The 57,671-nt window shown below is 76.4% G+C and carries 14 protein-coding genes and 9 pseudogenes (2 of these 23 cut by a window edge); 22 read left to right on the forward strand and 1 reads right to left on the reverse strand.

Features of this window, described 5'->3' with window-relative positions:
* The 5 genes and pseudogenes from MRQ36_RS24870 to MRQ36_RS24895 all read left to right on the forward strand — a co-directional run.
* Positions 1–3,889, forward strand: a pseudogene (locus MRQ36_RS24870) (type I polyketide synthase); its annotated part reaches 98 nt to the left of the window's first position; the annotation flags it as partial.
* A gap of 802 nt (positions 3,890–4,691) precedes the next feature.
* The gene (locus MRQ36_RS24875) at positions 4,692–5,495 is read left to right on the forward strand and encodes an SDR family oxidoreductase (RefSeq protein ID WP_242799181.1); all 804 of its coding nucleotides are present in this window, start codon (positions 4,692–4,694) and stop codon (positions 5,493–5,495) included.
* A gap of 56 nt (positions 5,496–5,551) precedes the next feature.
* A pseudogene (locus MRQ36_RS34575) lies at positions 5,552–8,629 on the forward strand (beta-ketoacyl synthase N-terminal-like domain-containing protein); the annotation flags it as partial.
* A 66-nt stretch (positions 8,630–8,695) separates the two neighbouring features.
* On the forward strand, positions 8,696–9,499 hold the full coding sequence (locus MRQ36_RS34580; RefSeq protein ID WP_374251183.1) for a hypothetical protein: 804 nt from the start codon (positions 8,696–8,698) through the stop codon (positions 9,497–9,499).
* Positions 9,500–9,593: 94 nt separating this feature from the next.
* Entirely contained in the window at positions 9,594–13,715 is a 4,122-nt protein-coding gene (locus tag MRQ36_RS24895) for a type I polyketide synthase (protein ID WP_242799184.1), read from the forward strand.
* Positions 13,716–13,883: 168 nt separating this feature from the next.
* Here MRQ36_RS24895 and MRQ36_RS24900 read toward each other — a convergent pair whose 3' ends face one another.
* Positions 13,884–14,051: a hypothetical protein gene (locus MRQ36_RS24900; protein ID WP_242799185.1), complete on the reverse strand. Its 168-nt coding sequence runs from the start codon at positions 14,049–14,051 to the stop codon at positions 13,884–13,886.
* 27 nt (positions 14,052–14,078) lie between these two features.
* Here MRQ36_RS24900 and MRQ36_RS24905 point away from each other — a divergent pair, with 27 nt between their 5' ends.
* From MRQ36_RS24905 to MRQ36_RS24980, 17 genes and pseudogenes are all read left to right on the forward strand, one after another.
* The gene (locus tag MRQ36_RS24905) at positions 14,079–18,134 is read left to right on the forward strand and encodes a type I polyketide synthase (protein WP_242799186.1); all 4,056 of its coding nucleotides are present in this window, start codon (positions 14,079–14,081) and stop codon (positions 18,132–18,134) included.
* Between the two features lie 198 nt (positions 18,135–18,332).
* Entirely contained in the window at positions 18,333–18,836 is a 504-nt protein-coding gene (locus MRQ36_RS24910) for a polyketide synthase dehydratase domain-containing protein (protein ID WP_242801357.1), read from the forward strand.
* Positions 18,837–18,875: 39 nt separating this feature from the next.
* A pseudogene (locus MRQ36_RS34585) lies at positions 18,876–19,166 on the forward strand (hypothetical protein); the annotation flags it as partial.
* 170 nt (positions 19,167–19,336) lie between these two features.
* Positions 19,337–19,579, forward strand: a complete 243-nt coding sequence (locus MRQ36_RS34590; RefSeq protein WP_374251185.1) for a KR domain-containing protein — start codon at positions 19,337–19,339, stop codon at positions 19,577–19,579.
* Positions 19,564–19,755, forward strand: a pseudogene (locus tag MRQ36_RS34595) (KR domain-containing protein); the annotation flags it as partial. The gene MRQ36_RS34590 and the pseudogene MRQ36_RS34595, both read left to right, overlap by 16 nt.
* A 328-nt stretch (positions 19,756–20,083) precedes the next feature.
* A complete protein-coding gene (locus tag MRQ36_RS24920; protein WP_242801359.1) occupies positions 20,084–20,587 on the forward strand; it encodes an acyl carrier protein in 504 nt (167 codons plus the stop codon).
* 89 nt (positions 20,588–20,676) lie between these two features.
* A complete protein-coding gene (locus MRQ36_RS24925) occupies positions 20,677–22,281 on the forward strand; it encodes a type I polyketide synthase (RefSeq protein ID WP_374251187.1) in 1,605 nt (534 codons plus the stop codon).
* Positions 22,282–22,385: 104 nt separating this feature from the next.
* Positions 22,386–24,089, forward strand: a complete 1,704-nt coding sequence (locus MRQ36_RS24930) for an acyltransferase domain-containing protein (protein ID WP_278188727.1) — start codon at positions 22,386–22,388, stop codon at positions 24,087–24,089.
* 136 nt (positions 24,090–24,225) lie between these two features.
* Positions 24,226–29,094, forward strand: coding sequence for a type I polyketide synthase (locus MRQ36_RS24935; protein ID WP_242799188.1), 4,869 nt, complete (start codon positions 24,226–24,228; stop codon positions 29,092–29,094).
* A 186-nt stretch (positions 29,095–29,280) separates the two neighbouring features.
* Positions 29,281–29,745, forward strand: a pseudogene (locus tag MRQ36_RS33480) (ketoreductase domain-containing protein); the annotation flags it as partial.
* Between the two features lie 393 nt (positions 29,746–30,138).
* Positions 30,139–30,258: pseudogene (locus MRQ36_RS34600) on the forward strand (acyl carrier protein); the annotation flags it as partial.
* A gap of 281 nt (positions 30,259–30,539) precedes the next feature.
* On the forward strand, positions 30,540–33,869 hold the full coding sequence (locus MRQ36_RS24945; protein WP_374251189.1) for a type I polyketide synthase: 3,330 nt from the start codon (positions 30,540–30,542) through the stop codon (positions 33,867–33,869).
* Between the two features lie 303 nt (positions 33,870–34,172).
* The gene (locus tag MRQ36_RS34070) at positions 34,173–35,072 is read left to right on the forward strand and encodes an SDR family NAD(P)-dependent oxidoreductase (protein ID WP_308194982.1); all 900 of its coding nucleotides are present in this window, start codon (positions 34,173–34,175) and stop codon (positions 35,070–35,072) included.
* Positions 35,036–35,116 (forward strand): annotated as a pseudogene (locus MRQ36_RS34605) (acyl carrier protein); the annotation flags it as partial. The gene MRQ36_RS34070 and the pseudogene MRQ36_RS34605, both read left to right, overlap by 37 nt.
* Before the next feature lie 126 nt (positions 35,117–35,242).
* Positions 35,243–44,089: pseudogene (locus MRQ36_RS34610) on the forward strand (beta-ketoacyl synthase N-terminal-like domain-containing protein); the annotation flags it as partial.
* A gap of 345 nt (positions 44,090–44,434) precedes the next feature.
* Complete coding sequence (locus MRQ36_RS24975; RefSeq protein WP_242799194.1) at positions 44,435–53,074, forward strand: type I polyketide synthase; 8,640 nt, start codon at positions 44,435–44,437, stop codon at positions 53,072–53,074.
* A gap of 117 nt (positions 53,075–53,191) precedes the next feature.
* Positions 53,192–57,671 (forward strand): annotated as a pseudogene (locus MRQ36_RS24980) (beta-ketoacyl synthase N-terminal-like domain-containing protein); its annotated part runs 3,110 nt beyond the window's last position; the annotation flags it as partial.

The raw sequence follows: 57,671 nt of genomic DNA on the forward strand, positions 1-57,671 counted from the left end.
AACAGCCGCGCGGCTGGGGCGGCCTGGTCGACCTGCCCGACGGCTGGGACAGGCGCACCGGGGAACGGCTCGTCGCCGTGCTCACCGGCACCGGCGGGGAGGACCAGGTCGCGGTCCGGCCGTCCGGCGCGTACGCCCGGCGGCTGCGCCGGACCACCCCGCACCGGCCGTACGGAGCTGGCGGGCGCGCGGCACCGTCCTGGTCACCGGCGGCACCGGCGCCCTCGGCGTACGGCTGGCCCGCTGGCTCGCCGACCACGGCGCGCAGCGGATCGTGCTGCTCAGCCGCCGCGGCGCCGACGTCCCCGAGGTGGCGCCGCTCGCGGCCGACCTCGCCGACCGGGGCGTCGACCTCGACGTCACCGCCGCCGACGTGACCGACCGGGCGGCGCTGCGGGACGTCCTCGCCGGCCTCGAACCGCCGCTGACGGCGGTGTTCCACGCGGCGGGCGTCTGCGAGCTGGACCCGGTGACCCGCACCGACGCCGGGCAGCTCACCCGCGTGCTGGCCGCCAAGGTCGACGGCGCGGTCCACCTCGACGAGCTGCTCGCCGACACCCCGCTGGACGCGTTCGTGCTCTTCTCGTCGATCTCGGCGACCTGGGGCGTGGCCGAGCACGCCGCGTACGGCGCCGCGAACGCCTGCCTGGACGCCCTCGCCGCGCGCCGCCGCGACCGGGGACTGGCCGCCACCTCCATCGCCTGGGGACCGTGGGGCGGCGGGGGGATGATCGATCCCGGTCGCTGGTCCGAGCTGGCCGCCACCGGCCTGCCCGTCCTCGACGCCGACCGCGCGCTCGACGCGCTCCAGGTGGTCCTCGACCACGACGAGACCACCCCGGTCGTCGCCGACGTCGACTGGGACCGGTTCGTGCCGGTCTATTCCTCGTCCCGGCCCAGCCCGCTGCTGGCCGACCTGGCCGCCGCCCCGGCGGTCACCGACACCGCCGCGCCCACCGGCAGCCTCGGCGCCCGGCTCGCCGCGCTGCCCGAGGCCGACCAGCGGGACCTCCTGCTCGACCTGGTACGCCGGCACACCGCCACGGTGCTCGGACACGCCGACCCCGGCGCGGTCGGCGCCGACCGGGCGTTCAAGGACCTCGGGTTCGACTCGCTCACCGCCGTCGAGCTGCGCAACCGGCTGGCTGCGGCCACCGACCTGCGGCTGCCCACCACGCTGGTGTTCGACCACCCCACCCCGGACCGGCTCGCCCGGCACCTCTGGCAGGAGGCGCACGGCCGGCTGCCGGCGGCCGAGCCGACCCGAATGGTGGCCGCCGACCCCGACGAACCGCTCGCCATCGTCGGCATGGCGTGCCGGCTCCCCGGCGACGTCGCCCGCCCCGACGACCTGTGGCGCCTGCTGCGCGACGGCGCCGACGCGGTCGGCGGGCTGCCCACCGACCGGGGCTGGGACGTCGACGCGCTCTTCGACCCCGACCCGGACCGGCCCGGCACCAGCTACACCCGGGCCGGCGGCTTCCTGGCCCGGGCCGCCGAGTTCGACCACGACTTCTTCGGCATCTCCGCCCGCGAGGCGCTCGCCATGGACCCGCAGCAGCGGCTGCTGCTGGAGGCCTCCTGGGAGGCCCTCGAGGACGCCGGACTCGTCCCGGCCGACCTGCGGGGCAGCGACACCGGTGTCTTCGCCGGCGTCCTCGCCGCCGACTACGGCCAACTGCACGGCATGCCGGGCGAGCTGGAGGGCTACCGGGTGACCGGCGCCGCCCCGAGCGTCGCCTCCGGCCGGCTCGCGTACACCTTCGGGTTCACCGGGCCGGCGCTCACCGTCGACACCGCCTGCTCGTCCTCGCTGGTGGCGCTCCACCTCGCCGGCCGGGCGCTGCGCGCCGGGGAGTGCGACCGGGCGGTCGTCGCCGGCGCCGCCGTGATGTCCACTCCCGACCCGATGATCAGCTTCAGTCGCCAGCGTGCCCTCTCCCCGGACGGCCGCTGCCGCTCCTTCGCCGAGGACGCCGACGGTTTCGGCATGGCCGAGGGCGTCGCCGTCCTCGTCGTCGAGCGGCTGTCGGACGCCCGCCGCGACGGCCACCGCGTCCTCGCCGTGGTCCGGGGGAGCGCGGTGAACCAGGACGGCGCGTCGAACGGGTTGACGGCGCCGAACGGTCCGTCGCAGCAGCGGGTGATCCGGCAGGCCCTGGCGAACGCCGGCCTGTCCGCCTCGGACGTGGACGCGGTGGAGGCGCACGGCACGGGCACGTCGTTGGGTGACCCGATCGAGGCGCAGGCGGTCATCGCGACGTACGGGCAGGACCGGCCCGCCGACCAGCCGCTCTGGCTGGGGTCGGTGAAGTCCAACATCGGCCACACCCAGACCGCCGCCGGACTGGTCGGGGTGCTGAAGATGGTCCTCGCCCTGCGGCACGGGGTGCTGCCCCGGACCCTGCACGCGGAGCGACCGTCGTCGCGGATCGACTGGACCGGCGGCACCGTACGGCTGCTGACAGAGGAACGGGAGTGGCCGCGTAGCGACGACGGGCCGCGCCGCGCCGGCGTCTCCGCCTTCGGCATCAGCGGGACGAACGCCCACGTCATCGTGGAGGAGGCCCCGGCCGAGCCGGCCCGGCCACGACCGGCGCCGGTCGTCGGGCCGGCGGTGCCGTGGCTGGTGTCCGCCCGTACCGCCGACGCCCTGCGCGGTCAGGCGTCCGCGTTGCGTCCCCTGGTCGGCATCGCCGATCCGGCGGATGTGGCGTGGTCGCTGGCGTCGTCGCGGGCGCGGTTCGAGCAGCGTGCGGTGGTGGTGGGTGACCACGCGGCCGGTCTGGCGGCGTTGGCCGGGGGTGTGCCGGCGGCGAACGTGGTGTCGGGTGTGGCCGGTGCTGCCGGTCGGACGGTGTTCGTGTTCCCGGGTCAGGGTGCGCAGTGGGTCGGCATGGGTGGTGCGCTCCTGGACTCGTCGCCGGTGTTCGCCGAGTCGGTGGCGGAGTGCGCGGCGGTGTTGTCCGGTCTGGTGGACTGGTCGGTGACCGATGTGCTGCGCGGTGGCCCGGGTGCGGTGTCGTTGGACCGGGTGGACGTGGTGCAGCCGGCGTCGTTCGTGGTGATGGTGAGCCTGGCGGCGGTGTGGCGCTCCTACGGGGTGCGCCCGGCCGCGGTGGTCGGCCACTCGCAGGGTGAGGTCGCCGCCGCGTGCGTGGCCGGGGTGCTGTCGTTGTCGGACGCGCTGCGGATCGTGGTGGCCCGGTCCCGGGCCGTCGCCGAGCTGAGCGCCGGTAGTGGCGCGATGGCGTCGCTGCGGATGCCGGTCGACCAGGCACAGCGGTTGCTGGCGGAGCTGGCCGCCCGGGCGGACCAGGCCACCCCGGCGGGCCAGACCGGTAAGACGGACCCGACGGTTCCGGCGGACCGGGCCGGAGTGGCGGACCCGGCGGACCGGATCGGGATCGCGGCGGTGAACAGCCCCTCGCAGGTGGTGATCTCCGGTGAGGTCGCCGCCGTCGAGGAGATGCTGGCCGAGTGCGAGCGGGCCGGGGTGCGGGCCCGGCGGATCGCGGTGGACTACGCGTCGCACTCGTCCGCGATGGATGCCCTCGCCGACCGGCTCGCCGCCGAACTGGCCGACGTGACCTGCCGGCCGGCGCAGGTGCCGTGGCTCTCCACGGTCACCGCCGACTGGGTCGACGGGCTGGACCGGAACTACTGGTTCCGGAACCTGCGCGAGCCGGTCCGCTTCGCCGACGCGATCGCCCGGCTCGCCGACGAGGGGCACGGCGTCTTCGTGGAGGTCTCCTCACACCCCGTGCTCGTCGCGGCCGTCGAGGAGACCACCGACCAGGCGGATCAGCCCGTCGTGGTCACCGGCACGCTGCGCCGCGACGACGGTGACCTCGACCGGTTCCTGCTCAGCGCCGGCACGCTCTGGACCCACGGCGTCGACGTGGACTGGACCGCCGCGCTCGGCGGACCCCGCCCGGCCGTCGACCTGCCCACCTACCCGTTCCGCCGGACCCGGCACTGGATCGAACCACCCGCCGCCGCGACCGCCCGCCACGAGGCCGCCCAGCTCGACGGCTGGCGCTACCGCCTCGACTGGCTGCCGGTGCCGACCACCGGCGACAGCCGGCTCGACGGCACCTGGCTGCTGGTGACGCCCCGCGCCGACGGCCACGCCGACCTGGTCGACACGATCGCCGACGGCCTCGCCGCGTACGGCGCCGAGGTGTGCCGGCGTACCGCCGCGCAGCTCGACACCGTGCCCGCCGACCTCGCCGGCGTGCTCAACCTGGCCGCCCTCGACGAGACCCCGCACCCGGCGCAGGCGGCCGTCAGCACCGGACTCGCCGACACCGTCGCCGTGGTCAAGGCCCTCGCCACCCTGAACCCGGACGCACCCCTGTGGACGGCGACCCGGCAGGCGGTCGGCACCGGCACCGACGACCCCGTCCGGCATCCCACCCAGGCCCAGCTCTGGGGCCTCGGCGTGGTGCTCGGCATCGACGAGCCGCACCGGCACACCGGCCAGGTCGACCTGCCCGCCGTCGTCGACCACACCACCGTCGCCCGGCTCGCCGCCGTCCTGTCCGGAGACACCGGGGAGAACGAGGTGGCCGTCCGCGGCGGGAGCGTGCTCGGCCGGCGGCTCGTCCCCGCGCCCGCCGGCACCGTCGACCCTGGCAACCCCGGGCACCGTGCTGGTCACCGGCGGCACCGGCGCGCTCGGCGCCCACGTGGCCCGCTGGGCCGCCGCCGGCGTGCGCGCGCACCTGGTGCTCACCAGCCGCGGGGGCGACGCGCCCGGCGCGAAGGACCTGCACCGGGAACTCGCCGAACTCGCGCCGGTCACCATCGCCGCCTGCGACGTCGCCGACGCCGACGACCTCGCCGCCGTACTCGCCGCGATCCCCGCCGACGAGCCGCTGACCGCCGTGGTGCACGCGGCCGGGATCACCCAACCGGAGATCCCCGTCGCTGACCTCACCCCGGACGTCCTCGCCCCGATCCTCCGGGTCAAGGTCGACGGCGCCCGCAACCTGGACGCGCTCACCGCCGACCTCCCGCTCGACGCCTTCGTCCTGTTCTCCTCCGGCGCCGGCACCTGGGGCGACAGCGGCAAGGGCGGGTACGCCGCCGCCAACGCCCACCTCGACGCGCTCGCCCACCAGCGGCGCAGCCAGGGCCGGACCGCCACCTCCGTCGCCTGGGGCGCCTGGGGCGGCGGCGGCATGGTCGAAGGAGAGGTGGCCGATCTGCTCACCCGCCGGGGCGTACGACTGATGCGCCCCGACGCGGCGGTACGGGCGCTCGCGGTCGCCGTCGGCGAGGAGCCTGCCGTCGCCGCGGCCTCCGTCGACCTGTCCCGCTTCCTGCCGCTCTACACGATGACCCGCCCCCGACGGCTGGTCGACCAGCTCTGGGCGGGCACGGCGGACCGCGACGGCGGCGCGGCACCGGAGGCCGGGCCGGCGACCGGGGAGAACCCCTCGCGGCGCGGCTGGCCGGCCAGTCCGCCGAGGAGCAGGAGGCGGCGCTGACCGCCGTCATCCGGCGCGAGGTCGCGGCCGTGCTCAAGGCCGACCGGCCGGAGGACGTCCCGCCCCGGCGGGCGTTCAAGGAACTGGGCTTCGACTCGCTCACCGCGCTGGAGTTCCGCAACCGGCTGGCCACCGCCACCGGGCTGCGGCTGCCCGCCACGCTGGTCTTCGACCACCCGACGCCGGCCACCCTGGCCCGGCACCTGCGCGGCGAGCTCACCGGCGGCACCCGGACCCTGCTGGCCGAACTGGACCGCTTCGAGGCGGACCTGTCGGCCCTGCCGGACGGCGACCCGACCCGCGCGGACGTGGTGGAACGCCTCCGCGCCCTGCTGCGGCGGGCCGAACCGGCCGCCGCCGTCGAGGAGTCCCACGACGACCTCAGCACGGCCACCGACGACGAGATCTTCGAACTGATCGACCGGGAGTTGGGCATCTGATGAGCGGCGGCGCGAACGAGGAACGGCTCCGGGAATACCTGAACCGGGTCACCGCGGACCTGCGGACCACCCGACGGCGGGTCCGGGAGCTGGAGGAGAAGACCCGCGAACCCATCGCGATCGTCTCGATGAGCTGCCGCTACCCGGGTGGGGTGCAGACCCCCGAGGCGTACTGGGAGCTGATCGCCGCCGGCGCCGACCTCGTCGGCGACCTGCCCACCGACCGGGGCTGGGACGTCGACGGGCTCTACCACCCCGACCCCGACCACCCGGGCACCAGCTACACCCGGCACGGCGCGTTCCTCCGCGACGCCGCCGCGTTCGACGCCGACTTCTTCGGCATCTCACCCCGCGAGGCCCTGGCCATGGACCCCCAGCAGCGGCTGCTGCTGGAGACCGCGTGGGAGGCGTTCGAACGCGCCGGCATCGACGTGGACACGCTGCGCGGGTCGCGCTCCGGCGTCTTCGTCGGCGCCAGCAACCAGGGGTACGCCTCGGCCGTCGGCACCGCCCCCGAGGGCGTCGAGGGGCACCTGCTCACCGGTGGCTCCGGCGCCGTGCTCTCCGGCCGCATCGCGTACGCCCTCGGCCTGGAGGGGCCCGCCGTCACCGTCGACACGATGTGCTCGTCCGCACTGGTGGCGGTGCACCTGGCCGTGCAGGCGCTGCGCGCCGACGAGTGCTCCCTGGCGGTGGCCGCCGGCGCGACCGTGATGGCCACCCCGCGCAACTTCGTCGAGTTCAGCCGGCAGGGCGGCCTGGCGGTCGACGGCCGGTGCAAGCCGTTCTCCGCGGACGCGGACGGCACCGGCTGGGGCGAGGGCGTCAACGTCCTGCTGCTGGAACGGCTCAGCGACGCCCAGCGCAACGGCCACCGGGTGCTCGCCGTCATCAAGGGCAGCGCGGTCAACCAGGACGGCGCGTCGAACGGCCTGACCGCGCCGAACGGCCCCGCCCAGCAGCGGGTCATCCGGGCCGCCCTGGCCAGCGCCGGCCTCGCCACCGCCGACGTCGACGTCGTGGAGGCGCACGGCACCGGCACCGCGCTCGGCGACCCGATCGAGGCACAGGCGCTGCTCGCCACGTACGGGCAGGGACGTGGCGACGGCGAGCCGCTGTGGCTCGGGTCGGTGAAGTCCAACATCGGCCACACCCAGGCCGCCGCCGGCATCGCCGGCATCATGAAGATGGTCCTCGCCATGCGGCACGGGGTGCTGCCCCGGTCGCTGCACGCCGACCGACCGTCCACCCTGGTCGACTGGTCGGCCGGCGCGGTGGCACTGCTCGCCGAGAACCGCGGCTGGCCGTCCGTCGACCGGCCCCGCCGGGCGGGCGTGTCCGCGTTTGGCGCCAGCGGCACCAACGCCCACGTGATCGTGGAGCAGGCCCCGGCCGCCGAACCCTCGGACGACCAGCCGGCCGCCGCGCCCGTACCGCTGCCGGTGGTGCCGTGGCCGCTGTCGGCGAAGTCGCCGGCCGCCCTCGCGGCGCGCAGGCCGACCGGCCGTCTGCCGGGCCGGGCTCGAGCCGGTCGACGTGGCGTTCTCGCTCGCCACGACCCGGTCGGCGTTGGCCCGTCGGGCGGTGGTGCTGGGCGCGGACACGGACGAGTTGCGGTCGGGTCTGGCGTCGCTGGTGGAGGGCGTGCCGAGCGCCGGGGTGCTGTCCGGGACGGCCCGGGACGGGTTGACCGCGTTCGTGTTCTCGGGCCAGGGTGGCCAGCGGCTCTGCATGGGCCGCGACCTGGCCGCCGCGTTCCCGGTCTTCGAGTCGGCGCTGTCCGAGGTGTGCGCGCAGTTCGACACTCTGCTGGACCGTCCGCTGCGTGAGGTGATCGATTCCGCCGCCGACGACCTGGGTCGGACCGGTTGGGCGCAGCCGGCGTTGTTCGCGGTCGAGGTGGCGCTGTTCCGGCTCCTGGAGTCGTGGGGTGTCACCCCGGACTATCTGATCGGTCACTCGATCGGTGAGCTGGCTGCCGCGCACGTGGCGGGCGTGTTGGATCTGGCGGACGCGTGTCGTCTGGTGGCGGCGCGGGCGTCGTTGATGCAGGCGTTGCCGTCGGGTGGTGCGATGTGGGCGGTCCGCGCGACCGTGGACGAGGTGACCCCGCTGCTGGTCGACGGCGCGTCGATCGCGGCGGTCAACGCACCCGGCCAGGTGGTCGTGTCCGGGACCCGGGAAGCCGTGGAGCAGGTCGCGGCCGGACTGGCCGACCGGCAGGGCCGCTGGTTGACGGTGAGTCACGCGTTCCACTCGGCGCTGATGGACCCGATGCTCGCCGAGTTCACCCGGATCGCCGGCACGGTGGAGCTGCGGAAGCCGCGCATCCCGATCGTCTCCACCCTCACCGGGGAACCGGTGCCGGAGTTCACCCCGGCCTACTGGGCGGACCAGGTACGCGGGACCGTCGCCTTCGGCGCGGCGGTCGGCACGGCACACGAGCTGGGCGTCGTCCGGTTCGTGGAACTCGGCCCCGACGCCGGTCTCGTCGGCGCGATCGAGGAGACCGCCGAGGACGCCCTCGCCGTACCGCTGCTGCACCGCCGGCAGGCCGAACCGACCACCGCCGTGACCGCCCTGGCCCGGCTCTGGGCCGACGGCGGCACCGTCGACTGGGCGGCGTTCTTCGCCCCCACCGGCGCACACGCCGTCGACCTGCCCACCTACCCGTTCCAGCGAAACCGGTACTGGCTGGCGGAAGCGGACCGGACCGACCCCGTCGACGCCGAGTTCTGGGCCGCCGCCGACGACCCGGCGATGCTCGCCGACGCGCTCCACGTCGACCAGGACACCCCGCTGCACGCCGTCGTGCCGGCCCTGCGCGAGTGGCGCCACCGGCGCCGCGCCCGGGCCACCCTCGACTCGTGGCGCTACCGCCTCGACTGGACGCCGGTCACCGACCGCACTCCGCGCCGCCTCACCGGACGATGGCTGCTGGTCACCGCCGCCGGCCCGGACCACGACCCCACCGCACCCGCCGCGCACGCCGACGACGACCCGACCGGAACCGTCGCGCCCGCCGACCACGACCTCGTCGGGACCCTCGCGGACGCGCTCACCGCCGCCGGCGCCGACGTCACCCGGATCGCGCTCACCGACGACCTGGACCGGGCCGGCGTCGCCGACCTCCTCGCCGGGTATCCCGACGCGGTCGGCGTGCTCTCCCTGCTGGCCCTCGACGAGCGCCCGCACCCCGCACAGCCCACGCTCACCACCGGCCTCGCCGCCACCCTCCTGCTCGCCCAGGCCGTCACCGACCACGACACGGCCGTCCCGCTCTGGGTCTGCACCCGCGGTGCCGTCGCCACCGGCGCCGGCGACCCCACCCACCCGGGACAGAGCCCCACCTGGGGCATCGGCCTCGGCATGAGCCTCGAACACCCCGACCGCTGGGGCGGAACGATCGACCTGCCGGTGACCGTCGGCCCCGCCGACGCCACCCGGGTCGCCGCCGCGCTGGCCGCCACCGACGGCGAGGACCGGTGCCGCGGTGCCGAGGCCGGCGGTACGCCGGTCGTGCGGTGCGGCGGCTCGTCGGCCCCTCTCACCGGCCGGTGCTGACCGGCCGTGGCGCTGGCCGGCGCTGATCACCGGCGCACGGGGCTGGGTGCGGGCACACCGCCCGCTGGCTGGCCACCGCCGGCGCGAGCACGGCGTGCTGACCAGCCGGCCGGCGCGGCGCGGCGACGCCGCGCCGGTCGCCGAACTCGGCGCGTCGGCCCCCGGGTCACCGTCGGCCGCGACGTCGCCCGACGCCCTCGCCCGGCTCGTCGCCGACGTCGAGGTCGACGGCCCGCCGATCCGGCGGTCGTGCACAGTCGCCGGGCCCGGGCTGCGGCCGGCGCGGTGCCGCTCGCCGGCGACCGACCTGGCCGGGTTCGCGGCCGGCGTACACGTGAAGCTGGCCGGGACGGCGAACCTGGACCGGCTCTTCGACCGCGCGGACCTCGACGCCTTCGTCCTCTACTCGTCCGTCGCCGCCGTCTGGGGCGCCGCCGACCACGCCGCGTACGCGGCCGGCAACGCCTACCTCGACGCGGTCACCCGCGCCCGACGGGCCCGCGGCCTGGCCGGCACCACCATCGCCTGGGGCATCTGGTCCGGCGGCGGCATGGGCCGGGACGTCGACGCCGCCGACCTCAAGTGGCGGGGCCTGCCCTTCATGGCGCCCGACGTGGCGATCGCCGGCCTGCGCGCCGCCCTCGCCGACGACGAGGAGTTCCTCACCGTCGCCGACGTCGACTGGGAGCGGTTCGTCCCGGTCTTCACCGCCGCCCGCCCGCGCCCGCTCCTCGACGACGTGCCGGAGGTCCGCGCCGTACTCGACCGGGAGGCGTCGCCCGCAGTCGCCGATCCGCTCGCCGACCGGCTCCGTACCCTCTCCGCGCCGGACCGCGACGCGGCCCTGCGGGACCTGGTGCGCCAGCAGGTCGCGGCCGTCCTCGGCCGGTCCGACGCGGACGGCATCGACGACACCCGGCCGTTCCGGGACCTCGGGTTCGACTCGCTGCTCGCCGTCGGGCTGCGCAACGCCCTCGGCGCGGCCACCGGCCTGAAGCTCGCCACCACCCTCGTCTTCGACTACCCGACCGTCGGCCGGCTGGCCGAGCACCTGCACACCACCCTCTTCGGCGCGGCGCAGCCCGCCGCCGCCGACCCCACCGCCCCCGCCACCGGTGACCCCGACGACCACGCCGTCGCCATCGTCGGCATGGGCTGCCGGTTCCCGGGTGACGTCGCCGGCCCCGAGGAACTGTGGCGACTGCTGCGCGCCGGGCAGGACGCCGTCGGCGAGTTCCCCGACGGGCGGGGCTGGCACCTCGACGAGCTCTACAGCCCCGACCCCGACGCCGAGGGAAAGGTGACCGTCCGCACCGGCGGCTTCGTCCACGACGCCGGCCACTTCGACCCCGCGTTCTTCGGCATCTCGCCCCGCGAGGCCGTCGCCATGGATCCGCAGCAGCGGCTGCTGCTGGAGACCTCCTGGGAGGCCATCGAGCACGGCCGGATCGACCCCGCCGACCTGCGCGGCAGCAGCTGCGGCGTCTTCGTCGGCGCCGCCCACAGCGGCTACGGCAGCGACCTGCGGCACCTGCCCGAGGGCACCGAGGGACACCTGGTCACCGGCACCGTCACCAGCATCGCCTCCGGCCGGATCGCCTACACCCTCGGCCTCGAAGGACCCGCCGTCACCCTCGACACCGGCTGCTCCTCCGCACTCGTCGCGCTGCACCTCGCCGTCCGGGCGCTGCGCTCCGGCGAGTGCGCGTACGCGCTGGCCGGGGCCGCCTCGGTGGTCTCCTCACCGCTCGGCTTCCTCGGCTTCAGCCGGCAGCGCGGACTGGCCGCCGACGGCCGGTGCAAGGCGTTCGCCGAGGACGCCGACGGGATGGGCTTCGCCGAGGGTGCCGGCATGCTGCTGCTGGAACGCCTGTCAGACGCCCGCCGCAACGGCCACCGCGTCCTTGCCGTCATCCGGGGCAGCGCGGTGAACCAGGACGGCGCGTCCAACGGCCTGACCGCCCCGAACGGGCCCGCGCAGCAGCGGGTGATCCGGGCCGCCCTGGCCGACGCCGGGCTGACCACGTCCGAGGTGGACGCGGTGGAGGCGCACGGCACCGGCACGCCGCTGGGCGACCCGATCGAGGCGCAGGCGCTGCTGGCCACGTACGGGCAGGACCGGGACGCCGACCGGCCGCTCTGGCTGGGGTCGGTGAAGTCCAACATCGGGCACACCCAGATCGCCGCCGGAGCCGCCGGCCTGATGAAGATCGTCCTCGCGCTGCGGCACCAGCTGCTGCCCCGCACCCTGCACGTGGCGCAGCCGTCGTCCCGGATCGACTGGTCGGCCGGTGCGGTACGGCTGCTGGCCGAGGAGCACGAGTGGCCGGCCATCCCGGGCCGGCCCCGCCGGGCGGGCGTCTCCTCGTTCGGGGTCAGCGGCACCAACGCCCACGTCATCGTGGAGGAGGCCCCGGCGCAGGAGCCGGCGCAGCCCGCTCCGGTGTCGACCGGGCCGGTGCCGTGGCTGCTCTCCGGCCGGTCCGTGGCGGCGCTGCGCGCCCGGGCCACCGAGTTGGTCGACCTGTCGGCCGATCCGGTGGACGTCGGGTGGTCGTTGTTGACGTCGCGGTCGTCGTTCGAGCACCGGGCCGTGGTGCTCGACGGTGACGCCGCCGGTTTGGCGGCGGTCGCCGACGGGGTGCCGGCCGACGGTGTGGTGTCGGGTGTGGTGTCCGGCTCCCCGGGTCGGGTGGTGCTGGTGTTCCCGGGGCAGGGGGCGCAGTGGGCCGGCATGGGCGTGGAGCTGGCGGCCGCGTCGCCGGTGTTCGCGGCGCGGTTGGCCGAGTGTGAGACGGCGCTGTCGGAGTTCGTGGACTGGTCGTTGACGGCGGTGCTGCGGGGGGACGCGGATGCGCCGTCGTTGGACCGGGTGGATGTGGTGCAGCCGGCGTCGTGGGCGGTGATGGTGTCCCTGGCGGCGGCGTGGGAGTCGTTCGGGGTGCGGCCGGCGGCGGTGGTGGGTCACTCGCAGGGTGAGATCGCGGCGGCCTGCGTCGCCGGGGCGCTCTCGCTGACCGACGGCGCCCGGGTGATCGCCCTGCGGTCGCGACTGCTGGCCGGCCTGGCCGGCAGTGGCGGCATGGCGGCGCTCGGACTGCCCCCGGCCGAGGCCGAGGAACTGCTGACCGGCTTCGACGGCGTGTACGTGGCGGCCGTGAACGGCCCCCGCTCCGTGGTGCTCTCCGGTGACCGGGCCGCCCTCGACCGGGTCGGCGCCGAGTGCGCGCGCCGGGAGATCCGGTTCCGCCTCGTCCCGGTGGACTACGCGTCGCACTCCCCGGCCGTCGACGACGTGCTGACCGAACTGCGCCGGGAGGTAGCCGCCGTCCGACCGCAGACCCCCCGGGTGCCGCTGCTCTCCACGGTCACCGGCGACTGGGTCCGGGACGCGAGCCTCGACGCCGACTACTGGTGCGCCAACCTGCGCCGGCCGGTCCGGTTCGCCGACGCCGTACGGACCCTCGCCGCCGAAGGCTTCGGCACGTACGTGGAGGCGTCCCCGCACCCGGTGCTGACCGCAGCCGTCGAGGAGACCCTGGACGGCCACGACGGCTGCGTGGTCGGGTCGCTGCGCCGCGACGACGGCGGCCCCCGGCGGTTCCTGCTCTCCCTGGCCGAGGCGTGGGTCCGCGGCGCGGCCGTGGACTGGACGGCGGCCTTCCCGGCCGTCGGCGCCCGCACCGTCGACCTGCCCACCTACCCGTTCCAACGCCAGCACTACTGGCTGACCGCGCCGGCCGGCACCGCCGAGGACCGCCCCGGCGACCCGGCCGACGCCGAGTTCTGGGCCGCCGTCGAACGCGACGACCCGGCGGCCCTGGCCGCCACCCTCGGCATCGACGCCGCCGACTCGCCGCTGCCGCAGGGTGCCGGTGCTCGCCGACTGGCGGCAGCGCCGCCGGCAGTCCGCCATGGCTCGTGGCGGTACGACGTCACCTGGCGACCGGTCCGTACCGCCGCCGCGCCGCGCCTCGACGACACCACGTGGCTGCTGCTCCTGCCGGAGGGCGACCCGGCCGGCGCACCCGACCCGTGGTCCACCCACCTGCGCCGGCAGCTCGAAGACCTCGGCGCCCGGGTGCACCAGCTGACCGTCACCGGGGACCGCGCCACCCTGGCCGAGCGGCTGCGGGCCGACGGGGTCCGACGGCTGTGCCGGCGTCCCAGTCCCTGCTGGCGCTCGGCGGGCGGCCCCACCTCGACCCGGCGGTGACCGTCGTCCAGGCCCTCGGCGACGCGGGGAGCACCGCGCCGCTGTGGTGCCTGACCCGAGGCGCGGTCACCGTCGGGCCCGCCGACGCCACCGTCGACCCCGACGGCCCAGCTCTGGGGCCGCCGATCGGCGATGGAGTACCCGCACCGGATCGGCGGCCTGGTCGACCTACCGGCCACCCCCGACGACCGGGCCGCGCAGCGCTGTCGCGGCCGTCACCGCCGGTGGCGAGGACCAGCTCGCGGTACGCCCCGCCGCGGCGACCGGTCGACGCCGGTCCGCCGGCCGGCGCGACACCCGGTCCGCGCTGGCGCCGCGCGGCACCGTGCTGGTCACCGGCGGCACCGGTGGCATCGGCGCGGGATGGCCCGCTGGCTGGCGACCGAGGGCGCCCAGCACCTCGTACTGACCGGCCGGCGCGGTGCGGACGCGCCCGGCGTACCGGAGCTGCGGGCCGAGCTGACCGCGTCGGGCGTGGACGTCACCGTCGCCGCCTGCGACGTGACCGACCGGGACGCCCTCGCCCGCCTGCTCGACACCATCGGGGAACGGCACCCGCTCACCGCCGTCGTGCACGCGGCCGGCGTGGGCCAGTACCAGCCGCTCACCGACACCGGCGTCGCCGACCTCGAGGACGTGCTCGCCGCGAAGGTGCTCGGCGCCGCCCACCTCGACGACCTGCTCGGCGATCGGCCGCTGGACGCGTTCGTGCTCTTCTCCTCCAGCGCCGGCGTGTGGGGCAGTGGCGGTCAGGCCGGCTACGCCGCCGCCAACGCCTGGCTCGACGCGCTCGCCGTCGCCCGCCGCGCCGAAGGGCTGCCCGCCACCTCGATCGCCTGGGGCGTGTGGGGCGACGTCGGGCTGGCCAGCGGCGAACTCGGCGAGCGGCTGCGCGGTACCGGCATGGGGCAGCTGCCGCCCCGGGCGGCGCTGGACGCGCTGCGCCAGGTCGTCGACCAGGACCTGGGCTACCTGGCGATCGCCGACATCGACTGGACCCGGTACGCGTCGACCTGCACCGAGGGCCGCTCCGGCCGGGTACTCGACGCGCTGCCCGAGGCGTCCGCCGCGCTCCGCCCGGCCACCGACGAGGCGACCGACGGCGGGTTCGCCGGCACCCTCGCCGGGCTCACCGCGGTCGAGCGGGAGCAGGCGCTGCTGACGTTGGTGCGTACCCAGGCGGCGGCGGTGCTCGGCCTGGCGGACCCGGCGGGGGTGGACCCCGACCGGGCGCTGCGCGACCTCGGGTTCGACTCGCTGACCGGCATGGACCTGCGCAACCGGCTCAACGCGGCGACCGGCCTGCGGCTGCCGGTCACCGTGGTCTTCGACCACGCCACCGCGAACCGGCTGGCCCGGCACCTGGCCGCCGAACTGTTCGGTGCCGCCGAGGCGCCGGCCGACCCGACGCCGGTCGCAGCGGCGGCGACGCCCGACGACGACCCGGTGGTGATCGTCGCGATGAGCTGCCGCCTGCCCGGCGGGATCAGCACCCCCGAGCAGTACTGGGAGCTGCTGGCCACCGGCGGGGACGCGGTCTCCGGCTTCCCGACCGACCGGGGCTGGGACGTCGACGGACTGTACGACCCCGACCCGGACCGGCCCGGCACCTTCTACACCCGGGGCGGCGGCTTCCTGCGCGACGTCGCCGACTTCGACCCGCCGTTCTTCGGCATCTCCCCGCGCGTCGCACCGGCCATCGACCCGCAGCACCGGCTGCTGCTGGAGACCTCGTGGGAGGCGTTCGAGCGGGCCGGCATCGACCCGGCGACGGTCAAGGGCACCCCGGTCGGGGTGTTCGTCGGCGCCAACTACAACGACTACGGCTCCCGGCTGAGCCACGCCCCCGGCGAGTACGAGGGGCAGCTCGCCACCGGCAGCGCGGCCAGCGTCGCCTCCGGACGGGTGGCGTACACCTTCGGTCTGGAGGGGCCGGCCGTCACCGTCGACACCGCCTGCTCGTCCTCGCTGGTCGCGCTGCACCTGGCCGTCCAGGCGGTCCGCAGCGGCGAGTGCGTGATGGCCCTCGCGGGCGGCGTCACCGTCATCTCCACCCCGGACACCTTCATCGAGTTCAGCCGGCAGGGTGCGCTCTCGCCGGACGGCCGGTGCAAGGCGTTCTCCGCCGACGCCGACGGTGCCGGCTGGGCCGAGGGGGTGGGCCTGCTGCTGCTGGAACGCCTCAGTGACGCCCGCCGCCACGGCCACCCCGTCCTCGGCGTGGTACGCGGCGCGGCGATCAACCAGGACGGCGCGTCGAACGGGCTGACCGCCCCCAGCGGCCCCGCCCAGCAGCGGGTGATCCGGGCCGCCCTGGCCGGCGCCGGGCTCAGCGCCGCCGACGTGGACCTGGTCGAGGCGCACGGCACCGGCACCACCCTCGGCGACCCGATCGAGGCGGAGGCGCTGCTGGCCACGTACGGCCGGGACCGGCCCGCCGACCGGCCGCTCTGGCTCGGCTCGGTGAAGTCGAACATCGGCCACACCCAGGCCGCCTCCGGCGTCGCCGGGGTGATCAAGGCGGTGCTGGCCATGCGGCACGGCGTCATGCCGCGCACCCTGCACGTCGGGGAACCCACCCGGCACGTCGACTGGTCCACCGGCGCGGTCCGGCTGCTCACCGAGGACCGCGCCTGGCCGGACGGCGACGCGCCGCGCCGGGTCGGGATCTCCTCGTTCGGGGTCAGCGGTACCAACGCCCACGTGATCGTCGAGCAGGCGCCCCCGGCGGTCCCGACGCCGGCCGCCCCGGCCCGTCCCGCCGGGGCGGGGTGGCTGCCGTGGACGCTCTCCGCGCGGACCGCCACCGCGCTCACCGCCCAGGTGCGTCACCTGCTCACCGCCCTCGACGACCGCACCGGCACCGACGCCGCCGACGTGGCCCGGACGCTCGCCGGGCGGGCCCGGCACGGACACCGCCTGGTCTGCTGGGGCACCGACGCGGACGCGCTGCGCCGGCAGCTCACCGGCTGGCTGGCCGGCCGACCGGTCACCCCCGGCGCGGCCGGGGCGGCCGACCACGGTCGTACCGCCTTCCTCTTCTCCGGGCAGGGCGCGCAGCGGCTCGGCGCCGGCCGGGAGCTGTACCGGACGTTCCCGGTCTATGCCGACGCGTTCGACGAGGTGTGCGCGCGGATGGACCTGGAGCTGGAGCGGCCGCTGCGCGAGGTGGTGTTCGCCGCCGAGGGCGACCCGGACGCCGGCCTGCTGGACCGGACCGACTACACCCAGCCGGCGCTCTTCGCCGTCGAGGTGGCGCTGTTCCGGCTCTTCGCCTCGTGGGGGATCACCCCCGACCACCTGCTCGGGCACTCGATCGGCGGGTTGACCGCCGCCCACCTGGCCGGGGTCTTCGGGCTCGACGACGCCTGCCGGCTGGTGGCCGCCCGGGGCCGGCTGATGCAGCGGCTGCCGGCCGGCGGGGCGATGGTCGCCCTGGCCGCCGCCGAGGACGAGGTCACGCCCCTGCTCGCCGGCCGCGAGGAGCGGATCGGCCTGGCCGCGGTGAACGGGCCGCACGCCACCGTGGTCTCCGGCGACGTCGCCGAGGTGGAGCGGGTCGCGGCCCACTTCGCCGAACTCGGCCGCAAGACTAGGCGTTTGCGGGTCAGCCATGCGTTTCACTCCCCTCATATGGACGCCATGCTTGCCGGATACGCGGAGACGGTCCGGGCTGTCCCGATGTCACCGCCGAGGATCCCGGTGGTGTCCGACGTGACCGGTGCGCCGGCCACCGCCGCGCAGCTCTGCGACCCCGACTACTGGGTGTCCCAGGTGCGCGAGCCGGTCCGGTTCGCCGACGGCGTCGCCGCCCTCACCCGCGCCGGGGTCACCCGCTTCCTGGAACTCGGCCCGGACGCCGTACTCGCCGCGATGACCGTCGACTGCCGCGCCGACGACGCCCCCGGCGTCGTGACGTCCGCCCTGCGCCGGGGCCGCGACGAGGTCGCCGGCGTGCTGACCGCGGCGGCCCAGGTGTACGCGCACGGCGGTACCGCCGACTGGGCGGCGTTCGCCCCGCACGGCCGGCTGGTCGACCTGCCCACCTATCCGTTCGAGCGGCAGCGGTACTGGCTGGACGCGCCGGCCACCGACACCGACGTGCGGGCGGCCGGCCTGGACCGGACCGACCATCCGCTGCTCGGCGCGGCCCTGCCGCTGGCCGGCGACGACGGTCACCTGTTCACCGCGCTGCTGTCCCGGCAGCGGCACCCGTGGCTCGGCGACCACGTCATCGACCGGACCGTGGTGCTGCCCGGCACCGCCTTCCTCGAACTGGCCGTCCGCGCCGGTGACCAGGTCGGCTGCGCCCGGGTCGACGAGCTGACCCTCGCCGCGCCGCTGGTCCTGCCCGAGCGGGGCGCGGTCCGGGTGCAGCTCCGGCTGGACCCGGCCGACGCGAACGGGCCCGGTCCCTGACCGTGCACTCCGCCCAGCCGACGCGACCGACGACGAGCCGTGGCAGCGGCACGCCGAGGCCGGCTCGCGCCCGGCGACCGCAGCGGCGAGGGGGGCCCGTGCCGTGGCCGCCCGCCGACGCCACCCCGGTCGACCTGACCGACTTCTACGCCCGACTGGCCGCGACCAGCGCCTGACTACAGGCCGGCGTTCCAGGGGCTGCGCGCCGCCTGGCGGCGCGGCGACGAGGTCTTCGCCGAGGTGGTGCTCCCCGACGGCGTCGACGCCGCCGGCTACGGCCTGCACCCGGCGCTGCTGGACGCCGCGGTGCAGACCGTCGGGCTGGGCGCGGCCGGCGAGCGGGGCCGCGGCGTGATGCCGTTCTCCTGGCAGGGCACCGTCCTGCACACCGCCGGGGCCACCCGGCTGCGGGTCCGGCTGACCGACGTCGCCGACGACACCGTGTCGCTGCGGGTCTGGGACACCGCCGGCAACCCGGTCGCCTCGGTCGACTCGCTCGCCATCCGGCCCACTGCGGGCGTCGGCGTCCGACGCACCGGCCACGACGCGCTGTTCCGTACCGAGTGGGTGCCGGTGGCGTCCGCGCCGCTGCCCGCGGCCGGCGCTGGGCCGTGGTCAGCAGCACCGAACTGCGGCCGGAACTGGCCAAGGCGTTGGCCGGCGCGGCGGCGCTGGAGGCGTACCCGAGTGTCGCGGCGCTGACCGAGGCGGTCGCCGCAGGCGCCCGTGCCGGACCGGGTGGTGGTCGTCGCGGCCGGCGCGGGACGGCACCGGCGACCTCGCCGACGCCGCCCAGTCCGCCGCCCACCGGGCGCTGGAGCTGGTCGGTCGTGGCTGGCCGACGAGCGGCTGGCCGCTCCCGGCTGGTCCTCATCACCCACGGCGCGGTGGCGGTCGACGCCGACACCGAGCCTGACCGACCTGCCGGCCGCCACCCTGCACGGCCTGGTCCGGACCGCCACCAGCGAGAACCCGGGCCGGTTCGGGCTGGTCGACCTCGACGCCAGCGACGCGTCCGCCGCCGCGCTGCCCGCCGCCGTCGACGGCGACGAACCGCAGACCGCGATCCGCGCCGGCGTGGTCCGCGCCGCCCGGCGGTCCGGGCCCCAGGGCAGCCCGCCGCGGCACCGGTCTGGGACCCGGACGGCACCACCCTGGTCACCGGCGCCACCGGCACCCTCGGCCGGCTCGTCGCCCGGCACCTGGTCACCGCGCGGCGTCCGCCGGCGCTGCTGCTGGTCAGCCGCCGGGGCCCGGCCGCCGACGGCGCGACCGAGCTGCGCGACGAGCTCACCGCGCTGGGCGCACGGGTCACCGTGGCCGCCTGCGACGTGGCGGACCGGGCGGCGGTGCGCGGACTGGTCGAGGAGATCCCCGGCCGGGCCCCGCGGCCGCCGTGGTGCACGCCGCCGGGGTGGTCGACGACGGGGTGGTCACCGCGCTGACCCCGGAGCGGATCGACCGGGTGCTCGCGCCCAAGGTGGACGCCGCGCTGCACCTGCACGAGGCGACCGCGTCGGCGCCGCTGACCGCGTTCGTGCTCTTCTCGTCGCTCGCCTCGACGTTCGGCGGCGCCGGGCAGGCCGGGTACGCCGCCGGCAACGCCTTCCTCGACGCGCTGGCCAGCCACCGGCGGGCCCAGGGGCGGCCGGCGGTCTCGCTCTGCTGGGGGCCGTGGGCGCAGGAGAGCGCGATGACCGGCAAGCTGACCGCCGCCGACCACGCCCGCTTCGCCCGCGGCGGGGTCGTGCCGCTCGCCTCGGCCAAGGGCTCGACCTGTTCGACCTGGCCTGCGCCCAGGACGAGGCGGTGCTGGTGCCGGTCCGGCTGGATCGCCGCGCTCACCGCCGCCGGTACCGTGCCGCCGCTGCTGCGCGGCCTGGTCCGCCCGCCGGCCCGGCCACCCCACCGCCCCCGCGCCGACCGCCCCGACCGACCGGTACGCGGCGTTGCCCGCCGCCGAGCGGGGCAGGCCCTGCGGGGAACTGGTCCGGGCCGAGGCGGCGCTGGTGCTGGCGTACCCGGGGCCGGAACTGGTGGACACCGACCGGGGCTTCCTGGAGCTGGGCTTCGACTCGCTCATCGCCGTCGAGCTGCGCAACCGGCTCGGCCGGCAGACCGGGCTGACCCTGCCCGCCACCCTGCTCTTCGACCACCCGACGCCCGCCGCGCTCGCCGCGCACCTCGCGGCGTCCTTCCCGTCCGACGCCGAACGCCTGCTCGACCCGATCCTCGCCGAGCTGGACCGGCTCGGCGCGCACCTGCCCGACGACGCGGCCGACGACGACCCGCTGCGCGACCGGGTGGCGAACCGGCTGCGCGAGCTGCTGGCCCGGGTGGGCGGCGGGGGCGCGTCGGTCGCCGGGACGGCGCCGACCGCGGTGCTCGACGGGTTCGACGAGGCGACCGACGACGAGATCTTCCAGTTCCTGGACAACGAGCTGGGCAGCTGAGGACGGCGGATGGACAGCACCGCCGTGCCAGAGGCGCCCCGGCCCGGACGATTGGCGGACCGATGAGCGAGCAGCGACTGCGCGAGTACCTGAAGCGGGCCAGCGCCGACCTCCAGCAGACGCGGCAGCGGCTGACCGACCTCCAGGCCCGCGACACCGAGCCGATCGCCATCGTCGGCATGAGCTGCCGGCTCCCCGGTGACGTCACGTCGCCGGAGGAGCTGTGGCGGTTGCTGGCCGACGGCACCGACGCGGTCGGCGGGTTCCCCACCGACCGGGGCTGGGACCTGGAGTCGCTCTACGACCCGGACCCCGACCAGCCGGGCACCACGTACGCCACCGAGGGTGGGTTCCTGCACGACGCCGGGGACTTCGACCCGGAGCTGTTCGGGCTCAGCCCGCGCGAGGCGCTGACCACCGACCCGCAGCAGCGGCTGCTGCTGGAGGCGTCCTGGGAGGCGCTGGAGCGGGCCGGGATCAGCCCCACCTCGTTGCGCGGCAGCCGCACCGGCGTCTACGTCGGCGTGATGTACAACGACTACGCCACCCGGGTGCGGCAGCCACCGAAGGGCCTGGAGGGGCACCTCGGCAACGGCAGCTCGCCGAGCATCGCCTCCGGGCGGGTGGCGTACACCCTCGGGCTGGAGGGGCCGGCGGTGACCGTGGACACCGCCTGCTCGTCGTCGCTGGTCTCCATCCACCTGGCCTGTCAGGCGCTGCGGTCGGGGGAGTGCACCCTGGCGCTGGCCGGTGGCGTGACGGTGATGTCCACCCCGGTGACGTTCGTGCAGTTCGCCCGGCACCGGGGGCTCGCCCCGGACGGCCGCTGCAAGTCCTTCGCCGACGGTGCGGACGGCACCGGCTGGGGTGAGGGCGTCGGCCTGCTCGCCCTGGAACGGCTCTCCGAGGCCCGCCGCCACGGGCACCGGGTGCTTGCCGTGATCCGGGGCACCGCGATCAACCAGGACGGGGCCAGCAGCGGCCTCACCGCCCCCAACGGACCCTCCCAGCAGCGGGTCATCCGGCAGGCGCTGACCAACGCCGGCCTCACCCCGTCCGACGTGGACGCCGTCGAGGCGCACGGCACCGGCACCCGGCTCGGCGACCCGATCGAGGCGCAGGCGCTGCTCGCCACGTACGGCCGGGACCGGCCGGCGGACCAGCCGCTCTGGCTCGGCTCGCTCAAGTCCAACCTGGGCCACACCCAGGCCGCCGCCGGGGTGGCCGGCGTGATCAAGATGGTCCTCGCGATGCGGCACGGCACGCTGCCCCGCACCCTGCACGTCGATCAGCCGTCCCGGCACGTCGACTGGTCCGCAGGCTCCGTCCGGCTGCTCACCGAACCCCGCCCCTGGCCCGGACGGGACCGGCCGCGCCGCGCGGCCGTCTCCGCGTTCGGCGTCAGCGGCACCAACGCGCACCTGATCGTCGAGGAGCCGCCGGCGCCGGCCGACCACACCGAACCCGTCGCGCCGGCGCCGGCCACCTCGCCCCGGTCGCTGGCCGTGCTGCCGTGGCCGGTGTCCGCATCGACCCGGACGGGCTCGCCGCCCAGGCCCGCCGGCTGCGCGCCGGCCTGCCGGCGCAGGCCCGCCCGCTCGACGTCGGCTTCTCGCTCGCCACCGGGCGCGCGTCGCTGGAGCACCGCGCGGTCGCGCTCGGCGGCGACCGGGACCGGCTGCTGGCCGCGCTGACCGCCGCCGCCGACGGCACCGACCACCCCGATCTGGTACGCGGACACGTCCTCGGCGGCCCGGTCGCGTTCCTGTTCAGCGGCCAGGGCGCCCAGCGGGTAGGGATGGGTCGGGAACTGTCGGAGGCGTTCCCGGCCTTCGCCGCTGCCCTGGACGAGGTCTGTGCGGCGCTGCCCGCCGGCTCGGGTCCCGGCGTCCGCGAGGTGATGTCCACCGACGGCGACCTGCTGGACCGCACCGAACACACCCAGCCGGCGCTCTTCGCCTTCGAGGTGGCGCTGTTCCGGCTGCTGGAGTCGTGGGGGATCCGCCCCGACCACGTGATCGGCCACTCCATCGGCGAGTTGGCCGCCGCGTACGTGGCCGGCGTGCTGTCGCTGCCCGACGCCGCCCGGCTGGTCGCCGCCCGGGGGCGGCTGATGCAGGCCCTGCCGGCCGGTGGCGCGATGGTGGCCGTCCGGGCGACCGAGGACGAGGTGACCCCGCTGCTCGGTGACGGCGTCTGCCTCGCCGCGGTCAACGCGACCGGTTCGGTGGTGCTCTCCGGCGACGAGGACGCGGTGCTGCGCGCCGCCGCGCCGTTCGCCGCCCGGGGCACCCGCCGGCTGGCGGTCAGCCACGCGTTCCACTCGCACCTGATGGATCCGATGCTGGCCGGGTTCCGCGCGGTGGCCGAGTCGGTGGAGTACCGTCGGCCCCGCATCCCGGTGGTGTCCAACCTGACCGGGCAGGTGGTCGACGAGTTCACCGCCGAGCACTGGGTGCGGCACGTCCGCGAGGCGGTCCGCTTCGCCGACGGGGTCCGCACCCTGCGTACCCTCGGCACCGCCCGCTTCGTCGAGCTGGGCCCGGACGCGCCGCTCTGCGCGGCCGTCGCCGACGACGTGCCGCAGGACTGCCTGATCCAGCCGCTGCTGCGTCGGGACGTACCCGAGGTCGCGGCGCTGACCTCGGCGGTCGCCCGGCTCTGGACGGCCGGGGTGCCCACCGACTGGGCGGCGTTCTTCGCCGGCACCGGGGCGACCCCCGCCGACCTGCCCACCTTCGCGTTCCAGCGGCGCCGGTTCTGGCTCGACGTGCCGCTGTCCCGGCCCGACCCGGCCGCCGACCACCCGGTCCTCGACGTCCGGCTGGAACGGGCCGACGCCGACGGCGTGGTCCTCGGCGGCCAGGTCTCCGTCCGCACCCACCCGTGGCTGGCCGACCACCGGGTCGCCGGCCGGATCCTGGTGCCCGGGACGGCCTTCCTCGACCTCGCGCTGCGCTCCGGCGCCCAGCTCGGCTGCCCCCGGGTGGACGAGCTGGTGCTGGCCGAGCCGTTGGCCCTCGCCGACACCGACCGGGTCCGCCTGCAGGTGGTGGTCGGCCCCGCCGACGCCGACGGCCGGCGCCCCGTCACCGGCTACGCCCGCCCCGTCGCCGACACCGGGGACTGGACGCGCCACTTCACCGGCACCCTCGCCCCCGAGGTCGAGCCCGAGCACCCCGCCGACACCGAGTGGCCGCCGGCCGGGGCGGAACCGGTCGACGTCGACCACGTCTATCCGGAGCTGGCCGAGGCCGGCCTGACCTACGGCCCGCTGTTCCGTGGGCTGCGCGCGGCCTGGCGGCGCGGCGACGAGATCCACGCCGAGGTGGACCTGCCCGAGACGGCGCAGGTCGAGGCGGAACGGTTCGAGCTGCACCCGGCGCTGCTGGACAGCGCCCCGCACGCCGCCGCGCTGGGCGACGCGGTCGGTGCGGCGGCGGTGCTGTTCGCCTGGTCCGGGGTGTCGCTGCGCACCCCGGCGCGACCGCGCTGCGGGTGACGCTGCGCCGCCTCGCCGAGCGGACGCTGGAGCTGACCGCGACCGACGCCGCCGGGGTGCCGGTGGTGTCGGTGGAGTCGCTGCCGCTGCGCCTGCTCGCCGACGGTCCGGCGCCGCCGACCGGCGCCACTGGGACATGGTGTTCGAGGTCCGCTGGCAGGAGCACCGGGCCGGGGAGTCGACTGCCACTCCGCCCGAGGTGCGCGACCTGCCCGGCGGTGGCCCGCTGCCCGACGAGCCGTACGAGGCCGTCCGGGTGGCCCTGCACCGCACCCTCGCCACCCTCCAGGACCTGCTCGCCGCGCCGGCCGGTGACGGCCGGCTGGTGCTGCGCACCCGCTGGGCCGCCCGGCTGCTCGACGACACCGGCGACGCCAACCTGGTCGCCGCCGCCGTGGCCGGCCTGGTCCGCTCCGCCCAGTCGGAGAACCCGGACCGGTTCGTGCTGGTCGACACCGTCGACGACGCGGAGCTGCCCGGCTGGCTGCGCGACACCGACGAACCGCAGCTCGCGCTCCGGGACGGCCGCTGGTACGTCCCCCGCCTGACCCGCGTCCCGGTCACCGACCCGGTCCCCGGCACCCCCTTCGACCCGGACGGCACGGTGCTGGTCACCGGCGCCACCGGCCGGCTCGGCCGGGCGCTCTGCCACCACCTGGTCGCCGCGCACGGGGTCCGTCGGCTGCTGCTGACCAGCCGCTCCGGCGCGGAGTCGGCCGACGCGGCCGAGCTGGCCGCCCTGCCCGCCGACGTCACCCTGGTCGCCTGCGACGTGGCCGACCGGGAGGCGCTGGCCCGGGTGATCGCCGCCGTGCCCGCCGCGCACCCGCTCACCGGGGTCGTCCACCTCGCCGGTGTCCTCGACGACGCCATCGTCGAGTCGCTCACCCCCGAGCGGATCGACGCCGTGCTGCGGCCGAAGGTCGCCGGGGCGCTGCACCTGGACGAGCTGACCCGCGACCTGGACCTGGCCGCCTTCGTGCTCTTCGCCTCCGCCGCCGGCACCTTCGGCGGCCCCGGGCAGGGCAACTATGCCGCCGCCAACGCCTGCCTCGACGCGATCGCCGACCGGCGCCGCCGGCAGGGACGGCCCGCCATCTCGCTCGCCTGGGGCCTGTGGGAGGGCGACGACGGGATGGTCGGCGGCCTGACCGAGGTGGACTTGGCCCGGGCCCGCAACATCGGGGTGCTCAGCCTGACCGGCCCCGACGGTCTGGCCCTGTTCGACCTCGCGCTGCGCCACGACGGGCCGGCTCTGGTGCCGCTCGCGCTCGACTTCGGCCGGCTGCGCGGGCAACTCGGCCGGCAGGCACTGCCCGCGCTGCTGCGCGGCCTGGTCCGGACGCCCGCCGCCCGCACCCGGACGGCCGCCCGACCGGCCCGCATGATCGACCTGGTCCGGGCCCGGGTGGCGGCCGTGCTGCGGCACCCCTCGCCGGCCGGCATCGACCCCGACCGGGCCTTCTCCGAGCTGGGCTTCGACTCGCTGATGGCGGTGGAGCTGCGTAACGAGCTCGGCCGGGCCACCGGCATCCGGCTGCCCGCCTCGCTGATCTTCGACCAGCCCACCCCGGCCGCGCTGGCCCGGCACCTGGAGTCCCTCACCGGCGACGCCGCCGCCGACGAGCGGCCCGCCGTCGCGCCGGCCCCGGTCGGCGCGACCGACGAGCCGATCGCGATCGTCAGCATGGCCTGCCGGCTGCCCGGCGGCGTGGAGACCCCGGAACAGCTGTGGGAGCTGGTGCTGCGGGGCGACGACGCGGTCGTGCCGATGCCCGACGACCGGGGCTGGGACGTCGACGCGCTCTACGACCCGGACCCCGATCGGCCCGGCACCAGCTATGTGCGGGAGGGCGGCTTCCTCACCGCCGCCGACCAGTTCGACCCCACCGTGTTCGGCATCTCGCCGCGCGAGGCGCTCGCCATGGACCCCCAGCAGCGGCTGCTGCTGGAGTGCTCCTGGGAGCTGTTCGAGCGGGCCGGCGTCCCGCCGCGCTCGCTCAAGGGCAGCCCCACCGGCGTCTTCGTCGGCCTGATGTACACCGACTACCCGGTGCTGCTGCACGGCCGCCGGCACGACCTCGAAGGGCACCTCGGCAACGGCAGCGCCGGCAGCGTCGCCTCCGGCCGGATCGCCTACACGTACGGGCTGGAGGGCCCCGCCGTCACCGTCGACACCGCCTGCTCGTCGTCCCTGGTGGCGATGCACTGGGCGGTCAACGCGCTGCGGTCGGGGGAGTGCAGCCTCGCCGTGGCCGGCGGTGCCACCGTGATGTCCACCCCGACGGTCTTCCTGGAGTTCAGCCGCCAGCGAGGGCTGGCCGCCGACGGCCGCTGCAAGCCGTTCGCCGAGGGCGGCGACGGCACCGGCTGGGGCGAGGGCGTCGGCCTGCTGCTGCTGGAACGGCTCAGCGACGCCCGCCGGCACGGCCACCAGGTGCTCGGCGTGATCCGCGGCTCGGCGGTCAACTCCGACGGCGCGTCCAACGGCCTGACCGCGCCGAACGGCCCCTCCCAGCAGCGGGTGATCCGCCAGGCGCTGGCCAACGCCGGGCTCGCCGCCGCGGACGTCGACGCGGTCGAGGCGCACGGCACGGGTACGCCGCTCGGCGACCCGATCGAGGCGCAGGCCCTGATCGCCACGTACGGGCAGGACCGGCCGGCCGACGCGCCGCTGCTGGTCGGCGCGCTCAAGGCCAACCTCGGGCACACCCAGGCCGCGGCCGGTGTGGCCGGCGTGATCAAGACGGTGCTGGCCATGCGGCACGGCGTGCTGCCCCGCATCCTGCACCTGGACGCGCCGTCGTCCCGGGTGGACTGGGACGCCGGGGCGGTGCGGCTGCTCACCGACAACCGGGACTGGCCGGAGACCGGCCGGCCCCGCCGCGCCGCCGTGTCCTCGTTCGGCATCAGCGGCACCAACGCCCACCTGGTGCTGGAGCAGGCCAGCGACACCCCCACCGCGCCGGCCCGCGGGGCGCGTCCCGCCGCGGTGGCCTGGACGCTCTCCGCGCCCGGCCTGCCGGCGCTGCGCACCCAGGCGGCCCGGCTGCTGCCCGCCGTCGCCAACCTGGACCCGGTCGACGTCGGACACTCCCTGGTCACCACCCGGTCGGCGTTCGAGCACCGGGCGGTGGTGGTCGGTGCCGACGCCGACGAACTGCGGGCCGGGCTGCGCGCCCTGGCCGACGGCGAACCCGCCGGAAACCTGGTCGAGGGCGTGGCCCGGCCGGCCAGCCGACCCGTCTTCGTCTTCCCCGGCCAGGGCTCCCAGTGGGCCGGCATGGCCGCCGACCTGATCGACAGCGCGCCGGTCTTCGCCGCCTCGATCGCCCGCTTCGAGACCGCGCTGGCCGAGTTCGTCGACTGGTCGCTCACCGACGTGCTGCGCCAGGCGCCGGGCGCCCCCGACCTGGCCGGCGACGACGTGGTCCAACCGGCCACCCTCGCGGTCACCGTCTCGCTGGCCGAGCTGTGGCGCTCGTACGGCGTCGAACCGGCCGCGGTCGTCGGGCACTCCCAGGGGGAGATGGCCGCCGCCTGCTTCGCCGGGGCCCTGTCCCTGCGCGACGCCGCCCGCGTGGTCTGCCTGCGCGGGCGCGAGGTCACCGCCCTCGCCGGGCGCGGCGGGCTGGTGTCGGTCGAGGTGTCCCCCGAGCGAATCGAGGAACTGCTGGCCCCGTACGCGGGCCGGGTGGTGGTGGGCGCGGTGAACAGTCCCCGTGCCGTCGTCGCCTCCGGCGACCGGGACGCGCTGGAGGCGCTCATCGCCGACTGCCGGGACCGGGGCGTCCGCACCAAGTGGGTGCCGATCAACTACGCCTCCCACTCTGCGCATGTCGACGAGCTGCGGGAACCCCTGGCCCGGGTGCTCGGCGGAATCGACCCCACCCCGCCGCGGGTGCCGTTCTTCTCCACCGTCACCGCCGACTGGGTCGACGAGGCGCCGCTGGACGCCGGGTACTGGTTCGAGAACCTGCGCCGGCCGGTGCGGTTCGCCGAATCCGTCCGGGCGCTGGCCGGGCAGGGCTTCGGGCCGCTGATCGAGGTCAGCGCCCACCCCGTGCTCACCGGCGCGATCGAGGAGACCCTCGCCGACACCGCGCACGAGGTGGCGGCCGTCGGCTCGCTGCGGCGCGGCGACGGCGGGCTGGCCCGGTTCCTCCGGTCGCTCGGCGAGGCGTACGTCGCCGGGGCGCCGGTCGACTTCACCCGCGCGTACGACGGCGTCGGCGCGCGCCGGGTGCCGCTGCCCACGTACGCCTTCGACCGCCGCCGGTTCTGGCCCGAGTTCGACGACCCCGCGCCGGAGGTGGCCGCCGACCCGCAGGAGGTCGAGTTCTGGCAGGCGGTGCAGCGGCAGGACAGCGACGCCGTGGCCGACCGGATCGGCCTGGACCGGCAGGCGGTGGAGACGGTGCTGCCCGCGCTGTCCCGCTGGCACACCGGCCGGCGCACCCGTTCCGTGCTGGACGGCTGGCGCTACCGCACCGACTGGGTGCCGGTACGGCTCGCCGAACCGCCCGCGCTCACCGGCCGCTGGCTGGTCGCCCGGCCCGCGGACCGGTCGGGTGTCGCCGAGCTGGTCGACGCGGTGACCGGCGCGCTGGCCGCCGCCGGTGCCGACGTGGTGGAGCTGCCCGTCGCCGCCACCGACCCGGACGACACCCTGCGCGACGCCGTCCGGGCCGCGACCGCCGAGCGGCCCCTCGCCGGGCTGCTCTGCCTCACCGGCCTCGACGAGACCCCGGACCGCCGGCACCCGGTGGTGCCGGTCGGGCTCGACCCTGACCCTGGCCGTGGTGCGCGCCCTCACCGCGCTGGAGGTCGACGCCCCGGTCTGGGTGGCGACCTGCGGCGTGGTCGGCACCGGCCCCGACGACCCGCCCCGCCACCCGGCGCAGGCGCTGCTCTGGGGCTGCGGGCACCGCCTCGGCCTCGAACTGCCGCGCCGCTGGGGCGGTCTGGTCGACCTGCCCGCCGTCCTCGACCGGGACGGCGCTGAGCGGCTCTGCGCGCTGCTCACCGGCACCACCGGCGAGGAACACCTCGCGGTACGCGACGGCGACGTGCTGGCCCGCCGGCTGGTCCGGGCCCTGGGCGAGGGCCGGCGGTGCCGTGGCAGCCCTGGACACGGTGCTGATCACCGGCGGCACCGAGCGCTCGGCGGGCACCTGGCCGCTGGGCGGCCCGCTCCGGCGCCGGCCGGATCGTGCTGGTCAGCCGCCGGGGCGTGGCCGCCGACGGAACGGCCGCCCTGCAGGACGAGCTGATCGGCCTCGGTGTCGAGGTGAGCGTCGTGGCCTGCGACCTCACCGACCCGGACGCCGTGGCGACGCTCTTCGCGAAGGTCGCCGTCGACGGTCCGCCGATCCGGGCGGTGCTGCACGCCGCCGGGGTCAGCGGCCGGGAGGTGCCGATCGACGAGCTCACCACGGCGGAGCTGGCGGGCGTGCTCGGCCCGAAGGTGGCCGGTGCCCGGCACCTCACCGAGCACGTGGCCGGGCTGGACCTGGACGCCTTCGTGCTCTTCTCCTCCGGCGCCGGCACCTGGGGCGACAGCGGGCGGGTCGGCTACGGCGCGGCCAACGCCTACCTCGACGCGTACGCCGCCGAACGGCGGGCCGCCGGGGTGCCGGTGGTCTGCGTCGCCTGGGGCGCCTGGGGTGGCGGCGGCATGGTCGACGAGGGCACCGCCGCCCGGCTGCGCCGGCTCGGCAACCGCCCGATGGACCCCGAGCTGGCCGTCGCCGCCCTCGCCGACGCGGTGGCCCGGGGCGACGGTGAGCTGATCGTCGCCGACATCGGCTGGAAGACCTTCGCGCCCGCGTACGCTGCCGCCCGGCACCGGCCGCTGATCCTCGGCGTCGCCGACGCCCGGCAGGCGCTGGCCGACGCCGACGCGGTCGAGGCCGAGGAGGTCGGCGAGCCGGAACTGGTCCGCGAGCTGGCCGGGCTGGCCGACGCGGACCGGCAGCGGGTGCTGCTCGACCGGGTACGCCGGGAGGCCGCCGTGGCCCTCGGCCACGCCTCGGTCGCGGAGATGCACGCCGACCGGCCCTTCCGCGAGCTGGGCTTCGACTCGCTGACCGTGGTGGCGCTGCGCAACCGGCTCTCCGCGGTCACCGGCCTGAAGCTGCCCACCACCCTGGTCTTCGACCACCCGACGTTCCCCGAGCTCACCCGCTATCTGGTGACCCGGCTCTTCGGCGCCGGCACGGAGGCCCCGCCGCAGAGCGCGGAGGAGGCGGCCACCTGGGCGACGCTGCGGACCATCCCGCTGAGCCGGCTGCGCGAGACCGGCCTGCTCGACGCGCTGCTCGAACTGGCCACCACGGGCGAGCAGCCGACCACCGCCGGGCCGGACGACGGCGCGGAGAGCATCGACGACATGAACGTGGCCGACCTCATCGAGCTGGCGCTCGGTGCCGGCACCGACGCACGGGAGAACTGACCATGACCACTGCTCCCGACAAGCTGGTCGAGGCCCTGCGGGCCGCGCTGCGCGACAACGAACGGCTCAAGCAGCGCAACCAGCGGCTGGAGCAGGTCGCGCACGAGCCGGTCGCGATCATCGGCATGGGCTGCCGGTTCCCCGGCGGGGTGACGAACCCCGAGCAGCTCTGGCAGGTGCTCACCGGCGGCGTCGACGCGGTCACCGAGTTCCCGGCCCGGCCCGGCTGGGAACTCGACACGCTGCTCGACCCCGACCCGGACAGCCGGGGCACCACGTACGTCGCCCAGGGCGGGTTCCTGCACGACGCCGACCAGTTCGACGCCGGCTTCTTCGGCATCTCGCCCCGCGAGGCGCTCGCCATGGACCCGCAGCAGCGGCTGCTGCTGGAGGTGGCCTGGGAGACCCTGGAACAGGCCCGGATCGCCCCGACGTCGCTGCGCGGCACCGCCACCGGCGTCTTCACCGGCGCTACCGGCGCGGACTACGGCCCGCTGATGGCCCAGTCCGGCATCGACACCGACGGCTATCTGGCGACCGGCAGCGCGGCCAGCGTGGCGTCCGGCCGGATCGCGTACGTGCTGGGGCTGGAGGGCCCCGCCGTCACCGTGGACACCGCCTGCTCGTCGTCGCTGGTGGCGCTGCACCTGGCCGTGCAGTCGCTGCGCTCGGGGGAGTGCTCCCTGGCGCTGGCCGGCGGCGCCACCCTGATGGCCAGCCCGTCCACCTTCCAGGAGTTCAGCCGGCAGCGCGGGCTGGCGCCGGACGGCCGGGTCAAGGCGTTCTCCGACGACGCCGACGGCACCAGTTGGAGCGAGGGCGTCGGGCTGCTGCTGGTGGAGCGGCTGTCCGACGCGCGGCGCAACGGGCACCGGATCCTCGCCGTGGTGCGGGGCAGCGCGGCCAACCAGGACGGCGCGTCGAACGGGTTGACCGCCCCGAACGGCAAGGCGCAGCAGCGGGTGATCCGGCAGGCCCTCGCCAACGCGGGCGTCGCCGGGGCCGAGGTCGACGTGGTGGAGGCGCACGGCACCGGCACCACCCTCGGCGACCCGATCGAGGCGCGCGCGCTGCTCGCCACGTACGGGCAGGAACGCACCGACGGCCGGCCGCTCTGGCTGGGGTCGGTGAAGTCCAACCTCGGCCACACCCAGGGCGCGGCGGGCGTCGCCGGGGTGATGAAGATGGTCCTGGCGATGCGGCACCAGCTGCTGCCCCGCACGCTGCACGTGACCACCCCCACCTCGCACGTGGACTGGTCGGCCGGCGCGGTACGGCTGCTGACCGAGGACCACCCGTGGCCGGCCACGGCGGACCGGCCGCGCCGCGCCGGTGTCTCGGCCTTCGGCATGAGCGGCACCAACGCCCACGTGATCGTGGAGGAGGCCCCGGTCGAGGAGCCGGCGACTCCGACGGCGGAGCCGGCGCGGGTGTTGTCGGCGTCGGCCGCGCCGTGGGTGCTCTCCGGGCGGTCCTCGGCGGCCCTGCGGGGCCAGGCCCTGGCCCTGGCCGGGCTGTCGGCCGATCCGGTGGACGTCGGGTGGTCGTTGTTGACGTCGCGGTCGTCGTTCGAGCACCGGGCCGTGGTGCTCGACGGTGACGCCGCCGGCCTGGCGGCGGTCGCCGACGGGCTCCCGGCCGACGGTGTGGTGTCGGGTGCGGTGTCCGGCTCCCCGGGTCGGGTGGTGCTGGTGTTCCCGGGTCAGGGGGCGCAGTGGGCCGGCATGGGCGTGGAGCTGGCCGAGGCGTCGCCGGTGTTCGCGGCGCGGTTGGCCGAGTGTGAGACGGCGCTGTCGGAGTTCGTGGACTGGTCGCTGACCGATGTGCTGCGGCAGGCTCCCGGTGCGCCGTCGTTGGACCGGGTGGATGTGGTGCAGCCGGCGTCGTGGGCGGTGATGGTGTCCCTGGCGGCACTCTGGGAGTCGTTCGGGGTGCGGCCGGCGGCGGTGGTGGGTCACTCGCAGGGGGAGATCGCGGCGGCGTGCGTCGCCGGTGCGCTCTCGCTGACCGACGGCGCCCGGGTGGTGTGCCTGCGCAGTCGGGCCGTGGCGAGTCTCGCCGGTGGCGGCGGCATGGCCGTGGTGGCCCTGCCGGTGGCCGCCGTCGACGAGCTGATCACCGGGTACGACGACGTCCACGTCGCGGCGGTGAACGGACCCGCCTCGGTGGTGCTCTCCGGTGACCGGGCCGCCCTCGACCGGGTCGGCGCCGAGTGCGAACGCCGGGAGGTGCGGTTCCGCCTCGTGCCGGTGGACTACGCGTCCCACTCGCCGGCCGTGGCGGACCTCCGCGACGACCTGCTCCGCGACCTGGCCCCCGTACGCCCGCTCGCCGGTCGGGTGCCGCTGGTGTCCACGGTGACCGGCGCCGTGGTCGACCCGTCCACGCTGGACGCGGGGTACTGGTTCCGGAACCTGCGGGAGCCGGTGCGCTTCGCCGACGCGATCCGCACCCTCGCCGCCGACGGCTACGGCACGTTCGTGGAGGCGTCGCCGCACCCGGTGCTGACCACCGCCGTCGAGGAGACCGTACGCGAGGCGACGCCGGGCGGCGACGACCCGTGCGTGGTCGGCTCGCTGCGCCGCGACGACGGCGGCGCGCACCGGTTCCTGCTCTCGCTCGGCGCGGCCTGGGTCCGCGGCGTGGCGGTCGACTGGACGGCGGCCTTCCCGGCTGGCGGGGCCCGGGTCGTCGACCTGCCCACCTACCCCTTCCAGCGGCAGAGCTACTGGCCCGAGTTCGACACCGACGAGCCGACCCCGGTCACCACCGACACCGGGGACCACGACTTCTGGGCGGCCGTCGACCGCGCCGACGCCACCGCGCTCGCCGCCACGCTGCACACCGACACCACCGTGCTCGACCCGGTGCTGCCCGCCCTGGCCCGCTGGCACCGCCAGCGGCGCGCGGAGCACACCGCCGACGCCTGGCGCTACCAGGTGACCTGGCGGCCCCGCGGCGGCGACCGCACCCGGCCCGCCCTGTCCGGCCGCTGGCTGCTGGTCCGCCCCGCAGCCGGCGGGGACGACGAGCTGGCCGCCGACGTGGTCGACGCCCTCACCGGGCACGGCGCGGATGCACACCCTGTCCTCCCCGACGGCGACACCGACCTGCGCCGCGCTGTCATCGACCTGCTCGCCGGCTCGACGCGGCACCCGTCGGCGTGCTCAGCCTCGCCGCCCTGGACGAGCGCCTGCACCCGGCGTACCTGGCCGTGCCGGTGGGGTTGGCCGCGACGGTCGCGCTGGTGCAGGCCCTCGCCGACACCGGCAGCACCGCCCGGGTGTGGATCGCCACCCGGACGCCGTCGCCATCGGACCTGCTGACCGGTCCTGCCGCTGCCGCAGGCCGCCGCCTGGGACTCCGGCCGGGTCGTCGGCCTCGAACACCCCGACCGCTGGGGCGGCCTGGTCGACCTGCCCGCCCGCCTCGACGCCCGCGGCCGGGAACGCCTCGCCGCGGCCCTCGCCGACGGCGGCGAGGACCAGCCTGCGCTGCGCGGCCTGGCACCTTCGTCCGGCGGCTCACCCACCTGCCGGCCGGGACCGCCCGGTCCGCCGCTGGCAGCCGCGCGCACCGTCCTGGTCACCGGCGGCACCGGCGGCATCGGTGCCGCCCTGGCCCGCTGGCTGGCGACCGAGGGCGCCCAGCACCTCGTACTGACCGGCCGGCGCGGTGCGGACGCGCCCGGCGTACCGGAGCTGCGGGCCGAGCTGACCGCGTCGGGCGTGGACGTCACCGTCGCCGCCTGCGACGTGACCGACCGGGACGCCCTCGCCCGCCTGCTCGACACCATCGGGGAACGGCACCCGCTCACCGCCGTCGTGCACGCGGCCGGCGTGGGCCAGTACCAGCCGCTCACCGACACCGGCGTCGCCGACCTCGAGGACGTGCTCGCCGCGAAGGTGCTCGGCGCCGCCCACCTCGACGACCTGCTCGGCGATCGGCCGCTGGACGCGTTCGTGCTCTTCTCCTCCAGCGCCGGCGTGTGGGGCAGTGGCGGTCAGGCCGGCTACGCCGCCGCCAACGCCTGGCTCGACGCGCTCGCCGAGGACCGGCGCTCCCGAGGTCGTACCGCCTTGGCGGTGGCCTGGGGCGCGTGGGCCGACGCGGGGATGGCCGCCGACGCCGGCATGGCCCGCCACCTGACCGGCCGGGGCGTCCGGGCGATGCCGCCTGCCCTGGCGCTGGACTGCGCCAGCGGGGCCGTGGAGGCGACGCGGCGACCACCGTGGTCGCCGACCTGGACTGGGACCGGTTCGCGCCGACCTTCACTGCCGCCCGGCCCCGGCCGCTGCTGGACGAACTGCCCGAGGTCCGCCGCGCCCTGGACAGCGCCGGCCCGGCCGCCGGTGCCGAGGCGGGCGACGACGGCCTGCGCCGGCGGCTCGCCGACCGTTCCGCCGCCGAGCAGACCCGCGAACTGCTCGACCTGGTCCGTACCCACGCCGCCGCCGTGCTCGGCCACGACGCCGCCGACGGCATCGACCCGGGCCGGGCGTTCCGGGAACTCGGGTTCGACTCGCTGACCGCGATCGAGCTGCGCAACCGGCTCGGCGCGGTGACCGGGCTGCGGCTGCCCGCCACCCTGGTCTTCGACCACGCCCAGCCGCGCCGGCTCGCCGCCCACCTGCGGGCCGAACTCTTCGGCGGACCCGACGGACCGGACCCCGCCGAGGCCGGCGGCACCGCCATCGACGAACCCATCGCGATCATCGGGATGAGCTGCCGCTACCCGGGCGACGTGCGGTCACCGGACGACCTGTGGCGGCTGCTGGCGGCGGGCACCGACGCGCTGTCGCCGCTGCCCCTCGACCGGGGCTGGCCGGCCAGCGTCGCCGGCGTGGCCGAGGGCGGCTTCGTCCCCGACGCCACCGGCTTCGACGCCGCGTTCTTCGAGATGAGCCCGCGCGAGGCGCTGGCCACCGACCCCCAGCAGCGGCTGCTGCTGGAGGCCGCCTGGGAGGCCGTCGAACGCGCCGGCATCGACCCGGGCGCGCTGCGCGGCACCCGCACCGGCGTCTTCATCGGCGGCAACAACATGGGGTACGGGGTGGGCCCGGAGATCCCCGAGGAGGTGCAGGGGCACCTGCTGGTCGGCAACGCCACCAGCGTCGTCTCCGGTCGGGTCGCCTACACGCTCGGCCTGGAGGGCCCGGCGGTCACCCTGGACACGGCCTGCTCGTCGTCGCTGGTGGCGCTGCACTGGGCCAGCCAGTCACTGCGCTCCGGCGAGTCGGAGCTGGCCCTGGCCGGCGGGGTGGCCGTGCTGGTCACCCCGGACAGCTTCACCGAGTTCAGTCGACAGGGCGGCCTGGCCGCCGACGGCCGGTGCAAGGCGTTCTCCGACGACGCGGACGGCACCGGCTGGGGCGAGGGCGTCGGCGTCCTGGTCCTGGAGCGCCTCAGCGACGCCCGCCGCAACGGCCACCGGATCCTCGCCGTGGTCCGGGGCAGCGCCACCAACTCCGACGGCGCGTCGAACGGCCTGAGCGCGCCGAGCGGCCCCGCCCAGCAGCGGGTGATCCGGCAGGCCCTCGCCAACGCCGGCCTGTCGACCGCCGACGTGGACGCCGTCGAGGCGCACGGCACCGGCACCCGGCTCGGCGACCCGATCGAGGCGCAGGCGCTGCTCGCCACGTACGGGCAGGACCGTCCCGCCGACCGGCCGGTGCTCCTCGGGTCGGTCAAGTCGAACCTGGGCCACACCCAGGCCGCCGCCGGTGTCGCCGGTGTGATCAAGATGGTGCTCGCGTTGCGGCACGAGGCGCTGCCCCGGACCCTGCACGTCGGTACGCCGTCGTCGCACGTGGACTGGTCGGCGGGTGCGGTGGAGCTGCTGACCGAGACGCGGCCGTGGCCGCGCGGCGCGGAACCCCGCCGGGCCGGCGTGTCCGCGTTCGGCATCAGCGGTACCAACGCGCACGTCATCATCGAGGAGGCCCCGGACGACCGCGTCGCCGCTCCCGTCGCCGACGTGGTCCTGCCGATGGTGCCGTGGGCGCTGTCGGCGAAGTCGCCGGCCGCCCTGGCGGCGCTGGCGGCCGAACTGGCGTCGGGGGTGCCGGGCTCGGCCGTCGACGTGGCGTTCTCGCTCGCCACGACGCGGTCGGCGTTGGTCCGTCGGGCGGTGGTGCTGGGCGCGGACACCGACGAGTTGCGGTCGGGTCTGGCGTCGCTGGTGGAGAGCGTGCCGAGCGCCGGGGTGGTCTCCGGGACGGCCCGGGAGGGGCTGACCGCGTTCGTGTTCTCCGGTCAGGGTGGTCAGCGGCTCGGCATGGGCCGCGACCTGGCGGCGGTGTTCCCGGTCTTCGACGCGGCCCTGTCGGAGGTGTGCGCGCAGTTCGACACCCTGCTGGACCGCCCGCTGCGTGAGGTGATCGACGGCGCGGCGGGGGAGCGGGACGAATCGCGCCCGGCGGCGGACCTGGCGCAGACCGGCTGGGCGCAGCCGGCGCTGTTCGCGGTCGAGGTGGCGCTGTTCCGGCTCCTCGAATCCTGGGGCGTCACGCCGGACTACCTGATCGGTCACTCGATCGGTGAACTCGCCGCCGCGCACGTCGCGGGGGTGCTGGACCTGCCGGACGCGTGCCGGCTGGTGGCGGCGCGGGCGTCGTTGATGCAGGCCCTGCCGTCGGGTGGGGCGATGTGGGCGGTCCGGGCCACCGTGGACGAGGTGACCCCGCTGCTGGTGGACGGCGCGTCGATCGCGGCCGTCAACGCGCCCGGCCAGGTGGTCGTCTCCGGGACCCGGGAGGCCGTGGAACAGGTCGCGGCAGGTCTGTCGGAGCGGCAGGGCCGGTGGTTGACGGTCAGTCACGCGTTCCACTCGGCGTTGATGGACCCGATGTTGGCCGGGTTCACCTCGGCCGCCGAGGCGGTCGAGTTGCGCAAGCCGCGCATCCCCATCGTCTCCACGCTCACCGGCGAGCCGGTCGAGGAGTTCACCGCCGGCTACTGGGCCGACCAGGTGCGTGGCACCGTCACCTTCGGGGCGGCGGTCGAGAAGGCCGCCGAACTCGGCGTCACCCGGTTCGTGGAACTCGGCCCCGACGCGAGCCTCGTCGCCGCGATCGAGGAGACCCGCACCGACGTGCTCGCCGTACCGGTGCTGCGGCGGGACCGGTCGGAGGCCGGCGTCGCCGTCACCGCCCTCGCCCGGCTCTGGGCCGACGGCGGCCCCGTCGACTGGGCGGCGTTCCACGCCCCCACCGGTGCGCGCGTCGTCGACCTGCCCACCTACCCGTTCCAGCACCAGCGCTACTGGCTGCAGGGCTGGAGCACCCCCGACCCCACCGGACGGTGGAGCTACCGCGTCGACTGGCGACCCGTCGCCGGCCCGACTGCCGCCCGGCTCACCGGCCGCTGGCTGCTGCTCACCCCCACCGACGCCGACCCCGACCTGGTCACCACGGTCACCGACCGGCTGCGCGCCGCCGGCGCCACCCCCGTGCCGCTCACCGTCGACCCCGACACCGACCGGACCGTCCTCGCCGCCCGGCTCGCCGGACACGCCGACGCGGCCGGCGTACTCCAGCTGGCCGGCGCGTCGGCCGGCGAAGGCCGGCGGTGCCCGGCACGCTCGCCGGGACGGCGCAGGCCTTCGGCGACGCCGCCGTCACCGCACCCTGTACGTCACCACCGGCGCCGTCCAGGCCGTCGACACCGACCCCGGAAGCGCCCCGCGCCGACCTCGCCGCGGCCTGGGGCCTCGGTCGGGTCGCCGCCCTCGAACACCCCGACCGCTGGGGTGGCCTGGTCGACCTGCCCCCTCGTCGCCCACGGCCTCGCGACGTCGACCGCCTCACCGCCCTCCTCACCGGCGCAGGCGGCGAGGACCAGCTCGCGGTCCGGCCCCGCCGGCACGTACGCCCGGCGGCTGGTCCGGCACACCCCGCCGGCCGCCGCGCCGCAGAGCTGGCCGCGCGGCGGCACGGTCCTGGTCACCGGCGGCATCAAGGTTGGCGGGCACGTCGCCCGCTGGCTGGCCGCCCGCGGCGCCGCCCACCTGGTGCTGACCAGCCGGCGCGGGCCCGGACGCGCCCGGCGCCGCCGCGCTGCGCGACGAACTCACCGCGACCGGCGCTCGGGTCACCGTCGCCGCCTGCGACGCCGCCGACCGCGCCGCCCTCGCCGCGCCTGCTCGACGGCCTGGACACCGACGGGGTACGCGTCGACGCGGTGGTGCATGCCGCCGGCGTCCTGCACGACGGGCTGCTGCACACCATGGACCCGGCGCAACTGGCCGACGTGCGGGCCGCCAAGGTGACCGCCGCGGTGAACCTGCACGACCTTGCTCGCCGACCGCGACCTCACCGCGTTCGTGCTCTTCTCCTCCCTGCTGTTCCTCGGCAGCGTCGGCCAGGCCGGGTACGCGGCGGCCAACGCCGCCCTGACCGCCCTCGCCGAGGCCCGGCACGCCGCCGGCCGACCGGCCCTCTCCGTCGCCTGGGATACCGTGGGCCGGCACCGGCATGGCCGCCACCGGACACCTCACCACCAGCTCCGGCGCAGCGGGCTGGCGCCGATGGACGCCGCACCCGCCCTCGCCGCGCTGGAACGGCACCTCGCCGGGGACGCCCCCTGCGTGGTCGTCTCCGACGTCGACTGGGCCCGGCTGACCGCCGCCGGTGCCCGGCCGCTGCTCGCCGAGCTGACCGACCCCACCGACCGCACCGCGCCGGCCGACGACGACGCCGCCCTGCGCCGCGAGGTGCTGGCCCTGCACCCCAGCAGCCGGCACGCCGCCGTGCTGGAGGCGGTCCGCACCCAGATCGCCGACGTGCTCGGTCACGCGTCCATCGCGCCGGTCGAGCCGGAGGCGCCCCTGTCGGCGCTCGGCTTCACCTCGCTGCTCGCCCTCGATCTGCGCGGCCGGCTCAACACGCTGACCGGCCTGGCGCTGCCGGCCACCCTGGTCTTCGACCACCCCACCGCCGACGCGCTCGCCCGGCACCTGCTGCACGAACTCGCCGGGACCCGGTCCACGGAGACCGTCGCGGCCACCGGCGGCGACCAATCCGACGACCCGATCGTCGTGGTGAGCATGAGCTGCCGCTTCGCCGGTGGCGTCTACACCCCCGAAGAGCTGTGGCGGCTGCTCTCCGACGGCGCCGACGCGATGTCCGCGTTCCCCACCGACCGGGGCTGGGACACCGACTCGCTCTATCACCCGGATCCCGACCACGAGGGCACCAGCTACGCCCGGGAGGGTGGCTTCCTGCCCGGCGTCGGCGCGTTCGACGCCGACCTGTTCGGCATCAACCCGCGTGAGGCGCTCGCCATGGACCCGCAGCAGCGGCTGCTGCTGGAGTGCTCCTGGGAGGCATTCGAACGGGCCGGCGTCGACCCCCGCTCGGTACGCGGCAGCCGGATCGGCGTCTTCGCCGGCACCAACGGCCAGGACTACCCGGCCGCCCTGCACAACTCGGCGGAGAACCTCGCCGGCTACGTCGCCACCGGCAGCGCCGCCAGCGTCTTCTCCGGGCGGCTGGCGTACGCGTTCGGGCTGGAGGGGCCGGCGCTGACCGTGGACACCGCCTGCTCCGCCTCCCTGGTCGCGCTGCACCTCGCCAGCCAGGCGCTGCGCGCCGGTGAGTGCAGCGCGGCGCTGGTCGCCGGGGCGACGGTGATGACCACCCCCGGGGTGTTCGTCGAGTTCAGCCGGCAGCGGGCGCTCTCCCCGGACGGTCGGTGCAAGGCGTTCTCCGACGACGCCGACGGCACCGGTTGGGGCGAGGGCGCCGCCGTCGTCCTGCTGGAACGCCTCTCCGAGGCCCGCCGGCACGGCCACCCCGTGCTGGCCGTGCTGCGCGGCAGCGCCGTCAACTCCGACGGCGCGTCCAACGGGCTCACCGCCCCGAACGGCGCCGCCCAGCAGCGGGTGATCCGGCAGGCCCTCGCCAACGCCGGCCTCGCCACCGGCGACGTCGACGCGGTGGAGGCGCACGGCACCGGCACCTCCCTCGGCGACCCGATCGAGGCGCACGCCCTGCTCGCCACGTACGGGCAGGACCGCCCCGCCGACCGGCCGCTCTGGCTGGGGTCGGTCAAGTCGAACATCGGCCACACCCAGGCCGCCGCCGGCCTCGCCGGGGTGCTGAAGATGGTGCTCGCGCTGCGCCACGGCACGCTCCCCGCCACCCTGCACGTCAGTGCCCCGTCCCGGCACGTCGACTGGGCCGCCGGCGACGTCCGGCTGCTCACCGAGGCGCAGCCGTGGCCGGCCGGGGACCGGCCCCGCCGGGCCGGGGTGTCCGCGTTCGGCGTGAGCGGCACCAACGCCCACGCCATCCTGGAACAGGCGCCGGAACCCGACGGGCCGACCGCGCCGGAACCTGACGGGCCGACTCCCCGACCGGGCGGCCGGCGGTCGTACCGTGGCTGCTGGCCGGGCGGACCGCGGCCGCGCTGACCGACCAGGCCGACCGGCTGCTGCCCGCCGTCACCGGCCCCGACGCCCTGCCGCTGCGCGACGTCGCCTGACCCTCGCGGTGTCCCGGGCGGCGCTGGAGCACCGCGCGGTCGTCGTCGGCGGCACCCGCGACGAGCTGGCCGCCGGGCTGGCCGCGCTCGCCGTCGGCCGGGACTCCTCGGCCGTCGTCACCGGCACCGCCGGCGCCCCCGGCCGCACCGTCTTCGTCTTCCCCGGCCAGGGCGCCCAGTGGATCGGCATGGCCACCGAACTGGCCGCCGCCGCACCCGTCTTCGCCGACCGGCTCGCCGAGTGCGAGCAGGCCCTCGCCGAGTTCGTCGACTGGACCCTCACCGACGTGCTGCGCGGCGCCCCCGACGCCCCCGGCCTGGACCGGGTCGACGTGGTGCAGCCGGCGCTCTGGGCGGTGATGGTCTCGCTCGCCGCGCTCTGGCAGCACCACGGGGTACGCCCGCACGCGGTGGTCGGCCACTCCCAGGGCGAGATCGCGGCGGCCTGCGTCGCCGGCGCGCTCACCCTGCGCGACGCCGCCCGGATCGTCGCCCTGCGCAGCCAGGCACTGACCGCGCTCGCCGGGCACGGCGGCATGGCCTCGGTGGCGCTGCCCGCCGACGCGGCCGGTGACCTGCTCGCCGACCTCGACGGCCGGGCCACGATCGCCGCGGTCAACGGCCCCGCCTCGGTGGTGGTCTCCGGCGACCCGGCCACCCTCGACGAGCTGCTGCGACGCTGCGACGACCGGCAGGTCCGGTCCCGCCGCATCCCGGTCGACTACGCCTCGCACGGCGCGCACGTCGACCGGATCCGCGACGAGCTGCACACCCTGCTCGCCCCCACCGCGCCCCGCCCGCCGCAGATCCCGATGCTCTCCACCGTCACCGGGGACTGGGTCGGACCGGACGAGCTGGACGGCGACTACTGGTTCCGCAACCTGCGGCAACCGGTCCTGCTGGACCCGGCCGTGCGGACCCTCGCCGCCGCCGGCCACCGCACCTTCGTCGAACTCAGCCCGCACCCGGTGCTCACCGTGCCGGTCCGGGAGACCCTCGACCACCTCGCCGTCACCGCCGGCCGGGTGTACGTCGGCGGCTCCCTGCGCCGCGACGACGGCGGCCCGCGCCGCTTCCTCACCTCGCTCGCCGAGGCGTACGTCTCCGGTGCCGACGTGGACTGGACCAGCGTGGTCGACGGTGACCTGGTGGCGCTGCCGACCTACCCGTTCCAGCGGCGGATGTTCTGGCCCCGCCCGGCGGTCGTGGACCCGGCGACCGGCTCCGGCGACGAGGTCGACGACGCGTTCTGGGCCGACGTGGAGCAGCGCAACCTCGACGGCCTCGCCACCACCCTCGGCGTCGACACCACCGCCCTCGCGGACGTCCTGCCGGCCCTGTCGGACTGGCGGCGGACCCGGCGCGAGGCGGCCACCCTCGACTCGTGGCGCTACCGGATCACCTGGCGGGCGCTCGCCGAGCGGCCCGGCGGGCCCACCGGCACGTGGCTGGTGCTCACCCCCGAGGGCGTCGACCCGTCCTGGTGCGCCGCGGTGACCGGTGCGCTGGCCGACGCCGACGTCCGGACCGTGGCCGTCGACCCGGGCACCGTCGGCCGCGACGGCCTCGCCGACCTGCTGACCGGCCCGCTCGACGGGGTGCTCTCCCTGCTCGCCCTCGACGAACGGCCGCACCCGGCGTACCCGGCGGTGCCCGCCGGACTGGCCGCCACCCTGCTGCTCGCCCAGGCCGCGGCCGACGCGGCCCTCGACGCGCCGCTCTGGCTCGCCACCCGGTCGGCGGTCGCCGCCGCACCCGGCGACACCCTCACCGGCACCGCCCAGCCGCAGGTCTGGGGCCTCGGCCGGGTCATGGCCTGGAACACGCCGACCGCTGGGGCGGCCTGGTCGACCTGCCGGCCACCGTCGACGAACCGGTCGCGCGCCGGCTGCGCCAGGTGCTCGCGGGCCGCCGCCGACGAGGACCTGGACCGTGACCGCCTTCATGGGTGGTCGGCCACCGTCTGCGCCTACCCTGCTCGGCGATCAACCTCGCCCGCCGGCAACGGCAAGCCGCCGGGCACGCCGGCGAGCTCGGCGGCACTGGCGGCATCGGCGCCTGGGTGGCCCGGTGGCTGGCCACTGCCGGCGCTGAACACCTGGTGCTCACCAGCCGGCGCGGCCCTGGACGCGCCGGGCGCCCGGGAGCTCGAGGCGACCTCACCGCGCTCGGCGCCCCGGGTCACCGTCGCCGCCTGCGACGTCGCCGACAAGGCCGCCCTGGCCGGGCTGCTCGACGGGCTGCGGGACGCCGGCGACGAGATCCGGACCGTCGTGCACGCCGCCGGGGTGGTCCAGGCGACCGCCCTGACCGAGATGAGCCTCGGCGAGTGCGCCGAGGTGCTCGCCGCCAAGACCCTCGGTGCGACCCACCTCGACGACCTCCTCGCCGACCAGCCGCTGGACGCGTTCGTGCTCTTCTCCTCCAACGCCGGCGTCTGGGGCAGCGGCGGGCAGGGCGCGCGGCCGCCGCCGCCAACGCCCACCTCGACGCCCTCGCCCAGGCCCGGCGCGACCGCGGCCGGACCGCCACCTCGGTCGCCTGGGCGCCCTGGGGCGGCGGCGGCATGGCCGCCGACCCGGCTGCCGAGGAGCACCTGGCGCCGACGCGGCGTGCTGGTGATGCCGCCGGAGCGGGCCCCGGGCGGCGCTGCGCCAGGCGCTGGAGCACGACGAGACCGTGCCGACCGTCGCCGGACGTCGACTGGGACCGCTTCAGCCCAGTCAGCCGCCGCCCGGTGCCGGCCCTGCTCGCCGACTCCGCCGGCCGCCCAGCGGGCGCCTGGCCGGCGGCCGACCGGGACGCCGACCCCGACACCGGTGGGGGGGGCGAGCAGCTGCGGAAGATGCCGCCGGCCGAGCGGGACGCCGCCCTGCACGACCTGGTCCGCTCGGCGGTCGCCACCGTCCTCGGCCACGACGACCCGCAGGCCGTCGACGTCGGGCGGGCCTTCAAGGACCTCGGCTTCGACTCGCTCACCTCGGTCGAACTGCGCAACCGGCTCACCTCGGCGACCGGGCTCACCCTGCCGGCCACCCTGGTCTTCGACCACCCCACGCCGCTGGACCTGGTGGCCCTGCTGCGCAGCCGGTACGCCGGTGACCAGGAGCAGCCCCCGTCGCCCGAACAGGCGGTGCAGGCCGCCCTGGACAAGCTCGAAGCCGGAATTTCAGCTCTTTCCCCAGACCACCAGCTCGACGAGGTGCAGGCCAGGCTGCGGAGCCTAATCTCGACGCTGGGTGACAGGCAGTCTGCGGGAGCCGCTGAGCCGGTGTCCCGGCAACTGGAGACGGCCTCCGACGACGAGCTGTTCGAATTCATCCACAGGGAGTTCGGTAAGTCCTCTTGACGGCGCAGGCCACGGCTACCGACTCCCTGGGCCACGCCGACAGGAGACGGTCCGTCAGTGAACGAAAACAAGCTCCGCGACTATCTCAAGTGGACGACGGCTGACCTCCACGAGACGCGCCAGCGACTCCGGGCGGTCGAGGACGCCGCCCGGGAACCCATCGCCATCGTGGCGATGCACTGCCGGTTCCCGGGCGGCGTCCGCTCCGCGGAGGACCTGTGGAAGCTTGTCGAGGACGGCGTGGACGCCCTGGGCGACGTACCGCTCGACCGGGGCTGGGACCTCACCGCACTGCCCGGCCTCGACTCCTCGATCCGTGGCGGGTTCGTCGACGGCATCGCCGACTTCGACGCCGGCCTGTTCGGCATCGCGCCGCGCGAGGCGCTCGCCATGGACCCGCAGCAGCGGCTGCTGCTCGAATGCTCCTGGGAGGCCCTGGAACGCGCCGGCATCGGCCCGCTGTCGATGAAGGGCTCCCGGGTCGGTGTCTTCGTCGGTGGCTCCCCGTCCGGCTACGACACCTACCTGACCGGCGAGGACGGCGTCGACGGCTACGTGCTGACCGGCAGCTCCGGCAGCGTGCTCTCCGGCCGGCTGGCGTACGCCCTCGGCCTGGAGGGGCCGGCGGTGACCGTCGACACGGCCTGCTCCTCGTCGCTGGTGGCACTGCACCTGGCCGTCCAGTCGCTGCGCGCGGGGGAGTGCGGACTCGCCCTGGCCGGTGGCGTCACCGTGATGTCCACCCCCACCGCGTTCGTCGAGTTCGCCCGGCAGGGTGGCCTCGCCACCGACGGCCGGTGCAAGGCGTTCTCCGACGACGCCGACGGCACCGGCTGGGGCGAGGGCGTCGGCCTGCTCGTCCTGGAGCGCCTCAGCGACGCCCGCCGCCACGGCCGGCAGGTCCTGGCCGTGGTCCGCGGCAGCGCCGTCAACTCCGACGGCGCGTCCAACGGTCTCACCGCCCCGAACGGCCCCTCCCAGCAGCGGGTCATCCGGCAGGCCCTGACCAGCGCCCGGCTCACGCCCGCCGACGTGGACGCCGTGGAGGCGCACGGCACCGGCACGTCGCTGGGCGACCCGATCGAGGCGCAGGCGCTGCTCGCCACGTACGGGCAGGACCGTCCCGCCGACCGGCCGCTCCGGCTCGGGTCGGTCAAGTCCAACGTCGGTCACACCCAGGCCGCCGCCGGTGTGGCCGGTGTGATCAAGATGGTGCTCGCGTTGCGGCACGAGGCGCTGCCCCGCACCCTGCACGTCGGCACGCCGTCGTCGCACGTGGACTGGTCGGCGGGTGCGGTGGAGCTGCTGACCGAGGCGCGGCCCTGGCCCCGGGGCGAGTCGCCCCGGCGGGCCGGGGTGTCCGCGTTCGGCGTGAGTGGCACGAACGCGCACGTCATCATCGAGGAGACGCCCGCCGACGACACCTCACCCACCGACGACACCGAGCCCGCCACCGCCGGTGGCGTCGCGCTGCCGGTGCTGCCGTGGCCGGTGTCGGCGAAGACCCCCGCCGGGCTGCCGGCGCAGGCGGCCCGGCTGTCCACCGCCGTCCGGGACCTGCCCGCCGCCGACGTCGCGCTCTCCCTCGCCACCACCCGCTCCGGCCTGGAGCACCGCGCGGTGGTGCTCGGCGTGGACGCCGACGCCCTGCGTACCGGCCTGACGGCGCTGGCCGGCTCCGCGCCCACCACCGACGTGGTGTCGGGTGCCGTCCGCGCCGGCCGGACCGCGTTCGTCTTCTCCGGTCAGGGTGGCCAGCGGCTCGGCATGGGCCGCGACCTCGCGGCGGCGTTCCCGGTGTTCGACGCGGCGCTGTCCGAGGTGTGCGCGCAGTTCGACACTCTGCTGGACCGCCCGCTGCGGCAGGTCATCGACGCCGCCGCCGACGACCTGGGCCGGACCGGCTGGGCGCAGCCGGCCCTGTTCGCGGTGGAGGTGGCGCTGTTCCGGCTCCTGGAGTCGTGGGGTGTCACCCCGGACTATCTGATCGGTCACTCGATCGGTGAGCTGGCCGCCGCGCACGTGGCGGGAGTGTTGGACCTGGCGGACGCGTGCCGCCTGGTGGCGGCGCGGGCGTCGTTGATGCAGGCGCTGCCGTCGGGTGGTGCCATGTGGGCGGTCCGTGCCACTGTCGACGAGGTCACCCCGCTGCTGGTCGACGGCGCGTCGATCGCGGCGGTCAACGCGCCCGGCCAGGTCGTCGTCTCCGGGACCCGCGAGGCCGTGGAGCAGGTGGCGGCCGGGCTGTCGGAGCGGCAGGGCCGTTGGCTGACGGTGAGTCACGCGTTCCACTCGGCGCTGATGGACCCGATGCTGGCCGAGTTCAGCCGGGTGGCCGGCACGGTGGAGCTGCGGCAGCCGCAGGTGCCGATCGTCTCCACGCTCACCGGGCAGCTCGTCGAGGAGTTCACCCCGACCTACTGGGCCGACCAGGTCCGCGGCACCGTGGCGTTCGCCGACGCCGTGCGCCGGGCCCGGGACCTCGGTGTCTGCCGCTTCCTCGAGGTGGGACCGGACGCCGGCCTCGTCGGCGCGATCACCGAGACCGGCGACGACCAGGTCCTCGCCGTGCCGGTCCTGCGCCGCGACCGCCCCGAACCGGCCGTCGCCGTACGCGCCGCCGCGCAGCTGTGGACCGACGGCTGCCCGGTCGACTGGGCGGCCTACCTCGCACCGACCGGCGCCCGCGTCGTGCCCCTGCCCACGTACGCCTTCCAGCGGGAACGCTACTGGCCACGGCCCACCCGCCGCCGCCACACCGGCGGCACCCTCGACGCCGCCCTCTGGGACGCCCTGGACCGCGGCGACGTCGCCACCTTCGCCGCCGAACTCGGCGTCGCACCGGACACCCGGCTCGGTGCCGCCCTGCCCGCCCTCTCCGCGTGGCGACGGCGGGCCGACGAACGCGCCACCGTCGAAGGACTCTGCTACCAGGAGTCCTGGCTCCCGTTCGCCGTACCCGCCGACCGGCCGGTGACCGGGCACTGGCTGCTGGTCGGGTCCGACGACGAGTGGCCGGCGGCGCTGGCCGCGGCGCTGACCGCGCGCGGCGCGGAGGTCTCCCGGCTGCGGGTGACCGCGGCCGACCTCGACCGGGACCTGCTGGCCGGGCGGCTGGCCCCGTACGCCGGCGTCGACCGGGTGGTCTCCTTCCTCGGCCGGGACACGGACGAGCTGCCGGACACCCCGGGCGTACCGGTGGGTCTCGCGGCCACGCTGGTGCTGGTGCAGGCGTTGGGTCAGGCCGGCGTCACCGGCAAGTGCTGGTCGGTCACCTCGGGGGCGGTCTCGGTCGGGGCCGGCGACCCGGTGACCGGACCCCTGGCGGCGGGCGTGTGGGGCCTGGGCCGGGTGGCGGCCCTCGAGGAACCGGGCCGCTGGGGTGGCCTCGCCGACCTGCCGTCCACGGTGGACGAGGTCGCGGCGCGGGCCCTGGTGGACGTGATCGCCGTCGGCGGCACCGAGGACCAGGTGGCCGTACGGGGCTCGGTCACGTTCGGCCGGCGGTTGGTGCCGGGCTCGCCCGCCGGCTCCGGATGGGTGCCCCGCGGCACCGTCCTGATCACCGGCGGCACCGGGGCGCTGGGTGCCCGGGTGGCCCGCTGGGCGGTGTCGCAGGGCGCGGACGGTGTGGTGCTGGTGTCCCGACGCGGGCTCGCCGCCGACGGCGCGTCGGCGCTGCGGGACGAGCTGACGGCGGCCGGTGCCCGGGTCGAGGTGGTCGCGGCGGACGTGGCCGTCCCCGGCGACGTCGACGACCTGCTGCGGCGCTACGACGTGTCGGCCGTCGTGCACACCGCCGGTGTCGTCGACGACGGCGTGCTCGACGGCATCTCGGTGACTGACCTCGCCACCGTGTGGGGCGGCAAGGCCGGCGCGGCGTGGCACCTGGACCGCGCCTGCGGTGACCGGGAACTCGACGCCTTCATCGTCTTCTCGTCGGCGCCGGTGCGTGGGCGGCGCCGGCCAGGGCGCGTACGCGGCGGCCAACGCGGCGCTGGACGGCCTGGTCGCGGCGCGGCGGGCCTGGGCCTGGTCGCCACGTCGGTGGCGTGGGGCCCCTGGCGGACGGCGGCATGGCCGACGACGCCCTCGTGCTGGTCGGCGCCGATCGCGGCGGCGTCACCGCTGGACCTCGCCCGCGCGGTGGGCCTGTTTCGGCGGTCTCCGCCGCGTCACCGTCGCCGACGTCCAGGGACCGGGTTCGTGCCGGCACACCCGCCGCGCCTGGTCCACCTGGGGACGAACTCTTCACCCTACGCCGGCCGACACCGTCCGCGACTACCGGTGGTCGGTGGTCACCGGCTTCGCTGTCCGGCCTGCTGGCCCGCGCCGCGCCCAGCCCGCGATCCGCATCCGCGACCTGCCGCCGCCGTGCTCGGCTTCGCCGACCGGTCCGCGATCGGCGCGGGTGTGTCCTTCCGTGACCTGGGCGTGGACTCGCTCATGGCCCTGGAACTGCGCAACGCGCTGAACGCCGCCGCCGGTCTCACGCTGCCGTCGACCGTGGTCTTCGACCACCCGTCCGCGCAGGCCCTGGCCGACCTCCTCGACGACACGCTCTTCGCCGACGCCGCCGCGCCGGCCGACCTGCCCGCCCCCGCGCCGGTGGGCGCCGTCGACACCGACCCGATCGTCGTGGTGGGGATGGGGTGCCGGTTCCCCGGTGGTGTGGTGTCCCCGGAGAGCCTGTGGGGACTGCTGTCGGGGGGCGTCGACGCCGTCGGCGCCTTCCCGGTGGACCGCGGCTGGTGGGCCGAGGACGGCTTCACCGCGGTCGGCGGCTTCGTCGACGGGGTGACCGACTTCGACGCGACCCTGTTCGGGATCTCGCCGCGTGAGGCGTTGAGCATGGACCCGCAGCAGCGGCTGCTGTTGGAGGTCACCTGGGAGGCCCTGGAGCGCGCCGGGGTGGCTCCGCTGTCGCTGCGCGGCGCTCCCGTCGGCGTCTTCGCGGGCACCAACGGCCAGGACTACCCGATGCTGCTGGCCGTCTCCGACGAGTCCACCGACGGGTACGCCTCCACCGGTTCCTCCGGCAGCGTCCTCTCCGGCCGGGTGTCGTACGCCCTCGGCCTGGAGGGCCCGGCCGTCACCGTCGACACGGCATGTTCGTCGTCCCTCGTCGCGATGCACCTGGCCGTGCAGTCGCTGCGGTCGGGGGAGTGTTCCCTTGCCCTGGCGGGTGGGGTGACGGTGATGTCGACGCCGGGGGCGTTCGTGGAGTTCGCCCGGCAGGGTGGTCTCGCTGGTGACGGCCGCTGCAAGGCGTTCTCGGATGACGCGGACGGCACCGGGTGGGGTGAGGGTGCCGGTGTGTTGGTGTTGGAGCGGTTGTCGGACGCCCGCCGCAATGGTCACCGGGTCCTCGCGGTGGTGCGGGGGAGTGCGGTGAATCAGGATGGTGCGTCGAACGGGTTGACCGCGCCGAACGGTCCGTCGCAGCAGCGGGTGATCCGGCAGGCCCTCGCCAGTGCCGGCCTGAGCCCGGTGGACGTGGATGCGGTCGAGGCGCACGGTACGGGCACGTCGTTGGGTGACCCGATCGAGGCGCAGGCGTTGCTGGCCACCTACGGGCAGGGTCGTCCCGTCGACCGGCCGGTGTACCTCGGGTCGATCAAGTCGAACATCGGGCACACCCAGGCGGCGGCGGGGGTGGCCGGGGTGATGAAGATGATCCTGGCGCTGCGGCACCGGACGCTGCCGCGCACCCTGCACGTCGGTACGCCCTCCAGCCACGTCGACTGGAGTGCCGGCAATGTGGAGGTGCTGACCGAGCAGCGGGAGTGGTCCGGGGACGACCGGCCGCGTCGGGCGGCGGTGTCGGCGTTCGGGTTGAGCGGCACCAACGCCCACCTCATTCTCGAAGAAGCACCGGACACCGACCCGGAACCCGCCGACGGGGACCCGCTCGTCCCTGCGGTGCTGCCGTGGGCCGTCTCGGCCAGGACCGCCGACGCCGTCGCCGCGCAGGCCCGCCGCCTGCTGACCGGCGTACCCGCCGACGCCACGCCGGTCGACGTGGCGTTCTCCCTCACCACCACCCGCTCCGCCCTCGACCACCGCGCCGTCGTCCTCGGCGGCGACCCGGACGAGCTGCGGACCGCGCTGGCCGCGCTCGCCGCCGGCACCCCCGCCGCCGGGACGGTCACCGGTACCGCCCGCAGCGGCCTGACCGGTGTCGTCTTCTCCGGTCAGGGCAGCCAGCGGCTCGGCATGGGCCGCGACCTGGCCGCAGCGTTCCCGGTCTTCGAGGCCGCCCTGTCCGAGGTGTGCGCCCAGTTCGACGCCCTGCTGGACCGCCCGCTGCGTGAGGTCATCGACGGCGCGGCGGGGGAGCGGGACGAGTCGGACCCGGCGCAAAACCTGGGTCGGACCGGCTGGGCGCAACCGGCGCTCTTCGCCGTCGAGGTGGCGCTGTTCCGGCTCCTCGAATCCTGGGGTGTCACCCCGGACTACCTGATCGGTCACTCGATCGGTGAACTCGCCGCCGCGCACGTGGCGGGAGTGCTGGATCTGGCGGACGCGTGTCGCCTGGTGGCGGCGCGGGCGTCGTTGATGCAGGCGCTGCCGTCGGGTGGTGCGATGTGGGCGGTCCGCGCGACCGTCGACGAGGTCACCCCGCTGCTCGTCGACGGCGCGTCCATCGCCGCGGTCAACGCACCCGGCCAGGTGGTGGTCTCCGGCGAACGGGCAGCCGTCGAGCAGGTCGCCGCCGGCCTCGCCGACCGGCAGGGCCGTTGGCTGACGGTGAGTCACGCGTTCCACTCGGCGTTGATGGACCCGATGCTCGCCGAGTTCACCCGGGCCGCCGAGGCCGTCGAGCTGCGCCGCCCGCAGATCCCGATCGTCTCCACCCTCACCGGACAGCCGATCACCGAGTTCACCCCGGCCTACTGGGCGGACCAGGTACGCGGCACCGTCGCCTTCGGCGCGGCGGTCGCCACCGCACACGACCTCGGCGTCACCCGGTTCGTGGAACTCGGCCCCGACGCCAGCCTCGTCGGCGCCGTCGGCGAGACCCACCCGGAGCTGCTGGCCGTACCGATGCTGCACCGCAAGCAGGCCGAGCCCCGCACCGCCGTGACCGCCCTGGCCCGGCTCTGGGCCGACGGCGGCACCGTCGACTGGGCCGCCTTCTTCGCCCCCACCGGCGCGCGGACCGTCGATCTGCCCACCTACGCCTTCCAGCAGCAGCGGTACTGGCCCCGGGTGTCCCGGCGGCCCGACGCCGCCCCCGGCGCCACCCTCGACGCGGCCTTCTGGGACGTCGTGACGCACGGCGACCTCGACGCGTTCACCAGCACCCTGGGGCTGCCCGCCGACGCCGACCTGCCCGACGTGCTGGCCGCGATGGACGCCTGGCAGCGCCGCCGGCATGAGCACGGCGCCGCCGGCCGGCTCTGCTACCGGGAGAGCTGGACGCCGGTCGGCCCGGTCGCCGACCCCACCCTGCCCGGCCGCTGGCTGATCGTGGAGTCCAGCGGCGCCACCGATCCGTGGGCCGACGCGCTCACCACCGCGCTCACCGACCGGGGCGTCGACGTGGACCGGCTGGTGATCGACCCGACCGACCCCGACCGGGCGGCGCTGGCCGCCCGGCTCACCGGCCACGACCGGCTGATCTCCCTTCTCGCCCACGACGACACCGAACTCGACGGACACCCGGGACTGACCCGTGGGCTGGCCGCCACCACCCTGCTGGCCCAGGCGGCCCAGGACGCCGACCTGACCGCACGGATCTGGGCGGTCACCTCCGGCGCGGTCTCCACCGGACCCGGCGACCCGCTGACCCACCCCACCCGGGCCGCCGTCTGGGGCCTCGGCCGGGTCGTCGCCCTGGAGGACCCCGACCGCTGGGGCGGGCTGGTCGACGTACCCGCGACGCCGACGGCACCGGCGGTGACCCGGCTGGTCGACGTGCTGGCCGGCGGGGCCGGCACCGAGGACCAGGTGGCGCTGCGCGGCGCCGCCCTGCTCGGCCGGCGGCTCACCCCGGCCGACACCCCCACCGGCGCACCCTGGACCCCCACCGGCACCGTCCTCGTCACCGGCGGAACGGGCGCCCTGGGCGCCCGGGTCGCCCGCTGGGCGGTCGCCTGCGGCGCCACCCACGTCGCGCTGCTGAGCCGGCGCGGTCCCGACGCGCCGGGCGCGAGCGAACTGCGCGACGACCTCGTCGCTGCCGGTGCGACCGTCGTCATCGCCGGCTGCGACTCCACCGACCGGGCCGACCTCGCCGCCGCGCTCGCCCGGATCGAGGCGGACGCACCGCCCGTCCGGTCGGTGTTCCACACCGCCGGCCTCACCCGCGCCACCCCGCTGCCCGCGACCACCCGCACCGACCTGGCCGAGCCGGCCGCGGCCAAGGTGGCCGGCGCGCTCCACCTCGACGACCTGCTCGGCGACCGTGACCTGGACGCCTTCGTCCTCTACTCGTCCATCGCCGGCACCTGGGGCAGCGGCACCCAGAGCGGGTACGCGGCGGCCAACGCCGTCCTCGACGCCCTCGCCGTCCGCCGCCACGCGCAGGGTCGGGTCGCCACCTCCGTCGCCTGGGGCCTGCGGGGCGGCGGCGGCATGGCCGCCGCCGAGGGCGCCGAGGACGACCTGCGCCGCCGCGGCCTCCCGCCGCTGGCACTCCGACGAGGCCCTCGCCGCCCTCGGCTCGCGCTCACCGGCGACCGCCCTGCCTGACCGTCGCCGACGTCGACTGGGACCGCTTCGTCGCGACCTTCACCGTCCGGCGCGGCAGCACCCTCTACCGACCTCACCGCCGCGCCGCCCGCCCCCGAGGCGGCGTCCGACGGCGCGCTGGCCGCCCGGCTGCGGCCCCTCACCGACCGGGACCGCCGCCGGCACGTCCTGGAGCTGGTACGCGCCGCCGCCGCCGCGGCGCTCGGCCACTCCGACGGCGCCGCCGTCGACCCGGACCGCGCCTTCCGCGACCTCGGCTTCGACTCGCTCACCGCCGTCGACTTCCGCGACCGGCTGGGTACGGCCACCGGCCTGGCGCTGTCGTCCACGCTGGTCTTCGACCACCCCACCGCGGCCGTCCTCACCGACCACCTGGTCGACGAGGTGCTGGGCACCGACCGGTCGCCCGCGCAGACCGACCACCCCCGCCCGGCCGTCGACGAACCGGTCGCCATCGTGGCGATGAGCTGCCGCCTGCCCGGCGGCGCAGGCGATCCCGAGGCGCTGTGGCGGCTGCTGGCCGACGGCACCGACGCCGTCTCGCCGTTCCCCACCGACCGGGGCTGGGAACTCGACGGCCTCACCGACACCGGCGCCGGCGCGTACGCGCGGGTCGGTGGCTTCCTGGCCGACGCCGCACACTTCGACGCCGCCTTCTTCGGCATCTCGCCCCGCGAGGCGCTCGCCATGGACCCGCAGCAGCGGCTGCTGCTGGAGACCGCCTGGGAGTCGCTGGAACGGGCCGGCATCGCGCCGCTGTCCCTCAAGGGCCAGCGGGTCGGCGTCTTCGTCGGCGCCGGCAGCTCCGGCTACCTCAGCGGCGTCCACGAGGTCCCCGACGGCGTCGGCGGACACCTGATCACCGGCAACTCCGGCAGCGTCCTCTCCGGCCGGGTGGCGTACGCCCTCGGCCTGGAGGGGCCCGCGGTGACCGTCGACACGGCCTGCTCGTCGTCGCTGGTGGCGCTGCACCTGGCCGTCCAGTCGCTGCGCTCGGGGGAGTGCACCCTCGCCCTGGCCGGCGGTGTCACCGTCATCGCCAGCCCGGACGCCTTCATCGACTTCGCCCAGCAGGGCGGCCTGGCCGTCGACGGCCGGTGCAAGGCGTTCTCCGACGACGCCGACGGCACCGGCTGGAGCGAGGGCGTCGGCCTGCTTCTCGTGGAGCGGCTCAGCGACGCCCGCCGCCACGGTCACCCCGTCCTGGCGGTGGTCCGCGGCAGCGCCGTCAACTCCGACGGCGCGTCCAACGGCCTGACCGCCCCGAACGGCCCCTCCCAGCAGCGGGTCATCCGGCAGGCGCTCACCGACGCCGGCCTGACCACCACCGACGTCGACGCCGTCGAGGCGCACGGCACCGGCACGTCGCTCGGCGACCCGATCGAGGCACAGGCGCTGCTCGCCACGTACGGGCGGAACCGGACGGCCGACCGGCCGGTGCTGCTCGGGTCGATCAAGTCGAACCTGGGCCACACCCAGGCCGCCGCCGGTGTCGCCGGTGTGATCAAGATGGTCCTCGCGCTGCGACACGAGGCGCTGCCCCGCACCCTGCACGTCGGCACCCCGTCGTCGCACGTCGACTGGTCGGCCGGCGCGGTGGAGCTGCTGACCGAGGCACGGCCGTGGCCGCGCGGGGCGGAACCCCGCCGGGCCGGGGTGTCCGCGTTCGGCATCAGCGGCACCAACGCGCACGTCATCATCGAGGAGACCCCCGACGAGACCCCCGCGCCGGTCGTGCCGGTGCGGCCCCGCCCGACGCCGCCGGTGGTGGCGTGGCCGGTGTCGGCCCGCTCGCCGGAGGGCCTGGCGGCGCAGGCGGAACGGCTGCTGACCGGGTCGGAGCACGAGCCGGTCGACGTCGGGTTCTCCCTCGCCACCACCCGGTCGGCGCTGGAGCGCCGCGCGGTGGTGCTCGGCCCGGACACCGACGGCCTCCGGGCCGGCCTGGCCGCCCTGGCCGACGGCCGACCGTCCGCCGACGTGGTCACCGGCGTCGCCACCCGGGGCGGCCTGACCGGTGTCGTCTTCTCCGGCCAGGGCGGCCAGCGGCTCGGCATGGGCCGCGACCTGGCCGGGGTGTTCCCGGTCTTCGAGTCGGCGCTGTCCGAGGTGTGCGCGCAGTTCGACGCCCTGCTGGACCGCCCGCTGCGTGAGGTCATCGACGGCGCGGCGGGGGAGCGGGACGAGTCGGACCCGGCGGCGGACCTGGCGCAGACCGGCTGGGCGCAGCCGGCGTTGTTCGCGGTCGAGGTGGCGCTGTTCCGGCTCCTGGAATCCTGGGGTGTCACCCCGGACTACCTGATCGGTCACTCGATCGGTGAACTCGCTGCCGCGCACGTGGCGGGCGTGTTGGATCTGGCGGACGCGTGTCGTCTGGTGGCGGCGCGGGCGTCGTTGATGCAGGCGTTGCCGTCGGGTGGTGCGATGTGGGCGGTCCGCGCGACCGTGGACGAGGTGACCCCGCTGCTGGTCGACGGCGCGTCGATCGCGGCGGTCAACGCACCCGGCCAGGTGGTCGTCTCCGGGACCCGGGAAGCCGTGGAGCAGGTCGCGGCCGGACTGGCCGACCGGCAGGGCCGCTGGTTGACGGTGAGTCACGCGTTCCACTCGGCGCTGATGGACCCGATGCTCGCCGAGTTCACCCGGGCCGCCGAGGCCGTCGAACTGCGGAAACCCCGGATCCCCATCATCTCCACCCTCACCGGACAGCCCATCGAGGAGTTCACCCCGACCTACTGGGTCGACCAGGTGCGCGGCACCGTCGCCTTCGGCGCGGCCGTCGACAAGGCCCACCAGTTCGGCGTGACCCGGTTCGTGGAACTCGGCCCCGACGCGAGCCTCGTCGGCGCGATCGAGGAGACCTGCGCCGACGTGCTGGCCGTACCGGCGCTGCGGCGGGACCGGGCGGAACCCGGCACCGCCGTCACCGCCCTGGCCCGGCTCTGGACGCACGGCGGCCCCGTCGACTGGGCGGCGTTCTACGCCCCGACCGGCGCCCGCGCCGTGCCCCTGCCCACCTACGCCTTCCAGCGGGAACGCTACTGGCTGGAGGGTGGGAACGGGCCCCGGCACGTCGGCGCCATCGGCGCGGACCCGGTGTCGCATCCGCTGCTCAGCGCCGTCGTGGAACTCGCCGACGGCGGCGGGCACGTCTTCACCGGCCGGCTCTCCACCCGTACGGCGCCGTGGCTCGCCGGGCACCGGGTCGACGGGGACCTCGTCTTCCCCGGCACCGGACACCTCGAACTGGCCGTCCGCGCCGGCGACCACCTCGGCTGCGACCGGGTCGACGAACTCGTCCTGGCGGCACCCCTCGTCCTCCCCGAGGACCAGGCGGTCCGGGTGCAGGTCGCGGTGGACGCCGCCGACGACACCGGCAACCGCCGCTTCACCATCAGCTCCCGCCCCGAGCACGAGCCGACCTGGACGCGGCACGCGACCGGCGTCCTCGGCACCGGCCCGGGCCGGCCGCACCCCGACCTCACCGCCTGGCCGCCCGCCGGGGCCACCCCCGTCGACGTCACCGACCACTACCGCAACCGGGCGGCGCAGGGCTTCGACTACGCCGACGTCTTCCAGGGCCTGACCGCCGTGTGGCGGGGCGACGGCGCGCTCTACGCCGAGGTCACCCTCGCCGACACCCACCGGGGCGAGGTGGACCGCTTCGGCCTGCACCCGGCCGTCCTCGACGCCGCCCTCCAGGCGCTCTCCTACGGCACCCGCACCGACACGCCGTCGATGCCGTTCTGCTGGACCGGCGTCACCCTGCACGCCACCGGCGCGTCCCTGCTGCGCGTCGCGATCCGCCCGGCCGGTCCGGCGGAGAGCTGGACCGTCACCCTCGCCGACACCGCCGGCCAGGCCGTCCTCACCGCCGACGCGTTGACGCTGCGGCCGTACACCGGTCGGCAGGCCGTCGCGGCCTGCACCGACCGGCCCGCGACTGGCCCCGCGCCCACCCGCCGCCGCGCGGCCGCCGCGGTCTCCGGCGGCGGCAACACCCTGCGTACGCGGCTCGCCGCGCTGCCCGAGGACGAGCAGCGCACCGAGCTGACCGCGATCGTCGGCCGTCGCGCCGCCATCGTGCTCGACCAGCCCCGGCTGCAGACCCTCGACGCGGACCTGCCCTTCCGGGACCTCGGCTTCACCTCGCTCACCGCCGTGGAACTGCGCGAGGCGCTGGCCGAGGAGACCGGGCTGCGGCTGCCCGCCACCCTCGTCTTCGACTACCCGACCCCCCGTACCCTCGTCGAGCACCTGCGCCGCGAACTGGTCGGCGCACCGGCCGAGGCCGACGCCCCGGCGACCCGCACCACCACGCCCCTCGACGAGCCGATCGCCATCATCGGCATGAGCTGCCGCTACCCGGGCGGCGTGCGCAGCGCCGACGACCTGTGGCGGCTGGTCGCCGACGGCACCGACGCCATCTCCGGCTTCCCCACCGACCGCGGCTGGGACCTCGACGCCCTCTACGACCCCGACCCGGACAACCCCGGCACCTGCTATGTGCACGAGGGCGGCTTCCTGCACGACGCCAGCCAGTTCGACGCCACCTTCTTCGGCATCAGCCCCCGCGAGGCCGTCGCCATGGACCCGC

This window comes from Micromonospora sp. R77 (genome assembly GCF_022747945.1).
In the GTDB taxonomy this organism is placed as follows: domain Bacteria; phylum Actinomycetota; class Actinomycetes; order Mycobacteriales; family Micromonosporaceae; genus Micromonospora.

What these genes read in the sequence shown, in the direction of transcription:
- MRQ36_RS34580 (WP_374251183.1), top strand. Translation starts at nt 8,696, where the DNA reads ATGCTCGCCGACGCGCTCCACGTCGACCAGGACACCCCGCTGCACGCC.
- MRQ36_RS24905 (WP_242799186.1), top strand. Translation starts at nt 14,079, where the DNA reads ATGGCCCGCTGGCTGGCGACCGAGGGCGCCCAGCACCTCGTACTGACC.
- MRQ36_RS24930 (WP_278188727.1), top strand. Translation starts at nt 22,386, where the DNA reads ATGGGTCGGGAACTGTCGGAGGCGTTCCCGGCCTTCGCCGCTGCCCTG.
- MRQ36_RS24935 (WP_242799188.1), top strand. Translation starts at nt 24,226, where the DNA reads ATGGTGTTCGAGGTCCGCTGGCAGGAGCACCGGGCCGGGGAGTCGACT.